Annotated in this window: 52 protein-coding genes (2 of these 52 running past the window's edge); 32 read left to right on the forward strand and 20 right to left on the reverse strand. The window is 35.2% G+C overall.

Annotated features, from left to right (window positions below):
• Window positions 1-703, forward strand: the 3' portion of a protein-coding gene (locus tag ASG22_RS07760) for an alpha/beta hydrolase family protein (protein ID WP_055982748.1). 137 nt of this gene lie to the left of the window's left edge; the window shows 703 of its 840 coding nt (coding positions 138-840); its start codon lies beyond the left edge, outside the window; the stop codon is at window positions 701-703.
• A gap of 100 nt (window positions 704-803) precedes the next feature.
• Window positions 804-1,010 (forward strand): hypothetical protein, encoded by a 207-nt coding sequence (locus ASG22_RS20910; protein WP_131726168.1) that lies wholly within the window; start codon window positions 804-806, stop codon window positions 1,008-1,010.
• Between the two features lie 41 nt (window positions 1,011-1,051).
• Here ASG22_RS20910 and ASG22_RS07770 read toward each other — a convergent pair whose 3' ends face one another.
• The 7 genes from ASG22_RS07770 to ASG22_RS07800 form a co-directional block, all read right to left on the reverse strand.
• Window positions 1,052-1,651 carry a hypothetical protein gene (locus tag ASG22_RS07770; protein WP_055982752.1) on the reverse strand — a complete coding sequence of 200 codons (600 nt, stop codon included), beginning with the start codon at window positions 1,649-1,651 and terminating at the stop codon, window positions 1,052-1,054.
• A gap of 13 nt (window positions 1,652-1,664) precedes the next feature.
• Window positions 1,665-2,486, reverse strand: a complete 822-nt coding sequence (locus ASG22_RS07775; RefSeq protein WP_055982754.1) for a flavin reductase family protein — start codon at window positions 2,484-2,486, stop codon at window positions 1,665-1,667.
• A gap of 156 nt (window positions 2,487-2,642) precedes the next feature.
• The gene (fahA, locus tag ASG22_RS07780) at window positions 2,643-3,890 is read right to left on the reverse strand and encodes a fumarylacetoacetase (protein WP_055982756.1); all 1,248 of its coding nucleotides are present in this window, start codon (window positions 3,888-3,890) and stop codon (window positions 2,643-2,645) included.
• 92 nt (window positions 3,891-3,982) lie between these two features.
• Window positions 3,983-4,450 (reverse strand): hypothetical protein, encoded by a 468-nt coding sequence (locus ASG22_RS07785; RefSeq protein WP_055982758.1) that lies wholly within the window; start codon window positions 4,448-4,450, stop codon window positions 3,983-3,985.
• A 69-nt stretch (window positions 4,451-4,519) separates the two neighbouring features.
• Window positions 4,520-5,650 carry a 4-hydroxyphenylpyruvate dioxygenase gene (gene hppD, locus ASG22_RS07790; protein WP_055982759.1) on the reverse strand — a complete coding sequence of 377 codons (1,131 nt, stop codon included), beginning with the start codon at window positions 5,648-5,650 and terminating at the stop codon, window positions 4,520-4,522.
• A 165-nt stretch (window positions 5,651-5,815) separates the two neighbouring features.
• Window positions 5,816-7,090 carry an acetyl-CoA hydrolase/transferase family protein gene (locus ASG22_RS07795; RefSeq protein ID WP_055982761.1) on the reverse strand — a complete coding sequence of 425 codons (1,275 nt, stop codon included), beginning with the start codon at window positions 7,088-7,090 and terminating at the stop codon, window positions 5,816-5,818.
• A 210-nt stretch (window positions 7,091-7,300) separates the two neighbouring features.
• On the reverse strand, window positions 7,301-8,488 hold the full coding sequence (locus ASG22_RS07800; protein ID WP_055982763.1) for a homogentisate 1,2-dioxygenase: 1,188 nt from the start codon (window positions 8,486-8,488) through the stop codon (window positions 7,301-7,303).
• 124 nt (window positions 8,489-8,612) lie between these two features.
• Between ASG22_RS07800 and ASG22_RS07805 the strand changes: the two genes are divergently transcribed.
• A complete protein-coding gene (locus ASG22_RS07805) occupies window positions 8,613-10,685 on the forward strand; it encodes a TonB-dependent receptor plug domain-containing protein (protein WP_055982765.1) in 2,073 nt (690 codons plus the stop codon).
• A gap of 56 nt (window positions 10,686-10,741) precedes the next feature.
• Window positions 10,742-11,149 (forward strand): thioredoxin family protein, encoded by a 408-nt coding sequence (locus ASG22_RS07810; RefSeq protein WP_238586873.1) that lies wholly within the window; start codon window positions 10,742-10,744, stop codon window positions 11,147-11,149.
• Between the two features lie 97 nt (window positions 11,150-11,246).
• Here ASG22_RS07810 and ASG22_RS07815 read toward each other — a convergent pair whose 3' ends face one another.
• Window positions 11,247-11,612, reverse strand: a complete 366-nt coding sequence (locus ASG22_RS07815; RefSeq protein WP_055982769.1) for a DUF1304 domain-containing protein — start codon at window positions 11,610-11,612, stop codon at window positions 11,247-11,249.
• Window positions 11,613-11,678: 66 nt separating this feature from the next.
• Here ASG22_RS07815 and ASG22_RS07820 point away from each other — a divergent pair, with 66 nt between their 5' ends.
• On the forward strand, window positions 11,679-12,251 hold the full coding sequence (locus tag ASG22_RS07820) for a Crp/Fnr family transcriptional regulator (RefSeq protein ID WP_055982771.1): 573 nt from the start codon (window positions 11,679-11,681) through the stop codon (window positions 12,249-12,251).
• Between the two features lie 65 nt (window positions 12,252-12,316).
• Window positions 12,317-12,760, forward strand: coding sequence for a carboxymuconolactone decarboxylase family protein (locus ASG22_RS07825; protein WP_055982773.1), 444 nt, complete (start codon window positions 12,317-12,319; stop codon window positions 12,758-12,760).
• Between the two features lie 63 nt (window positions 12,761-12,823).
• Here ASG22_RS07825 and ASG22_RS07830 read toward each other — a convergent pair whose 3' ends face one another.
• The 5 genes from ASG22_RS07830 to ASG22_RS07850 form a co-directional block, all read right to left on the reverse strand.
• Window positions 12,824-13,333 (reverse strand): PPC domain-containing DNA-binding protein, encoded by a 510-nt coding sequence (locus ASG22_RS07830; RefSeq protein ID WP_055982776.1) that lies wholly within the window; start codon window positions 13,331-13,333, stop codon window positions 12,824-12,826.
• A gap of 46 nt (window positions 13,334-13,379) precedes the next feature.
• The gene (locus ASG22_RS07835) at window positions 13,380-14,132 is read right to left on the reverse strand and encodes a type 1 glutamine amidotransferase domain-containing protein (protein WP_202966696.1); all 753 of its coding nucleotides are present in this window, start codon (window positions 14,130-14,132) and stop codon (window positions 13,380-13,382) included.
• Window positions 14,133-14,237: 105 nt separating this feature from the next.
• Window positions 14,238-14,525: a putative quinol monooxygenase gene (locus ASG22_RS07840; RefSeq protein WP_055982778.1), complete on the reverse strand. Its 288-nt coding sequence runs from the start codon at window positions 14,523-14,525 to the stop codon at window positions 14,238-14,240.
• A complete protein-coding gene (locus tag ASG22_RS07845) occupies window positions 14,525-15,139 on the reverse strand; it encodes an NAD(P)H-dependent oxidoreductase (RefSeq protein WP_055982780.1) in 615 nt (204 codons plus the stop codon). The genes ASG22_RS07840 and ASG22_RS07845 overlap by 1 nt, the downstream gene beginning before the upstream one ends.
• A 194-nt stretch (window positions 15,140-15,333) precedes the next feature.
• A complete protein-coding gene (locus tag ASG22_RS07850; protein WP_055982782.1) occupies window positions 15,334-16,116 on the reverse strand; it encodes an alpha/beta hydrolase in 783 nt (260 codons plus the stop codon).
• A 291-nt stretch (window positions 16,117-16,407) separates the two neighbouring features.
• On the opposite strand from ASG22_RS07850, the gene ASG22_RS07855 reads away from it, so the two are divergent.
• From ASG22_RS07855 to ASG22_RS07870, 4 genes are all read left to right on the forward strand, one after another.
• A complete protein-coding gene (locus tag ASG22_RS07855; protein ID WP_055982784.1) occupies window positions 16,408-17,325 on the forward strand; it encodes a LysR family transcriptional regulator in 918 nt (305 codons plus the stop codon).
• Window positions 17,326-17,349: 24 nt separating this feature from the next.
• The gene (locus ASG22_RS07860; protein WP_055982786.1) at window positions 17,350-18,225 is read left to right on the forward strand and encodes an aldo/keto reductase; all 876 of its coding nucleotides are present in this window, start codon (window positions 17,350-17,352) and stop codon (window positions 18,223-18,225) included.
• Between the two features lie 109 nt (window positions 18,226-18,334).
• On the forward strand, window positions 18,335-18,682 hold the full coding sequence (locus ASG22_RS07865) for a RebB family R body protein (protein ID WP_055982788.1): 348 nt from the start codon (window positions 18,335-18,337) through the stop codon (window positions 18,680-18,682).
• A 90-nt stretch (window positions 18,683-18,772) separates the two neighbouring features.
• Window positions 18,773-19,216 (forward strand): hypothetical protein, encoded by a 444-nt coding sequence (locus ASG22_RS07870; protein ID WP_055982790.1) that lies wholly within the window; start codon window positions 18,773-18,775, stop codon window positions 19,214-19,216.
• A 49-nt stretch (window positions 19,217-19,265) separates the two neighbouring features.
• On the opposite strand, the gene murC is transcribed toward ASG22_RS07870, so the two are convergent.
• The 7 genes from murC to ASG22_RS07905 form a co-directional block, all read right to left on the reverse strand.
• Window positions 19,266-20,603: a UDP-N-acetylmuramate--L-alanine ligase gene (gene murC / locus ASG22_RS07875; protein ID WP_055982792.1), complete on the reverse strand. Its 1,338-nt coding sequence runs from the start codon at window positions 20,601-20,603 to the stop codon at window positions 19,266-19,268.
• A gap of 5 nt (window positions 20,604-20,608) precedes the next feature.
• On the reverse strand, window positions 20,609-21,046 hold the full coding sequence (locus ASG22_RS07880) for a hypothetical protein (RefSeq protein ID WP_055982795.1): 438 nt from the start codon (window positions 21,044-21,046) through the stop codon (window positions 20,609-20,611).
• 1 nt (window position 21,047) lies between these two features.
• Window positions 21,048-21,863: a lysophospholipid acyltransferase family protein gene (locus ASG22_RS07885; protein ID WP_055982797.1), complete on the reverse strand. Its 816-nt coding sequence runs from the start codon at window positions 21,861-21,863 to the stop codon at window positions 21,048-21,050.
• A gap of 27 nt (window positions 21,864-21,890) precedes the next feature.
• Window positions 21,891-22,517, reverse strand: coding sequence for an NUDIX hydrolase (locus ASG22_RS07890; protein ID WP_055982800.1), 627 nt, complete (start codon window positions 22,515-22,517; stop codon window positions 21,891-21,893).
• A gap of 131 nt (window positions 22,518-22,648) precedes the next feature.
• Complete coding sequence (locus ASG22_RS07895; RefSeq protein WP_055982801.1) at window positions 22,649-24,208, reverse strand: Rne/Rng family ribonuclease; 1,560 nt, start codon at window positions 24,206-24,208, stop codon at window positions 22,649-22,651.
• Window positions 24,209-24,574: 366 nt separating this feature from the next.
• Window positions 24,575-24,865 (reverse strand): HU family DNA-binding protein, encoded by a 291-nt coding sequence (locus ASG22_RS07900; RefSeq protein ID WP_027388329.1) that lies wholly within the window; start codon window positions 24,863-24,865, stop codon window positions 24,575-24,577.
• A gap of 140 nt (window positions 24,866-25,005) precedes the next feature.
• Window positions 25,006-25,608, reverse strand: a complete 603-nt coding sequence (locus ASG22_RS07905) for a response regulator transcription factor (RefSeq protein WP_238586874.1) — start codon at window positions 25,606-25,608, stop codon at window positions 25,006-25,008.
• Window positions 25,609-25,855: 247 nt separating this feature from the next.
• On the opposite strand from ASG22_RS07905, the gene tssO reads away from it, so the two are divergent.
• From tssO to polA, 22 genes are all read left to right on the forward strand, one after another.
• Window positions 25,856-26,392 (forward strand): type VI secretion system TssO, encoded by a 537-nt coding sequence (gene tssO, locus ASG22_RS07910; RefSeq protein WP_055982805.1) that lies wholly within the window; start codon window positions 25,856-25,858, stop codon window positions 26,390-26,392.
• Window positions 26,393-26,403: 11 nt separating this feature from the next.
• Window positions 26,404-26,934 (forward strand): type VI secretion system transmembrane protein TssO, encoded by a 531-nt coding sequence (locus tag ASG22_RS07915; protein WP_055982808.1) that lies wholly within the window; start codon window positions 26,404-26,406, stop codon window positions 26,932-26,934.
• Between the two features lie 59 nt (window positions 26,935-26,993).
• Entirely contained in the window at window positions 26,994-27,902 is a 909-nt protein-coding gene (locus ASG22_RS07920; protein ID WP_055982809.1) for a PKD domain-containing protein, read from the forward strand.
• Between the two features lie 48 nt (window positions 27,903-27,950).
• A complete protein-coding gene (tssR, locus tag ASG22_RS07925; RefSeq protein ID WP_055982811.1) occupies window positions 27,951-30,350 on the forward strand; it encodes a type VI secretion system protein TssR domain-containing protein in 2,400 nt (799 codons plus the stop codon).
• A 94-nt stretch (window positions 30,351-30,444) separates the two neighbouring features.
• Entirely contained in the window at window positions 30,445-30,948 is a 504-nt protein-coding gene (locus tag ASG22_RS07930) for a DUF4280 domain-containing protein (protein WP_055982813.1), read from the forward strand.
• 18 nt (window positions 30,949-30,966) lie between these two features.
• Window positions 30,967-33,216 (forward strand): peptidoglycan DD-metalloendopeptidase family protein, encoded by a 2,250-nt coding sequence (locus ASG22_RS07935; protein ID WP_055982815.1) that lies wholly within the window; start codon window positions 30,967-30,969, stop codon window positions 33,214-33,216.
• 9 nt (window positions 33,217-33,225) lie between these two features.
• Window positions 33,226-34,161, forward strand: coding sequence for a hypothetical protein (locus ASG22_RS07940; RefSeq protein WP_055982817.1), 936 nt, complete (start codon window positions 33,226-33,228; stop codon window positions 34,159-34,161).
• A 186-nt stretch (window positions 34,162-34,347) separates the two neighbouring features.
• Window positions 34,348-34,857 (forward strand): hypothetical protein, encoded by a 510-nt coding sequence (locus ASG22_RS07945; protein WP_055982818.1) that lies wholly within the window; start codon window positions 34,348-34,350, stop codon window positions 34,855-34,857.
• Between the two features lie 110 nt (window positions 34,858-34,967).
• A complete protein-coding gene (locus ASG22_RS07950) occupies window positions 34,968-35,927 on the forward strand; it encodes a hypothetical protein (RefSeq protein WP_055982820.1) in 960 nt (319 codons plus the stop codon).
• A 189-nt stretch (window positions 35,928-36,116) separates the two neighbouring features.
• Window positions 36,117-36,521 (forward strand): type VI secretion system tube protein TssD, encoded by a 405-nt coding sequence (tssD, locus tag ASG22_RS07955; RefSeq protein ID WP_082504969.1) that lies wholly within the window; start codon window positions 36,117-36,119, stop codon window positions 36,519-36,521.
• A gap of 282 nt (window positions 36,522-36,803) precedes the next feature.
• Window positions 36,804-39,299: an ATP-dependent Clp protease ATP-binding subunit gene (locus tag ASG22_RS07960; RefSeq protein WP_055982824.1), complete on the forward strand. Its 2,496-nt coding sequence runs from the start codon at window positions 36,804-36,806 to the stop codon at window positions 39,297-39,299.
• Window positions 39,300-39,324: 25 nt separating this feature from the next.
• Window positions 39,325-40,194, forward strand: coding sequence for a lytic transglycosylase domain-containing protein (locus ASG22_RS07965; RefSeq protein ID WP_055982826.1), 870 nt, complete (start codon window positions 39,325-39,327; stop codon window positions 40,192-40,194).
• A 47-nt stretch (window positions 40,195-40,241) separates the two neighbouring features.
• Window positions 40,242-42,179 carry a type VI secretion system Vgr family protein gene (locus ASG22_RS07970; RefSeq protein ID WP_055982827.1) on the forward strand — a complete coding sequence of 646 codons (1,938 nt, stop codon included), beginning with the start codon at window positions 40,242-40,244 and terminating at the stop codon, window positions 42,177-42,179.
• A 2-nt stretch (window positions 42,180-42,181) separates the two neighbouring features.
• A complete protein-coding gene (locus ASG22_RS07975; RefSeq protein WP_055982829.1) occupies window positions 42,182-43,852 on the forward strand; it encodes a T6SS phospholipase effector Tle1-like catalytic domain-containing protein in 1,671 nt (556 codons plus the stop codon).
• 61 nt (window positions 43,853-43,913) lie between these two features.
• The gene (locus ASG22_RS07980; protein ID WP_238586875.1) at window positions 43,914-44,903 is read left to right on the forward strand and encodes a DUF2931 family protein; all 990 of its coding nucleotides are present in this window, start codon (window positions 43,914-43,916) and stop codon (window positions 44,901-44,903) included.
• Window positions 44,904-45,263: 360 nt separating this feature from the next.
• Entirely contained in the window at window positions 45,264-45,677 is a 414-nt protein-coding gene (gene tssD, locus ASG22_RS07985; RefSeq protein WP_185113794.1) for a type VI secretion system tube protein TssD, read from the forward strand.
• 232 nt (window positions 45,678-45,909) lie between these two features.
• Entirely contained in the window at window positions 45,910-48,078 is a 2,169-nt protein-coding gene (locus ASG22_RS07990) for a type VI secretion system Vgr family protein (RefSeq protein WP_055982835.1), read from the forward strand.
• 6 nt (window positions 48,079-48,084) lie between these two features.
• Complete coding sequence (locus ASG22_RS07995) at window positions 48,085-49,344, forward strand: tetratricopeptide repeat protein (protein WP_055982837.1); 1,260 nt, start codon at window positions 48,085-48,087, stop codon at window positions 49,342-49,344.
• A 116-nt stretch (window positions 49,345-49,460) separates the two neighbouring features.
• Entirely contained in the window at window positions 49,461-54,203 is a 4,743-nt protein-coding gene (locus ASG22_RS08000) for an RHS repeat-associated core domain-containing protein (RefSeq protein ID WP_238586876.1), read from the forward strand.
• A 4-nt stretch (window positions 54,204-54,207) separates the two neighbouring features.
• Window positions 54,208-54,723, forward strand: a complete 516-nt coding sequence (locus tag ASG22_RS08005; protein ID WP_055982839.1) for a hypothetical protein — start codon at window positions 54,208-54,210, stop codon at window positions 54,721-54,723.
• 91 nt (window positions 54,724-54,814) lie between these two features.
• Window positions 54,815-55,201, forward strand: coding sequence for an META domain-containing protein (locus tag ASG22_RS08010; protein ID WP_055982841.1), 387 nt, complete (start codon window positions 54,815-54,817; stop codon window positions 55,199-55,201).
• A 96-nt stretch (window positions 55,202-55,297) separates the two neighbouring features.
• A protein-coding gene (gene polA / locus ASG22_RS08015; protein WP_055983486.1) for a DNA polymerase I crosses the window boundary here: on the forward strand, window positions 55,298-57,671 show its 5' portion. Its footprint extends 461 nt past the window's final position; the window shows 2,374 of its 2,835 coding nt (coding positions 1-2,374); it begins with the start codon at window positions 55,298-55,300; the stop codon falls past the right edge of the window.

Raw genomic sequence — 57,671 nt, forward strand, 5'->3', positions numbered from 1 at the left:
TTGGGGAGCCTGGAATTTAATGGCAGAAAAGTTTGCAGAAGCCGGTTTTTTCTTCGTTAAATTTAATTTTTCACACAACGGAACGACGGTTGAAGATCCTCATAATTTTGCTGATTTGGAAGCTTTTGGTAATAATAATTATTCTAAAGAACTTTCGGATCTTAGTACTGTAATTGATTATTTTGTGACTGATGAAAAAGTTGACGATCAAAAAATAATTCTGATGGGTCACAGCAGAGGAGGAGGGATTTCTATTATTAAGACTTATGAGGATGAAAGAATTAACGGTTTAATTACATTGGCAAGTGTTGATACTTTAGAACGTTTTCCTAAAAATGATGCTTTTGAAAAATGGAAAGAAGCAGGAGTTTATTATGTTGTGAATGGAAGAACGAAGCAGGAAATGCCACATTATTATCAGTTTTACGAAGATTTCGAAAAAGATCCTCATCGTTTTGATGTTGAACGATCTATGGAAATGGCAAAAGCACATGTTTTAATTATTCACGGGACAAATGATGAAAGTGTATCCTTGAAAAATGCGGAACATCTTCATATTTTAAACCCAAATTCAGAATTATTTTTAATTGAAAATGCCAATCATACTTTTGGATCAAAAGAACCTTGGGAAAGCAATGAATTGCCAAAAGATCTGAATGAAGTAGTCGAAAAATCTATTGAATTTATTAAGGAAAAAATGTAAAATATTATACAATGTATTGAATTTCAATAATATTTTTCAAAATGGTATAATTTTTCATATATTAGTGATAAATATTGATTCACTAAAAATTAAAATTATTATGAAAAATTCAAACTTGAAAAACGGTCAGAAATTAGGCAGAGAAGCTCAAAAAAACATTGTTGGCGGAGACAAGGTTTTACCATGTGTAACTGGATGTGTGAATTTTTATCTGAGTGATGGACAAGGAAGATGTGTTGTTCCTCCTTGTAATACAAATTACGGCACTGAAGTTCAGGTAAACGGACGTTGGCAGTGTTGCTTTTAAGAATGAAAATAAAAAAGGAGTGAAAATTTTTCACTCCTTTTTTAATAAGTTTTTACAGCGTTCTTTTTCACTGATTTTAAGAGAGCCCTGAAATTTTTCATGGTCATCATTTCTGTTGACGGATTAAAGATAGTTGCCTTGTCACCTTTTTCTACCGAAACTTCTGAATAGGCTTTAAAAGAATATATCTTTTTCATTGTTGAAATATCGTAAACATCCATTATCGCAAAAGTCTCATTTTTTTTGTATTCATATTGAACTCCAAGCGAATTATCTAAGGCATTTCGAACTTTAAAGGTGTATATATTGACCAGGAAATTAAAATCTGAACTGTTTTTTAATGTTTCAAGATCTTCAACTTGAGGTTCAAAGGGAATATTATTTTGGATGAGATTTTCCGACTTGGCAGTTTTTAAATCGGAAGCTTTACCGTTACTCAAATCCTGAAATAACTGTAAAGTCTGTTTACTCATCATTTCTCTGTGATGCGAATCTACATCTGTGTTTATGTTATTAATCAGCCACTTTTTGTCTTTTGAAAATACCAGTGATTTGCTATAGATTCCGTAATCTTTTCTTACAGGATAATAACACGATTGTAGAATAAATACAATGATAAATAAGTAAATATATTTTTTCATAAATAAGTTTAAACTATTTAATTAAAATTTTCCAGGCTTCATCAATCTTACTTTCTATCAATAATTTCTGTGCTTCCCGGTGAATATTTTCATTTGAATGACAATTTTCAGAAGGTAAAACTTCTACGTTTGCCAACATTCCCAGATCGTTTCCTGTAAAGACTTTGCTGTATTTTATTTCATTGGGAAGAAGATCGAAACCGATCCCTTTTGTGACCAAAGGTTTTGGAACTTCAAACAAATTATTTTCATTATTCCTGGAATACCAGTTTCCGCCTAAACGAGCCACCATATCCAGTTTTGCCTGATCTAAATTTCCCTCTTCATTCAAATATTCTTCTCTGATGTGGATTTTCTGAACTTCACAGATTACTAAATTTCCTGCGCCGCCTTGATCTCCCAAATGTTTAACTTCTAAAACTTTACATTCGAAATTAACAGGACATTCTGCGATCAGCTTTGGTTGAACTATATCAGCAACTTTCATCGTCAGTCCTGATTTGATGAATTCGTTTACGCCGTCTCCGTACTCTGTTGAAGCTAAAGAAATTTGCTGTACAATCGGGAAATTTACCGTTCCAATGACCACTTCAGAAGTTTCCAAAACGTTTTCCAATGTATGTTTTGTCGTATTATCACGAACTCTCCTCGAAGGCGAAAAAATTAAAATCGGAGGAACTGTACTGAACATATTGAAAAAGCTGAACGGCGATAAATTGCTGTTTCCTTCTTTGTCGACCGTAGAAGCCAGGGCGATAGGTCTCGGTGAAACGGCAGTCTGCATGATGGTTTGCAGTTGTACAGCGGTGAGTTCGGATGGGATTACTGTTTTCATGTTGTTGGTTTGGTAATATAAGTGTATGTGTCTTAAAAAAAGATGCTTCAACTCCACTCAGTATGACATTTCTAATACTAACTGCTTTAATTTTTGCAATATATTTTTAGCGATGTCATACTGAGCCTGTCGAAGCATCTCAATATTATTAAAATTTTATTTTGAAGGAATAATTTTGCCGGAAACTTCACCGAAACCTACTCTTATACCATCTTTTTCAGCCCATGCTTTCATCGTAACTGTATCGTTGTCTTCAATGAATTTTCTTTCCTGTCCGTTAGATAAAGTAATTGGGTTTTGTCCTCTCCAAGTTAACTCAAGCATAGAGCCGAAAGATTTTGGATCGCTTCCTGAAATCGTTCCGCTTGAATACAGATCACCGACTTCAACATTACAGCCGTTTACGGTATGATGAGCCAACTGCTGCGCCATATTCCAATACATATGTTTGTAATTGCTCTCAGAAATCAGATTCTCTTCACCGTTTTCTGGCTTCAAATATACTTCAAGATTGATGTCATAATTTTTATCACCTTCAAACTTTAAATAGTCTAAAACTTCAGGATCTTGTTTAGGAGAGGCTGTTTTGAATGGTTCCAGAGCTTCCAGTGTTATCACCCACGGTGAAGCAGATGAACCGAAATTTTTAGCCAAAAATGGTCCTAGCGGAACATATTCCCAAGCCTGAATATCTCTTGCAGACCAATCATTAAAAATAATCATTCCGAAAATAGCGTCTTCTGCATTTTTTGTAGAAATACTTTCGCCCATCTCTGTGTTTTGGTTGATGATGAAAGCCATTTCCAGTTCGAAATCCAATTGTTTTGACGGTCCGAAAACCGGTTTGTCGGAGTCTGCAGGTTTTGTCTGACCTTTAGGACGGTTAATCTCCGTTCCTGAAACTACAATAGAAGAAGCTCTGCCGTGATATCCTACAGGAAGATGTTTCCAGTTGGGCAATAATGCATTTTCCGGATCTCGGAACATCTTTCCAACGTTAGTTGCATGTTCGATACTACTGTAAAAATCCGTGTAATTCGGGATGTGAACAGGCATCATCATCATTACCTGATCCAGATCATAGAAGGCTGCTTCAATGGTTTTCTCATCTTTCGACAAGATGGACCCTTCCAGTAATAATTCCTGAATTTTTGCACGAACTGCATTGGTTACGGGTTTACCTAATTCAATAAATTCGTTTAGTGTGTAGGCTTCAAAAATATTGTCGTCTAAACCTTCAATATCTTCAAAATAACTAAAGTCATATAACGTTGCAAGATCAATGATCTGATCTCCGACTCTTGTACAACAGCTTATATATTCTTTGTTAAAAACCGCTACTCCAAAAGGAATATTGTGAATTGAAAAATCCGAATTTGAGGAATACTCTACAAATGATTTCATAATTTAGTAATTTAGTTAAGAATAAATCTGTTGAAATTTTACTCTAATATCTTTTGATTTCTGAATATTATTTTAGAAATTTTAATATTATTTTATTTTTGTTTTTTAGAGATAGATTCTTCATCAATCCATCTGGCTTTGGTATTAATATCAATCAGGTACAGAATATTGTCCTGTCTTGTCAGCAGTAAAGTTTTGGTAACAGGAATAGGAACTTTTTTATTTTCCAGCATGTCTGCTCTTAAAGAAACGATATTGTTTTTATTTCTCATAATATCACCGGAAAATACATTCGAGCTTGTTTGCCCCGTAGCTTTATCGTCAAAAACTTCTACGTAAGTTGCTTTATTTCCTTTGATAACGATAAAATCTCTTTCTGTATGATCTGCTTCGTCTTTAATGAAAACAAATTTCTTATTGTCAATATTTACAGATTCCAGATTCTGATTGATTCCTTTTCTTTCTTCAAGTCTGGTAAGAATATCGTTTAATGAACCGTATTGCGCTTTTAAGCTAAAAGTTGCTCCTAAAACTAATATTCCTATTAAAAATTTTTTCATATAATGTGTTTTATAAAAAAAGTTTTGCCAGGATTTTTCATCCCGACAAAACTCTATATTGTAATTAAATTAAAGATTTCCTCTTTTGTCCTGCTCTCTTTCCAACGCCTCAAATAACGCTTTGAAATTACCTGCACCAAAACTCTGAGCGCCGTGTCTTTCAATGATTTCAAAGAAAAGAGTTGGGCGGTCTTCTACAGGTTTCGTAAAGATCTGTAATAAATATCCTTCCTCATCATGATCAATAAGTATGCCTAAATCCTGTAATTTTTTAAGATCTTCATCGATGTGTCCCACTCTCTCAGGAACCATGTCATAATAAGCTTCCGGCGGAGCAGAAAGGAATTCTACACCACGTTTTTTCAACTCAGTTACCGTGTGGATAATATCTCTGGTTGCCACAGCAATGTGCTGTACGCCTTCGCCTTCGTAGAAATCAAGATATTCTTCTACCTGAGATTTCTTTTTACCTTCTGCAGGCTCGTTGATCGGGAATTTTGCAAATCCGTTTCCGTTGGACATTACTTTAGACATCAGAGCAGAATATTCTGTGTTGATCTGTTTGTCGTCAAAAGAAAGGATGTTGACAAATCCCATCACTTTTTCGTACCATTCTACTGTTGGGATCATTCTGTCCCAGTCTACGTTTCCTACGCAGTGGTCAACATATAATAAACCAGCTTCTTCAGGCTTATAATCACTTTCCCATTTTTGATAACCAGGCATGAAAGGACCTGTATAGTTTTTTCTTTCGATAAACATGTGAACAGTTTCTCCGTAAGTATAAATTCCGGACATTCTTACTTCACCATGCTCATCAGTCAAAGTTGTAGGTTCTAAATATGGTTTTCCTCCTCTTTTTGTTGTTTCTTCAAAAGCTGAATAGGCATCATCTACCCAAAGTGCCAAAATTTTAACACCATCGCCGTGTTTTTTTACATGCTCATTGATTGGAGAATCAGATTTAAGGCCAGTCGTTAAAATCAATCTTATTTTTCCCTGCTGAAGAACATAAGATGCACGGTCTCTTACACCGGTTTCAGGACCTGCATACGCAACTGACTGAAAACCGAAAGCTGTCTTGTAATAATGAGCTGCCTGCTTAGCATTACCCACATAAAACTCGATATAATCTGTACCGTTGATTGGCAAAAAGTTCTCTGCCTGAGCAATCTTTTCGGCAAATGTTAATGTTGACATATTTTCTATTTTTTACTTTTATTTAAGGTGCAAATTACAAAATTTCGTGAAACTGTTAAAATAGAAACAAACAGTTGTTAGTTAAAGTTTTAATAAAAAAATGACTGTGTAAATTATTAAAAAACCACACAAAATTGCATGTCTTAATATGGATAGAAATTTATATTAATGTTTAAATCTCTCAAAAGCCTCTTTCTCAAGCATCTCTCTGTCATCAGGATGTGCAATACTAATCAGTTCCTGCGCTCTCTGGCGAAGATTTTTTCCGTATAAATAAACGCTGCCATATTCTGTAACCACCCAATGAATATGACCTCTCGTTGTTACAACTCCCGCTCCCTGTTTAAGAAAAGGGACTATTCTAGAAACTCCTCTTTTCGTTCTTGACGTGATGGCGATAATCGGTTTTCCGTCTTCGCTTAAAGCGGCTCCCCGCATAAAATCCATTTGTCCGCCGATTCCGCTGTATTGCATTGTTCCGATAGAATCTGCACAAACCTGTCCCGTAAGATCAATTTCAATGGCTGAATTTATCGCTACCATTTTTTTGTTTCTCATAATATTGATCGGGAAATTCACTGTACCTACATCATCAAAAGAAAACACCGTATTATCATCCACATAATCATACAGTTTCCTTGTTCCGAAGCAGAAGCTTGTAATGGTTTTATTATCGTTGTAGCCTTTATATTTGTTATTGATAACATCATTTTGAATTAAATCAATCACACCGTCGCTCAACATTTCAGTATGAACGCCTAAATCTTTATGATTTCCCAGACATTTTAAAACTGCATCGGGAATTGTACCGATTCCCATTTGAAGCGTTGATCTGTCGTCAATCAATTCAGCCACATTTTTTCCCACTAACATTTCATCCGGTCCAACTTTGGCACCGTAATCTACAGTCGGAAGCTCTTCTTCATGCCATACTAATTTATGAATTTTACTGATGTGAATCATCCCGTCGCCGTGTGTTCTCGGCATTAAAGGATTAACAATAGCAACAATAATTTTAGCGGTATCAACGGCTGCCCTTGCCACATCCACAGAAGTCCCCAATGTACAGAAACCATGTTTGTCAGGCGGAGAAACAGTGATTAAAGCCACATCTAAAGGCAAAATGTTTTTTCTGAATAAGATCGGAATTTCACTTAAAAAAACGGGAACAAAATCTCCTCTGTCAGAATTTACCGCATCACGTACAGGCTCTGAGACGAACAGAGAATTCATGAAAAATTTATCTTTATATTCAGGTTTTGCAATTTCCACATTGCCCTGTTGGGTGATAGAAACCATTTCTACATTATCCAAGCGGTGAGATTGCCTCGCCAGTTCGTCGATCAGATAATTTGGAGTACATGCACTTCCGTGAAAGAAGACACGATTTCCGCTTTTGATGGTGTAAATTGCTTCTTCTGCACTTATATAATTATACATAATTGAGATATTTTAAATTTACTTTTAATATCCTAAAGATAGCGCATATTGTTTTTATTTAGTCTATATTTTGGCCCACTTGTTAGAGATATTTATCATGTTTTCAGTGAAATTTATGCAATAAAAAAAGGACCAAATTTTAAATTTAGTCCTTACTGTTTTTATGATAAATTCAAAGCAAAAAGCCAGAAGCAAGTTGCCAAAGCCGTATTATTCCTGTGAACGGTCTTCCAAACTATGATCTTCATTTTCCAGCCATGAAGTTTTGTATGACGGATCTTCCACTTTCATTGCTTCTTCTGTAATTTTCAACGGTCTGAAAGGATCTACCATCACCGCATATTCTTCAGTGAATTTTTTACCAATACTTCTTTCCATTGCTCCAGGATGTGGTCCGTGAACAATTCCTCCCGGATGAAGCGTAAAATCCATCAAATCGATATGATTACGGCTCATAAAATCACCTTCTGTGTAGAATAAAACCTCATCAGAATCAATATTAGAGTGATTGTAAGGTGCCGGAATCGCCATCGGATGATAATCGTACATTCTTGCACAGAACGAACAAACCACGAAATTGTGTGCCTCAAAAGTCTGGTGAACCGGCGGCGGTTGGTGAATTCTTCCTGTTATCGGTTCAAAATTTTTGATATTAAATTTATAAGGATAAAAATATCCGTCCCAGCCTACAACATCAAACGGATGCGTTGCGTAGATGAAATCGGTAATCTGATTTTCCTTTTTTACTTTAATTAAAAATTCTCCTTTTTCGTCTTTTGGTTCAACGAAAGTTGGCGGAATGATGTCTCTTTCGCAGAATGGTGAATGTTCCAATAACTGTCCGAATTCATTTCTGTATCTTTTTGGGGTGTAAATCGGGGAATGACTTTCAACAACAAAAAAAACGGTATCGTCAGAATTTAATTCAACCTGATAGATTGTTCCTCTCGGAATAATTAAATAATCACCAACAGAAAAATTCAGATTTCCTACGAAAGTTTTCAAAATTCCACTTCCGTTATGAACATACAGAAGTTCATCACATTCTGCATTTTTATAGAAATAATCCATCGATTTTCTTGGCTTCGACAATCCCATTTTCAGGTCGTTGTTCACCATCAGAAACTTTCTGCTGTCCATAAAATCGTCTTCAGGAGTGACATTCATTCCTTTAAACATTCTTGGCGTTACATTTTTATCAACGGCAATTTTCGGAGTTACATCTTTTGCTTCACCGATCGATTTGATTTGAGTAGGGCGGTGAATATGGTATAATAATGAAGAAATTCCGTGAAAACCTTCTGTTCCGAAAAGCTGTTCGTAGTAGAATTTATCTTCCGGAGACTTGAAAATCGTATGCCTTTTTTGTGGGATATTTCCCGACTGATGATATCTCATTTTACTTTTATATCTTGATTCTCAAATTTAATATTTTTTAATGAATTGAAATTTAAAAACAATTTTTATTTAAGTTTTGTCGTTCTAAAATTAATTGTTAGTTTTGTCTAACAATTTTAATTTCATGAAACGAATATTATTTTCTGTAGTTCTTTTATCATCATATTGTTTCTCGCAGGAATCAGATAGTTTGACTTTTAATGATTCTAAAAAACCTGATTCTGCTAAAACTTTAAACAAAAAAGAAATCAAAACGAAAAATATTGATGATGTTGTGATTACAGGAACAATAAAGCCTATCAGCCGATCCAAAAGTCCTGTTGCGGTGGAAATTTACAGCCAGAAATATTTTCAGAAGAACCCGACACCTAATATTTTTGAAGCGATTGCGATGGTTAATGGTGTAAAACCTCAGCTGAATTGTTCGGTTTGCAATACGGGAGATATTCATATTAATGGATTAGAAGGACCTTACACCATGATTTTAATTGACGGGATGCCGATTGTCAGTTCTCTTTCCACTGTTTACGGATTAAGCGGAATTCCTAACAGTCTGGTTGATCGTATTGAAGTAGTGAAAGGTCCGGCTTCCTCGCTTTATGGTTCTGAAGCAATGGGTGGAGTGATTAATATTATTACAAAAAATGCTCTCACAGCACCTAAATTGAGTGTGGATGTGATGACGACAAGCTGGGCAGAAAATAATATTGATTTTTCAACGAAATTTAACTTGGGTAAAAATGTGGCTTCTTTATTAAGCTTAAATTATTTTAATTCAACCAAAAGATTTGACGAAAATAACGACAATTTCACCGATGCTGCTTTGCAAAACAGAATTTCAGTTTTTAATAAATGGAATTTCCAGCGAAAGGAAAACCGATTGGCAAGTTTTGCGCTGAGGTATTTGTATGAAGACCGTTTTGGAGGGGAAATGCAGTGGAATAAATCGTATCGCGGAAGTGATGAGGTGTATGGCGAAAATATTTATACAAACAGAGTAGAGGCGTTTGGAGTGTATCAGTGGCCAATGAAAGAAAATATTGTCACACAGTTTTCTTATAATTTTCATGATCAAAATTCTTTCTACGGAAATAATCCTTTTGTCGCAAGGCAAAAAGTAGCTTTTACGCAAACCTATTGGGATAAAAAACTGGGAAATCATGATTTGATTGTAGGAGCGACTTTTAAACGAACTTTTTATGATGACAATACGGCCGGAACTTTATCGAGTGATGGCTTGATTAATGAACCGATGAAGTCTCCAATTTTAGGATTATTTATTCAGGATCAGTGGGAAATTAATGAAAAAAATACATTGTTATTAGGCTATAGATTTGATTACGATAAAATCCATCATGCAGTACACTCACCACGTTTTGCCTGGAAATTTTCACCCAATCCTTATCATACTTTACGTTTCAATTTTGGAACGGGTTTCCGGGTTGTGAATTTATTTACGGAAGATCATGCTGCGTTGACGGGTTCTCGTGATGTTGTTATTAAATCAGATTTAAAACCTGAAAGATCTATCAACGGAAACTTAAATTATATCTCGAAAATTCCTGTCGGTGACAAACTGCTAAATCTTGATGCTTCTGCATTCTACACCTATTTCAGCAATAAAATTGTAGGCGATTTTGATACAGATCATCAGAAAATTATTTATGATAACCTTCAGGGATACGGAATTTCAAGAGGTGCTTCTTTAAATATAGATTACAGTTTCAGTTTTCCTTTAACCGTTAATTTAGGAGTGACTTATCTTGATGTTTACCAGAAATTTGATGGAAATAATGAAAAATCGCAGCAGCTTCATGCTCCGAAATGGAGTGGAACGTATAATCTGACGTACAGATTCAGGAATAATGTAACGGTAGATTTCACAGGGCAATTTTACGGACCGATGCGGCTGCCAGTCTTACCGGATGATTACCGCCCGGAATATTCTCCGTTTTATAATTTAGCTAATATTCAGATTTCTAAGAGTTTTAAGTCCGGATTTGAAGTCTATGGCGGAATTAAAAATGTATTCAATTTTACTCCGAAAGATCCTTTAATGCGACCGTTTGACCCATTTGATAAAAATGTAAATGATCCAGTCAATAATCCAAATCATTATACTTTTGATACAACTTACGGGTATGCTCCGATGCAGAAAATAAGAGGCTTTTTAGGAGTTAGATATACTTTGAAATGAAAAAAAATATCATAATTTTATTTTTAATGTTAGTGCCTTGTTTTTGTCTTTCACAGATGAAAACAGGCACTTTTTCGGATTTGGAAATTCGGCAGAAAGAAAATCCAAAACCGATTATTATTCATATTTATACCGATTGGTGTTCTGTCTGCAGGATTGAATCTTTCAATTTGAATAAAGACAAAGATTTAGTTAAAACAATCAATGAAAATTTTTACTTCATCCGTTTTGAAGCGGAAAAAACAAAAGATAAAATCAATTTTCAGGGACAGGAATTTAAATATTTACCCAACGGAAATTCAGGAATTCATGAGCTGGTTTTGGCTTTGTCTAAAAATAAAACTCAGCCTGCGTATCCGGTGTGGATTATTTTAGATAAGAATCAGAATTTGGTTGAATATCATGAGGGATTGTTTAAACCGGAGGATATGAAGAAGAAATTAAAGGAGATTTTTAGTCTTTAATATGAGTTTGTCATTCCATAGAAAGCTAAGCCTCGCAAAGAAAGTTTGCATGGATTCCTACAGCATGATAAACTATTGGTTGGAAAGAGGAAAAATTTTATTTCAAAAGTACTGCAACAATCCCCAAAATTGCCGGTAAAGCCTGTACAAAAAATATTTTTTTCGTTGCAGAAATTGCACCATATATTCCGGCTACGGCGACACATCCCAGAAAAAACAAAGCAATATTGGTCTGCCATTTCGGATCTTCAATCAAAAAGGACCAGATTAATCCGGCAGCGAGAAAACCGTTGTATAATCCCTGATTGGCGGCTAAACCTTTGGTTGGTTTAAACATTTCGGCAGGAAGTGCAGCTTTGAAAACTTCTTTTCCTTTGGTTTCCCACGCAAACATTTCCATCCAAAGAATGTAGATGTGTTCGATGGCGACGATGGCGATTAAAATTTTGGCTACAATTTCCATGATTTACTGTTTTGTGATTGTAAAACTAAAAAAATAAAGTTAAGTTTGGTCATACAATTTTCAAAAATGGAAACTTTCAAGGCGCATTTGGATAAATTTATTACTGTTAATGATGAGGAATTTACTTCTATATCTTCCTTTTTTAATGTTTTGGAAGTGAAGAAAAAGCAGAATCTCACGTTGAGCGGTGATATTTGTAAATATATGTATTTTGTGCAGAAAGGCTGTCTGAGAAAGTTTTTTATTAATGAAAAAGGAGTCGAACAAACCACTGAATTTGCCATTGAAAACTGGTGGATCACCGATACTTTTGCGTTTGAGAGACAGGCAAAATCCGGTTTTACGATTCAGTCTGTAGAGCGGTCTGTGGTTTTGGTTATTAATCTTCAGGCGCAGGAAGAATTATTGAAAAAGCATCCTATAATGGAAAGATATTTCAGAATGGTTTATCAGCGCGCTTATGCAGCGGCAGAACGCAGAATCCGTTATCTGTATGAGATGAGCAGGGAAGAACTGTATGTGCATTTCAGTACGCAGTATCCTTGGTTTATTCAGAGAATTCCACAATATTTAATTGCATCTTTTTTGGGTTTCACTCCGGAATATTTAAGTGAAATAAGGGCGAAATTACGTTCTTAAACCAGTTTAAGATTTTTGATGTTTTAATCATTGACCTTTGTATCAGAAATTTAAAACAAAATAATATGAGTACAAGAGTAAACATCGCAACTACAGATTCAGCAGCTTACAAAGCAATGATGGGATTGGAAGGATATCTTCAAAATATTTCTTTGAATCACATTCAGAAAGAATTAATAAAAACCAGAGCTTCGCAGATCAACGGATGTGCATTCTGTCTGGATATGCACACAAAAGATGCTATGAAATACGGTGAAACTCCGCAAAGAATTTTCCTCCTGAATGCATGGAGAGAAGCAAAAGAATTATATACTGAAGAAGAGCAGGTGCTTTTGGAAATGACCGAGGAAATTACCTTAATCAGTCAGAAAGGGTTAACAGAAGAGACTTACTACAAAGCCAAACAGGTTTTTGATGAAGCTCAGATTGCACAAATTATCATGGCGATTGTTACCATTAATGCATGGAACAGAATTGCTATTGCCACACATATGCCGATTGGAAAATAATTTTCCTGAATATTTTAAGTTATTTACAAAAAAACGCTTCTCTACCTTTGAGAAGCGTTTTCATTATAGTTTACAGTTCAATTGCAAAACATTTGCATTTAAGGGCTGTTCAATTTTCCGTTCCAATTTCTGATCATTTACTGTTACATAAATTTCCATTGAGCCTGTTCCGACGTGCAAGGATAGAATATGTCCACCGTAAGCATTGAATTTATCATCAGTTGCAACACCATGAACGTGAATAGATGGACCTTTTTCATTCCAGGCAATCGATCCGGTGAGGCTTCCCATTTCTACTTTTTTAAATGTTTTTGGATTAAATTTCTTTGAATTGAAATCATAAAACCCAAAAGTAACATCAGATGCAAAACCAATTCCGGAAAAACTTGCTGAAGGAATGTTTTCCGTTTTTGCTAAATTTTCAATATTGGCAATCACGTCATCACCTTGCCGAAGAACCATTAGAAAACCTGTGGGAGTTTTATTGTAGCGGCAGATTTCTTTTTGCTGCGCAATTATATCATTTATAAATAGAATAGTTAAAATGATGATTACTTTGTTTACTATTTTCATAATCAGTTGGTTTAAATTGGTAATGAAACTTTTACACCAAAAATGACTAATTTTTCAACTCTTTTAAGATAGCTTCACCGACACTTTTCGCAGACTGAGGATTTTGCCCTGTAATCACTCTTTGATCAGTCACTACATGATTCTGCCAAAGTCCGGATTTTTCAAATTTTGCTCCTCTTTCTTTCAATTTATCTTCCAGAAGAAAAGGCACAACATTCGTTAATTTTACTTCAGCTTCTTCTTCATTGGTGAAAGCATTGATTTTTTTGCCGTCAACCAAATATTTTCCATTATTTAATTTGATATTCACAAGACCTGCAGGCCCGTGGCAAACTGCGGCAACAATTCCTCCGTTTTCATAGATTTTTGATGCAATTGCAGAAAGTTCTGTATGATCTGCAAAATCCCACATTGCGCCGTGACCGCCTGCATAAAATATCGTAGAATAATCGCCTGGATTAATTTCTGATGGTTTTAAAGAATGATCAATTTTATTTTTATATTCTTTATTTTCCCAAAATTCTCTGTTTACAGGATCTTTCAAATCAAATCCGTCAACGGGGGGAGTTCCTCCTTTCGGACTTACAAAATCAATTTCATAACCGGCTTTGTGAAGAACTTCCCAAGGATGAGAAACTTCACCCAAATAATATCCCGTATTTTCTCCAGTATTTCCTTTTTTGTCGTGACTGGTAACGACAAACAGAATTTTCTTTTTCATATTTTTTAAGTTTTTCGTTTGTGCCTGAACGAATCCTATTGTGAAAAGAGCTAAGATTAATAATGCTAATTTTTTCATAGTGAAATATTTTAACCATTAGGTTTCTTTTAATGAGTTAAGATGATTAAGTTTCTGTTACTTTATTGAATCCTAACTGTTAAATTTTACGTAATGATTTAATTTTTAAATAATGTTCGTTAAATAAATCTGCGGTTTTCCCTGCAATTTCTCATCTGCTAAAGCTCCAAATGCCTGAATATAAGGTTGTTGATTATGTTGAGGAAAACCTTCTTCGCTTTTCCATATTTCATAGAAAACAAACTGATTTTTGTCTTCAACTCCCTGGTGAAGGGTGTACAATTCGCTGGCTTCTTCCTTTCGGGTTTCTTTTACCATATTCTGAAGAACTTCCAAAACTTGTGTTCTGTGTTCTTCTTTTGCTTTGATAATGGCTGTTAAATAAATTTTCATTACGCTAATTGTGGTTTTAATTCTTTTTTGAAAACGGTTGTCAAATGATCTCTGTACAGTTTCATATCACGGTCAATATTTGCATTTTTCTCTACATCATGAAAGTGAAAACTTTCCATTTTTTCCAAAGAAACAAAGGCATTCATTCTGTGAAAACCAAATAAAGGCCCGTTGTCGACACTTGTTTCCTCAAAAAATTCTCCGGGAAGCGTGAAAGCTGTTTCCGGTGCGTTCCAGCTTGTGGTCAACATATATTTTCTTCCGCCCAGCATTCCACCGGTACCGTAGTTGATCTTTGGATTTTCTGAAGTTCTTCCGTCACTCATATAAATTCCTTTGACGTGACCTGCTGTGAAAACTTCGTCAATATATTTTTTGAAGCCGTTCGGCAATTGAAACCACCAGATCGGAGTGTGATAGATAATGTAATCTGCCCAGACGAATTTTTTCACTTCTTCATTTTTATCATAACCGTCACTAATGTTAGAAATTTTTACTTCTACATTTTCGAAATTTTTCAAAACTTCTAAGGTATTTTCTGCGATGGTCTGATTATATTTTCCTCCGGAATGTCCAAAGTTTTGCCCTGCATTGATGATTAATACTTTTTTCATTGCTGTATGATTGTTTAAATTTTATGATGCAAAGTTATGATGGTGTTTTGTATAATAAAAATAATATAAATCATAATCATATATCAGAATAATGATGTTTAAAATTGAATAAATTTTGAGTTCACATTTTCAAATTGCAAAAAAGCCGCTTCATTACTGAAACAGCTTCTATTAGATTATTTGAATCCTCAAATTTATTTTACTTCTTTCGACGCTTTTATAATTACATCTGCCACCTCCTGAGGATGAGAAATAAATACAGCATGACTTCCTTTTATTTCTGTAATTTTTGCATTTCCTTTTGTGTACATTTTACGTTGTATAGAAGGTAAGATCGCTTCATCCTGAGTAGCCACAATTCCGTATGAAGGTTTTGTTTTCCACGGAGCTTTGGTTACTTTGGCATCCAATGCTGCTGCTGCAAAACGTCCTTGCGAAGCATACATAAAATCTGCTTGTGCTTTAGGAAGGTCTGCCGCAAATCCTGCATGAAATTTTTCTTTGTCATAGTATAGAATTCCTTTTTCGTCGGCTGGTAGAATTCCGTTTTTAGGAGATCCGGGTTCTGTTTTTGCCCAATCCAAAGCAGATTCTCCTTCGTCTAACTGAAATGCCGCTACGTAAACCAATGCTGCTACATTCGGATGGTCTCCGGCTTCAGTGATTACACTTCCACCGTACGAATGACCTACTAAAATGGTTGGTCCGTCCTGTCTGTCCAATGCTGCTTTTGTAGCTTCTACGTCATCTGCCAACGAGCTTAATGGATTTTGTACGACAGTAACATTGTATCCTTTTTTGCTCAAAATGTCATAAATACCTCGGTAACCCGATCCGTCTACAAATGCACCGTGTACCAGAACTACGTTTTTAATTGCTTTCTGAGATTGAGCAGATACGTTTGAAATTCCGCTTATCAGAATTAATAAAATGGATAAGATTGATCCTAATGATTTTAAAGTTGATGTTTTTTTCATTGCTATTTAATTTAAGATTAATGATTTTATAAATTGTTACTTTAGAATTATTTATAGAACAAAGGTATATTAGTTTGGAGCTCAAAAAAATACATAAAAAGTGGTATTTGTTGTACTTTTTTCCCTGTGTTGGTTTTTAGATTAAATAACACTATTGTTTAATAATTATTTTAACTAATAGTATTATGATTATTTTGTAACTTTGTATCAGAAATATAATGGGTGAATAGTCATCCGCTTTGAAGTGAGTGGTCAATTAATTGACAATTCACAAATAACAATTTTAATAGTATGGTAAATTTAGAATGGTACCGGACTTTTAAAGCAATTTACAAAACCGGAACATTAACCGGAGCGGCAGATTCTCTTTTTATATCGCAGCCGGGAGTGAGTTTGCATTTGGGTTCTTTGGAAGCATACGTTGGGTATAAATTATTCGACAGAACCGGAAGAAAAATGGTTCCAACAGAGAGAGGAAAGGTTTTGTTTAATGCAATATCGGAGCCTTTGACGAAATTGGAGGAAGTAGAGAAAAACTTTCAGAAGTCTACAGAAAAACATACCCCGACAATCAGTGTAGGAATGTGTTTTGAAACTTTTCAGACGACTTTGGAGCAGTATGTTTCAACGTTGGATTTTAATCTCATTATCAGCTTCGGCGAATATCCTGAGATGTTAGATCAACTGGATAAAGGGATTTTAGATTTAATTATTACTCCGAGAAAAGGCACTTCAACCAATATTTTACACGAAGCATTTTCTTCTGAACAGATCATTCTGGTAGGAGGAAAAGATATTAATACAAAAAGTTTTAATGAAGTTTTAAAAACAAACGACTTTAACGATATTGAAAATTGGCTGAAACAGGAAAAATGGTACGGAACAACGGGAGATATGGAGCATCTTTTTCAGTTTTGGCTGCAGAATTTTGGTCATAAGCCGAATTTCAGACCCAATTATATCGTTCCGAATTTAAATTCAATCATCCGTTGCCTGAAAGGTGGAAAAGGACTGGCGGTTGTTCCGGATTTTTTATGTAAAAATGAAATTGAAAGCGGTGAGGTAAAATTGATTTGGGAAGGAGAAAGAAAATTAGAGAATACGTTGTATTTCGGATGCAGAAAAAAGACGAATTATGCAGAAGAAATCGATCACATCAAAGGATTGTTCAGAAAAATGATGACTAAGGATGAAACTTTAATGGTATAAATCAAATTATAAAATAAAAATAATATGGAACAAAAAAACTACACAGGACAGCCTGTGATTACACTCAATAACGGAATCGATATTCCGGCTTTAGGCTTCGGAGTTTGGCAGATGGAAGATTTGAAGGAATGTGAAAATGCTGTCGTAAAAGCAATTCAGACTGGGTACAGAATGATTGATACTGCTGCAATTTATCAAAATGAAACGGCTGTTGGAAACGCAATCAAAAATAGTGGAGTAGACAGAGAAAGTTTGTTTATCACTTCAAAACTTTGGGTTCAGGATACTTCGTATGAAAAGGTTAAACCTGCTTTTCAGAGAACATTAGACAGATTGCAGTTGGATTATCTCGATATGTACCTTATCCACTGGCCTTATGCAGACTTTTTAGGAGCCTGGAAGGCGTTGGAAGAATTATATCAGGAAGGGAAAATAAAAGCGATTGGCGTTTGTAATTTCCCAGTTGAAAAATTAGAAGAATTAAAAGCGAATTCAACAGTTCTTCCGGTAATTAATCAAATTGAGCTGCATCCTATTTTCCAGCAAAAAGAACTTCAGGTGTATGATAGAGAGAACAATATCGTTACACAACCTTGGAGCCCACTTGGAAATGGCAATGCAGGACTTTTAGATAATAAAGATTTAAAATCTATAGCAGAAAAACACAGCAAAACTGTTGCTCAGGTTATTTTGAGATGGCATTTGCAGGAAGGTTTCTGTGTGATTCCAAAATCTGTTACGCCTTCAAGAATTGAAGAGAATTTCAATGTTTTTGATTTTGAGTTATCAGAAAACAAAATGAATGTTGTTCGTTCTTTAGACACAGGAAAAAGATTGTTTTTCGATCCGAAAGACGCCGAATGGGAACAGAAAATGTTGAATGCCGTGGCGGATATTTAATTTTTTTAAATGTATAAATGATTAAGAAGCAATGAATTATTCCTTCTTTTTTTAGCGTTCAATGTAAATAAAGCTTAACTTTAAGCATCAAATCAAAAAAACTTACACCATGGAAGAACAAGACAAAAAACAGACAGCAAATGCATTTCCAACATCTGTTAATGATCAGATTACGGATGCTGTAACACAATCTAATGTAAAAGTTGTGGCTGAAGCTCCGGCAATGGCATTGGGAAATGTTTATCAGACAGCAGCGCATTCTACAGGAATTATGTTTGAAAATGCAGTGAATAATCAAAATCAACAGAACATTTTGGGACAGGCTGCCACAACGCAAGGAGTGATTCAGATTTACAGTATGGATACTGTTGCGGATGCAGTTTCAATTGCAAATATGTTAAATCCGAGTGAAAGAGTAGGGTCTACCTCTGAAGAAAATGAAGATAGAAGCGAATGATATGAGATGAATGAAACTAAGCCTTAAGATAGAAGTATTTAATTTAATTGCTTTATTTTTGTGATTCTTAAAGCAGTTTTAAAATTAATTATGAAAAAATTATTTCTTCCATTTATCTTATTTTTGATTGTTTCCTGTAATAGCGATGATGAAGTTCAGGATACTGGCAATAAAGCTTCAATTACAGGAAAATGGTATATTGAGAAATCTGAAATATATAGGTCTTCAAATCAGCAGATTCAGACTTCTTTTTCAACGGATTGCGAGAAAACCGGTACGCATGAATTTACTTCTTCCCACGTTATTTCGATTTCTTTTGCCCAGAACAATAATACCTGCGTAAAAACAGATGCTTTAACAAAGAAATACACGTTCGATAAAGGAAATGGTAAATTCTGGTTCGAAGGAGAGGAAAATTATCCATATTTTGTTACTCAGCTTACTACTGATATGATTGTAGAAGACCGAACTCAGGATTTTGACGGAGACGGTACCAAGGATGTACTAAGACGTTTTTATAAAAGAATTAATTAAAAATAAAAAACTCCTTTCAAATCGAAAGGAGTTTTGTTTTATATAGAAATTATTTTGTCAAATCCAGACCACCAAAATTACCCGAACTCATCATTAGATAAACGCCCTGATTTTTATCCAAAGTGTTCCAATAGGCATGAAGTTCTTCAGCATTCGTGAAAACTTTTAAATTTTCATTTTTAAATTTTTCCTTGATGAAATCAGGAGAAATTGGTTCCATTCTCTTGATTTTTAAAGCATCTTCCGAGTAAAAAACAATTGCTTCATCCAAGCCGTCCATGGCATGATCATATTGCTCTAAAAATACAGGGTTCAAACTTGAATAAGTATGAAGTTCAAGGAAACCGTATTTTTTTTCGTTTTTAAACTGTTCGTTGAAAGCTTTTACAGCGGCTTTTACTTTACTTGGTGCGTGTGCAAAATCTTTATAAAGAGTGCCCTTATCTTCTCTTTCTACTTTTTCCAAACGTTTTGAAGCTCCTTTGAAACTCATGATTGCTTCATAAAAATCTTCGTCCATAATACCTAAATGATGACAAATATTTCGCGCACCTTCCAGATTCAATAAATTATGAGCTCCGAAAACAGAAAGCGGAACATCGCCCATCTCGGTTTTTAAATGAACTTTTCCATTTGTGATCTCGTATTCTGGAGTTTTATAGGGAATTTTTCTGAAATAATTTTCAGCGGCTTCCACTACTTTTACGACTTCCAGATCTTCTTCATTATAAACTAAAATTCCACCGGGTGTAATACTTGCCACAAATTTTCTGAACTGCTCAATATAATCATCAAAAGTTTTAAAAACATTAATGTGATCCCACGCAATCCCGCTCATTAAAGCGATATTTGGCTGATACAGTAAAAATTTTGAACGTAAATCAATAGGGGAGGAAAGGTATTCATCACCTTCCAATACCATAAAATCATTGTCCTGAGTGAGTTTCACCATACAGTCAAAACCTTCCAACTGAGCTCCAACCATGAAATCCACGTCTTTTTGGTGGAAATTCAAAACATGAAGAATCATAGAAGTAATCGTCGTTTTTCCGTGCGAACCGGCGATAACGACTCTTGTTTTATTTTTGGACTGTTCGTAAAGAAATTCGGGGTATGAATAAATTTTTAAACCTAATTCTTTCGCTTTCGCCAATTCCGGATTGTCCTGATGTGCGTGCATTCCAAGGATTACTGCATCAATATCGGATGTTATTTTTTCAGGAAACCAACCCAATTCTTCGGGTAAAATTCCTTTTTTTTCCAATCTTGATTTCGAGGGCTCAAAAATAGCATCGTCTGAACCTGTAACCTGATATCCTTTGTCTTTTAATGCAATGGCAAGATTATGCATGGCGCTTCCGCCGATAGCGATGAAATGGGTTCTCAATTGTATTACTGTTTTTTTACGTTGTTATTAATAATCTCCTGAAACGCATTGATAATGTTGCTCCAATTAGTTTTGTAATTAGGCATTATGGCACTGGCATCTGTTTTATTACCTTCATTAGCGCCTCTTTTTACATTAATAGAAGTTGCTATATTATCGTAGATCTTTTGGCGATCTTCTTCTATTCTTCTGAAATTATTTTTAGAAAGCACAAGATCCAATTTTTTCAGATCTTCTTCTGAAATTTTAAAATCCTGCTTATATTTTTTACCCTGACCTTCAAAAGAGTAGTGAGCAATATTGTCTTTAATGAGCAAATTCTCATAAATAGGAGCAAAGCCACCGCTTTTAGAATAACTTATATCAAAATCCGAATACATTTTCTGGCTGTTACATGATACAAGTACTATAATTGCGAATAAAATTCCTATTATTCTGTTCATATTAATTACTTTGATTTTCTGAATCTTTTTGTTCTAATTTTTTAGCTTTACGCTCTTCATCGTAGTTGTGCAAAACATTGAAATCCTCAGTCTGCTCAATAGCAGTCATTATTTTATGTAAGATTTCCGGTGCTTTTTCATTGTCATAATCGATGTCAAGGGGTGCTTTGAATTCCATTGTCGGTTTCACACCTGTTACCTTTACACGAAGACCTTTCTTATCAAATGCTCTTCTGAATCCGTTGATTTTGATGGGAATTACAATAGGACGCTGGTTTTTTACCAATTTCGCCGTTCCTCGTCTTCCTTGTGCGAAAGCAGATGTCGTCCCTTGGGGAAAAGTTGCCACCCAACCGTTATCCAGAGCTTTCATAATATTATCAACTTCGGTAAGGTCTACCAATCTGTTAACATTTTTACCTTCGGCTCTCCACGTCCTTTTTACCGTTACCGCACCCGCCACTTTGAATATTTTCGGAAGAATTCCTTTATTCATGGTTTCTTCAGCAGCTACATAATAAAAATCAATTTTCGGATTTAACAGATAAATCGGATTTTTTATGGTGTTTAAATAGCCATTGTTCACGGCACAAAAAGCGTGATACATTGCTGCAACATCAGCAAAATACGTTTGGTGGTTACATACAAAAAGCACATTAGAATCCGGAAGATCCACAAGGTGTTCGGTTCCTGTTATTTTTAGTTTATTAAATCCATTGAATCTTCTGTAGGATACCATTCCTAAAATAAAAATAATAAACCTTTTCAAAAAATAAGGTGTTCCGAATGCATCGGTGAAAATATTTTTCTTCGCCATTTCTCAATTAAACACGGTTGTGCAAAGTTACATTTTTTTCAGCAACTGGCTGAATTCGCTTAAAATCATCGCCGTAGCTCCCCAAATGATATATCCGTTGAAATTTATGACAGGAACTTCGTTTCCGCCCGCAGTTGGTAAAGCCATAATTTCAGGCTGATCCGGCAGACTTAAAAAAGAGGTAATAGGAAATTCTATCACTTCTACCGCTTCACTTTGCTGCAAAATGAATTCAGGATTTTTTTTGGTATATGAAATGTAAGGATAAACATAAAAATTACTTGGTGGAATGTAAATCGGAGACATTTCTCGGATAATTCTTACATAATTTTTTTCGATTCCTATTTCTTCTGATGTTTCACGAACTGCGGTTTCAGCAAAATCTCTGTCAGTTTCCTCACGTTTTCCGCCCGGTAAAGAAATTTGTCCGCTATGTCTGTCGTGCTCGTTGATTGTTCTTTGAATTAAAGGGAAATGCCACTCATCATTTTTCAGATACAAAACAATGTTGACAGCAGCAAATTTCGGATTTTTCTTCAAAACCTCATCATAAGTAAATACGGGTCTTGCCGGAGGTGAAAAAACACCGTGAGCATTTATTCCAGGCAATTCTGCAGTTTTTATTTTCCTTAATAAATCTTTTCCAAAACTCATTCTCAAATTTAGCAATATATTTTGAAGAAAAGAAGAACCGATAATGTTAATTAATGGTAAAAAATTTTGAATAAAATTTTAATTGGAAACAAAAAATCTCCGCATAATATACGGAGATTTTGAATTTTGTATTAATTAGAGTATCCTTCCAGTTCTTCTTTGTTAGAATTATAAATTTTATATTCAAGATACTTGAAAGAATCTCTTGGAATGATGGTTACCCATTTTTTATACTTCATAAACCATTTCATCTGGATGCTTTTAATACCTTTCGTAAGGTAAGCTTCCACGAATGGATGTACATGGAGGTAAAGTTTTCCTTTCTCCTTCTGTATGGTATTTCTGATGGTTTCCTCCATTCTTTCCACAATAACAATAGGAGCTATGATTTCTCCGTCTTTGTTCGGATTTTCTTCTTTTGTTTCGATCTGTTTTTCCGGGCGGTTTCTTTGTCTGGTAATTTGTATTAAACCAAATTTGCTCGGAGGAAGGATCTTATGGCGCGCTTTATCACGACTCATTTCTTCCTTCAGGTGTTCGTACAGATCTCTTCTGTGTTCGGGGTTTGGCATATCGATAAAATCGATCACAATAATTCCACCCATATCACGGAGACGCAATTGTCTTGCAATCTCGGTAGCTGCCATTTTGTTCACATTCAGTGCGTGTTCTTTATTGGCAGCGTTTCCGGTTGTGATATTATTTCCGGAGTTTACATCTACTACGTGAAGTGCCTCGGTGTGTTCTATCACCAGATAAGCACCTTTGGAGCTTGGAATGTTTACGTGTTTTCCAAAACTCTGTTTGAGCTGTTTTTCAACATTATAATATTCCAGAAGAGGAATATGAGAATTGTAAAAATGGACAATATTTTTTCTTTCCGGAGCGATTACATCCAGATAGATTTTCATTTCTTCAACCATTTGTTCGTCGTCGCAGGTAATGCTCACGAAATCCTGATTGAAATTGTCTCTTAAAATAGCTGAAGCTTTATCATCTTCGCTTAAAACTCTTGACGGAACTTTATTTTTCTGTATATTTTTAAAAGTAGTTTCCCATTTCTGAATCAGTTGATTCATGTCATTGTGTAGGTCTGCTACTTTTTTACCCTCGGCTACGGTTCTGATAATCACTCCGAATCCTTCAGGTTTAATACTTTCGATGAGTGTTCTCAATCGTTCTTTTTCCTCAGAACTGCTGATCTTTTTGGAAATCGAAACTTTATTGTCGAAAGGTATCAGTACCAAAAAACGCCCTGTAAGAGAAACCTGAGTAGAAATTCTCGGTCCTTTTGTAGAGATCGGCTCTTTGGTAATTTGTAATAAAACAAGATCATCTTTTGCGATTACCTTGTCTACGGTTCCGTTTTTATCTATTTCGGGCTGTATCTCGAAATTTTTTAAGCTTGAAGAGCTCTGTTTTTTGGAAATAGTATCTTTTAGAAACTTTCTGTAAGTAAGATATTGTGGCCCAAGATCCTGATAATGCAGGAAAGCATCCTTATCATATCCGATATTTACGAATGCGGCATTCAGGTTGGGTGCCAGTTTTTTTACTTTTCCAACGAACAAATCTCCAACTATAAAATCGCTTTTGTCCTCTTGCTCATGAAGTTCACATAGTCTTCCGTCTTCCAGCAGTGCAATCTTTGTAAGATCATCTTCATGCGAAACGATTAGTTCTTTCTTCATTTTGTTGTAAGATAAAAATTGTTAAGATCATAGAAATAAACATGGTTTTCATTATGTAATTAATTCATTAAAATAGAAATTATAATTGAAAAAATCATATAATTCTTTAAAATAATATATTATTGTTTATTTCTCCTGAATCTTAATGGTTGTAAAACAAAATATAGTCGGTGAAGTTTTAAAATTTAAAATCACCAACTATATTTTTATATTATAAATCTCGAGAAAAAGAGATTATTTTTTCTTGTGTCTGTTCGCTCTTCTTCTTTTCTTTCTCTTGTGTGTTGCAACCTTGTGTCTTTTTCTTTTCTTTCCGCTTGGCATAATTATAATTTTTTAGTAACTAGTTAATATTCAGTTAATGTTTTATTTTACTGTAACTTTCGTTTTTACTTTCTCAACAAAAGATTTTGATGGTTTGAAAGCAGGAATGTTATGAGCAGGGATTTCAATTGCAGTGTTCTTAGAGATGTTTCTTCCCGTTTTAGCTGCTCTTGTTTTAATGATGAAAGATCCAAATCCTCTTAGATAAACGTTATCTCCATTATACATAGAAGTCCTGATTTCCTGCATAAAAGCCTCTACAACTTTCTGTGTTTCATTCTTTTCGGTTCCCAACTTATTTGAGATGGTGTTTACCAATTCTGCCTTTGTCATTTCCTTATTTAATTTTAAATTTTAGGTGTGCAAATTTAGTTAAAAAAATTGAATATTAGCAAATTAGTGATAAAATATTTTTTTGATAAATAGTTGAGAATTTAATGTTTAGTCTGTGTGAATGTTTTTTTAACTCACCATTACATACTCGAATTGTAATATCCGTTCTCTACACAGAAGCGGATGAGGTGGAGTTTTGTCTTCAGTCCCAGCTTTTCTGTAAGGCGGTTGATGTATGTGTCAATCGTTCTGGTGCTGAGATTCAGTTTCTCGCCGATTTCCTTATTGCTAAAGCCTTCGTAGCAGAATTTCATGAGCTGTATTTCCGTAGAAGAAAGTTCTTCCTGGCTCTTTTTTTGCCTGTCCATATATTCCTGTACGGCTAATGGTTGCTGCTCCCATTCTTTAGAATATTTTTCGTAATCAAAGCTGTCTGAGGTTATTTTTCCTTTAATAATATCTTTAATGACAGAGCTTTTTTTCTCACAATAAAGAATATTCGGGATTTTAGAAAGAATTTCAGCCATATCTTCCTGATAGGTTCCGGAATAGGTGATGATCGGCGTGTCTATATTGCTTTTTCTTATATATTTTATAGCTTCCATTCCGCTTAATACGGGCATGAAAAGCTCTACAATAAACACATCTTCCTGCCTCCTGTAATTCCTGCTGATAAGCTCATGACCGTTGTTGCAGTCATTAAGAAGCATATAAAACGGATTTTCCATAAGCGTCTTGATCATTATTTTTTTAAAATAAAAATCGCTGTCTGCTATAGAAAAACGCACAGTGTTAGTTAATAATTTACTCAATTTAATATCGATTTGGTGATTGATACTTAAAATTCCGGTGTCTAAATTAGCAAAATCTTACGAGAGTGAAAATTAATCTTAATTTAATTAAGACAATAGTTTTTTTTCATTAGAAAACATAAATTTTGTGCATAAATTATTTTTTTATAATTTCACAGACCAAACAAATTACAATCTTATGTCTTCAAACAGGGAGAAAAAATTAAATAAGTCAGACGTCAGGCTGGGCATTTGGAAATTTGTTCTGTCTTTTGTCGCATTATCAGGTGTTTCTTTCATCTGTGTGTTCTTCTTTTTTAAGAGTTACGATCTTCAGAGAGAAGGAATCAAAAAACAGGCAGACGATTACCGCGAGCTTCTTACCCGCAGCGATCTGCTCAAAACACATGTCGACAGTATTCTTTATCGAATGGATCAGCTTGACATCAACAAAGTTGCCAACGACAATTTTCTCAGAAACTACATTATGGATAATGTACGTGATGCCAAAAACATCATGGGAAAAGACAGTGCGGATAATTTCAAACATTATTCGATACTGATGAAGCAAATCGAGCCTATGTTAGCTTTAAAAAACCAGATTATCGATGTTTCTTACAAAGAACAGGTTGCTTTGCGTGATCTGAGCGAATGTAAGGGTAAAATAGGAATTGTAAATAAAGAATTGCGTACAGATCCTACAAGGAACTTTACTGGTGGCAGACGCAGAAGATAAAAACAGAAACTATGCAGGGACAAATTACACTATCGAAAAAAGAAAGGCATTATCAGTTTTTATATTTGATTTTAATGCTTTTCGTAGCACTTCTTTTTTTAGGAATTATCTTTTTAAAAGGTTTTGAATCTCCATTTTCGGATGAAGACATCATTTCTGTTCGTAATCTTGACGAAAAAGCGAAATTCGATCAGCAGCAGAAATATTCTTATAAAACATTAGACAGTACATTTTCTATGATCAATAAGCTGACAGCCGAAGCGCCGCAGCCTTTTGTGGAAAATAATATCATGTACGGAATTAATGATATTGCCAATTATTTCAATAACGGAAACGGTACGATTATGGATATCAGGAAAGATGCTTATCCACAGATTGCAAAATTCTACAAAATGTACTTTGACGACAAAAAAGTGATCTCCAGTAAAACCGAGAATATAAAAAGTTTCGAAAAACAGTTCGATGAATGCTCCATTGGCTTCAAAGAAAAGACAAACCAGCTTTTCCAGCGGGAGACGGCTTTAAAATCAAGGACGCAGTAATAATGATATTCAACTAAGGAAGAATCACACATAAAACACACATCACACACTTATTAACTATGAATTACTTTCAGAAAAACAAAAAAAACATTATTATCGGTGTTATTGCGACCCTGCTCATAGCAGCACTGGTTGCATTATGGCTGCAGAAGAAGGTGATACACTCTGCCGATGATATTGTCGGAGTTGTCTATCCATCCTCTGTCGCTGTAGGAGATACGGTTGTTTTTGAAGACAAAACGCAGTTTGCAAAAACAAAAAGATGGAATTTCGGAGACGGTACAATTTCCGATAAAAGCAACGGAATTCACTTTTACAACAAACCAGGATATTACTCGGTAACTTTGATTATTGATAATAAATATTCTAAATCTTTTCCGGTAATGGTTTCCGCAAGAAGCCTTCCGAAGCCAAAAGATACAATGAAAGTAAAAGCCAGAATCGAGGCAAACAGCCAGGCAATGCAGTTTGAAAACGTACAGTTCCGTGCAGTTTCAGATGCCACACAATTTACCTGGAAATTCGGCGAGACAGGAAATATCGATTCTAAAGATAAAATGACATTTTATTCCTACAAAAAACCGGGAGATTATATCGTAACGCTTTACACAAACGACAGTGAAGAACCTATTTTACATCAAATTAAAATTCTTCCTTATTACGATGCATTGCAGGAAGAAGTAAGTGTAGAAGATTCTTATGCTAAAATTGACAATGATTTTAAATATCATTTACAGCAAATCGCCAACGGAAGCAGTTTCAATTCACATTACAATTATTTGTTGAAAACGTATTTGTGTAACAACGAAAATACAGTCGTAAAAGTAAGCGACAGCAAAGTAAATAATTTTTACATGTACTGCGCAGGACTTCAGTTTGATAAAAATACCATCATTCAGACCGTAAAAGTAAATTTTGACGATACCCAAAACTGCGTGACCAAAGTTGATATAAACCAAAGTAAATAATCTCTCGTTCAGAATTTTTGAGCGCACCCAATCATTAAATAAAATAGGATGAAAAATAAATTTCCTCTAGCAGCATATTACGTAGGAGTTTCGGTTTTACTGGTGAGTTGCCAGGTAAAATTGCCGTCGAAAAGAACTCCGGAACCTTCTCAATACGGACAGGTTGATAATTCAACGGTCGTGAATGGTTTTCCCAAGAAATCGGTTCCGTGGATTGCTATTTCAGACCGATCCAGAAATACGGCTTATTTAGATAAAAATGATGAAAAATCATATAAAGAAGTTAAATTTTTAGAGCCTTTAATGGTGTTGAAAAACAGAGACGGAATGGTAAAAGTAGCGGAATATATTCCAGATGCTTTAATGAAAAAAGTTTCTTCCAAACAAATCAAAACTTATGGTTGGATTCCTGAATCTGATCTTCTTCTTTGGAATAATTCGCTGAAAAACGAAAAAACAGGTTTCCCTGTAAGAGTGGCAGTTGTACCAAGCAACAGCGAAGTAATTAGAAGTTCGGAAAGATATTATAAAAATGATTCGATTATGGTGTTTAATTCGCCAAGTCTTATCGAACAGGCCAATGTTAAAATTCCAAACGGACAAATCGTTTACGTTTACAAACAGGCAGAAAATAACAAAAGATTTTTGGTCGGGAAAAAACCTACAGTTGATATGGACAGTATTAGTACCGGTTTGTACGGTTGGGTAAGTTCCAATGTGATTTCGGCTTGGGGAGAACGTTCCGCTGTGAAAATGAAAAATACAACAGGTGTAAAAGAAACCACTTTGGGAGTTCATGAAGGCTATCCTGGTGGAAACGAAACGGAAAACAGAACAGCGATTCTTATGACTGATGTTGATAAAAGAACGCCGCTTGAAAATATTTTTCCGGTAAACTTAGCGTTAAACGAAGCTCCGACTCCGGATTCAAAAACGAAATATTTTACAAATGTTTTAGATTACAGTAATAATTTTGTTTATAATGTTTTAGGGGAGCAGATTAATTTCGAGCGTTACAGAGAAATTACCGAAAGAAATAAAAAAATTAATATCGTTTTTACATTGGATATCAGTGCGCCGAATGCACCGTATGCTCCAATTGTAAAATCTTTGCTTCAGGATTTACAGCTTAGATTCGAAAAGCCTTCTTATTTCAATCAGGTGAAATACGGAGTGGTTTTATATAAAAATAATTCTTGTGGAGACAACGTTGCTGTTTCTAACTTAAGCACAGATTATAGTAAAATAACAACATTCATCGAACAGAAAACAAATGAAATGAATTGCCCTAGCAACATCGGTTATCAGCCAGTAAACGAAGGTTTGATAGCTGCCGGAAATCTTTTGTCTAATGTTCCTGATGAAACAAATATTGTTGTAACGGTAGGAACTTCTGCCAACCAAAGCGGGAATATGTACGGAGTAATCAATTCTCTGACGCAGGCTCAGGCAAGAATGATTATGTTCCAGACCAGTGCAAGATCAGCAGATACTTATAATGATTTTGTATTAATGGCTGAAAATGTGGTAACCAATACTGCTAAAAATATTGCTGAACTGAAGAAACAGAAAATTATCAACCAGAATGATGTTTTAACGAAAAATAATTTCAGTCTGATTGAAGGTGATGCAGGTTTTTTCTCTTTAGATTATCCTAAACAAAGTATGTCTCAGGGGTTCGTTATCTTCCCTAAAAAAGGAGATATTGCGACTCCGGGTTATCTTAAAAAATCTGTCGACAGTTTAATTGCGCAGGTTACTTTAGATAATGAAACGTTAGATAAATCATTGAACGATTATTTCCATTCATCAGTTGGAGCGGGAAAAACAAATGTTGATTTTAAATATAAATATTTGTATCCGGGATTGACAAATCCTGTTCCGGCAGGAATTGCAGCTCAGTTGATCAACTACGGGAATCCGTTTTTGGTGAAAGGTTATATTCCAAAAGAACTGAAAGATTACAAACCGGGACTTGAAAAAGGTATTTTGATTTCTGAAAGTGAATATGATAATTTAAAATTATTTTATACTGAAGTTTATAAAAATACGGGAGCAGAAAGAGCTGATTTCAGTCAGTCAAGAGCAGTTAAAGAATATGTGAGATTGCTGAAAAAATACAATCCGACGATACAATTCATGGATAAAGGTGAACTTTACAAACAGCCAATGTCTTACGCAGTAGGAATCAGTACAGGTTTTGATAATTCTGAAGAAGAATTAATGTCAAAATATATGCTGAGAGGATGGAAAAAATCAAAGATTGTTACAAATGAAACGGTAAAATCATACTTCAAGCATTACAAACTTCTTACAGAAAGAATGTTGTCTCATAGAAATGATCCTGCGGTGAAAATTCAGCAGAACGGTCAGACTTTTTACTGGCTGAATGAGTACTTCATGCCAACTATGTTACCCGTTGATGAACCGGAATATACTAAACATTAATAACTTATAATACAGAAAAGCAGAAATTTATTTCTGCTTCTTTCATTTTTTAAAGTAAATTTTTTATCTTTGGTATTACCCAAATCACATTATTATGTCACAGCAATCATCACCTCATGACGGCAAATACTTTGTTGTACAGAAAGGTAAAGCCGAGTGCAATCAAGGTAATCAGTTTCCGCAATATAAAGTAACCTCACATCAGAAGCATTTTTGGAATGATTCTGATGGAAATTCAGACTTTCTTGGTGTTACCGAAGATGATCTTCAATTTACTCCTCCGGGACCAAGTTTCGGGCAATGTAAACTGAAGCCGACTTCGGGAGGATATTTGCCATGTTCTTATGCTCCAGCCGGAAAATGGCAGAAAACGTATGATAAAGTAACTATCATGGGAAAAAAGATTGTAACCGAACTTTCTGAACTGCAATGCGTGATTGGTGGGAAAATTACCGTTAAAGATCATGGGCAGCGTGGCGAAATGAGCAAGAAAAATGTAAAAAATGCCGACAACAATACCATACAGCATATCAATCCGTTGGTGAAAATGCAGGACTTCAAAGAGACAGTTCTGGAAAGTGAAATAGATGCTTATTAATTCTTAAACACTTTTGCTATGTCGAAAAAAGGAGTTTCAAAAATTTCAGGAAATCTATCTCCAAAAGTTGGGGAAAAGACCTTGTATACTATTACCGATTGGTATCCCGGAACTCCGGAACAAGAGCAGAATCCGGCAATGGTGACGTGGGAATTATTTAAAAAACGCTCAGACGGAAGTTTTACAACAACAAATATTAAGAAAGTAGGAGACGGAAGCTTTACATTCGGAGAAGTGGCTGCGAAGAATAAATACCGTCTGGAAGCTTATCTTCATGAGCCTGAAGGAAAAGGAACAACTGTAATCGATATTACACCTCAGCCGGCAGAAGTTCCGAAAATAAATAAAGTTGAATTGCTTTATGTAGATGAATCCAAAGGTTCAGTTTTTAGTTATAAAGATAAACTTTTGGCTAAAGCTCAATGTGTGAATCTCACGAACGAAAAATTGATATTCACGCTTTGGGAAGATGATGAAAAAGGCGACGGTCATCATGCGAAGAATTTATTTGTTGATAAAAAAGAAGGGACGGTAGATAAAACAGGAACGGCAACCGCTGAATTTATGTTAACAAAAGCCTTAATGCAAAAAGCATCTCAAGGCGAAAGAGATCCGAAAGAGCTTGAATTTTACGTCACTGTAGAATATTATCAGAATAAAAAGCACGCTACCAATAATGTTGAGGCAAAAAATCCTGATTATAAACCACCCGTTCAGCAACCTAAATCTCCAACTACTCCTAAAAGCAGTACTCCTGCTGCTCCGAAAACTCCTCCAAAAGCAGTGGGATCGCCAGCTGCTCAAAAACCTCAGTCTAAAAAGGAAGAAAAAGGGATTATGGAGCAGGCTTCGGAATGGTTCGGGCAGCTTTGGGATTGGGGAGAATCTAAAGGAACGGTAAAACCGGGACAGAAACCTGCGGCAAAGAAACCTGAAGGTAAGACGACGAGTGTAGTAAACGGAGAAAGTAAAACAACTTGTATATGTAAGGAAACTAAATTATATTGGGGAAAGCATTTTACCTGTCAGGAACGGAAGAAAATTATTGAAATCTCCAACAGATTAGGATGTAAACCAGATTATCTTACATCGGCTATGGCTTTAGAAACAGGTGGAACCTTTAATCCCGCAGTCGTAAACAGTTTAGGATATACAGGTTTGATACAGATTGGAACCACGGCAGCTGCGGATATCAACAGAAGAAAAGGAACCAATGTAACAGCTGGAAAGAATGGTAATTTAAAAAATATGACAAAGCTTGAACAGCTTACTTATGTTGAATATTATCTGGAACCTTTTAAAGGAAAACTAAATACATTGGCTGATTTTTATTTAGCTATTTTAATGCCCGTGGATTGTGGAAAAGGTGACCAAAAAAATCATGTGGTTTTTGATAAAAACTTAGAATTGGATTATAATAAAAAAGGTGAAGTTATCAAAAATACAAAATGGGTAAGACAAAGAGCATATGAACAGAATCCTGCTTTTTTTAAAGAAGGAAAAAATGAAAACGGAAGAACCTATGTCTGGGAGATTGCTGCGGAAATACAAAAATGGTATGATAAAGGAGAAGCAAATGCAGAGTCCGCTTTTTCCTGCCAAAAATCAGCGGAACCTGCAAAAGTGGAAAAACAAACAGGAAAATGGCATGATCCTGTTGATAATCCAAGGTTGACGAAGTATAATTACGGAGGAAATGTGAAGCCTGCTAGCGGAACATACGGATGGTGCAGAAGAAATTCCGACGGAACAAAAAAATACCATTCAGGTTTTGACTTTTTTGCGATTCCCGGAAAAGATAAAGTATACGCAACATTGAAAGGAAATATTCATCAGGTAAAATATTCTGCAACGGCTGGCTGGATTGTAAGAGTGAAAATTCAGAATGTGAAAGATTTACTGGCTCAGGAGAAAAAAGTGGGTTATAAAACTCAGTTTACGGACGAATTAAAAGGAATTAACATAAAAGAAACGGATGAGGTGTATTTCATCTACATGCATTTACAAAGTGTTTCTGTGACTGAAGCGGATGCAAAAGCTAAGAAAGAAGTCGATGCGGGAACTGTTCTCGGATATGCTGGAGTTTCAGGATCTATTGCAAGTGGCGGAAGGGCGCCGCATTTACATTTGGAAGTCGCAACAGTTCTTGATGCTTATGGAAAAGGGGAATCGGTAAGAACCAATCCTGCAAGATTTGTAAAGCTGAATTCTTATGATACCAAAGATCAGGATGATACAGCGAAGACTAAACATATACACAAGAAATAAGAAATATATATGAAGAATTATTCTAAAAGATTATTATTACTACAGCTTTTTTTGGTTGTTTTTATCGGATGTAAAAAATATCAGTCACAGGATTTGATCAACACAAAATTTACGATTGATAAAAGTCATATCAAAGGCGATTTTTACAGCTCAAAAAACTTAGATAATCTTTTTGCGGTGGACGGTTACACTTATTTTGAACCTGATTATTCAGGAGGAGCATCCGAAGACTATGCTGTTAAAAATATTGTTCTGCAGGATAAAGCTGGTAAAAAATCCAATTATCTTCTCTTTTTTGACAATAATGATATTCTGAAAGATACACTGAAGGTTCCTTTGGATGGAATGTATTCTTTGAATGTTTTGTTTGAAAACAGTAAAAGAGGAATCTCTTTGGGAACTTTTGATCAGAAGACATCCTATTTCAAAATCAATAAAAATATTGAATTAGGTAAGGGTTTAAAATTAAAACCGCTTCCAATAACTACTAAAATAATTGAATGTCCAATCCCTGTAGCATTATTGTCAGAAGAAAATGTAGGTTTGGAAGATCACTTTGCCTTTGGTACTCAAAATCTGAAATCTGAAACAAAAACTACAGCTTCTGTTACAACGCAAAACGATAATTTTTCTCAGTGGCAGGGGAATTATTCAGCAAATTTTGAAATTTCAAGAACCGACGGAGATTACAAAGTAAACTATGAAGTAAAAGTGATAAGTAGAGATAAAGTTTCAATCACTGAAAAGATTAATGATGAAAATAATTCTGTTTCAGATCTGTTTATTGAATCTGTTTCTGCAGATAAATTGGTCATAAAATCAAAATCTGATGATACAATTGAATACATTATCGCTAAAATCGAAGGAAAATATTACCTGATGGGAAATACAATTTATTTACTTAATCCTCCGAATGATAAATATTTATTAAAGAAAGGAAGCTGATTTTAGAAATATTTTAGTCTAAAAAATTTGAAGAGATTATATTGTAAAGTATAGTCTCTTTTTCAGTTTATTTATAATGAAAATTAATTTTAATAGAAAAATACTTTTTGAAGAAAATTTATATTATTTTTAATTTATAAATTGGTTTCCAATTGTTGAACCTATCACATAAAAAGTGAAAACTTTATGAGAAAAACTTGTATCAGTCTTTGTCTTTTGGCAGGACTTTCCATAATTGCGTGTAAAAATGATAAAGTAAAGTCTACAAAAAGCAAGACAGATTCTACGGTTGCTGTTGAGGCTGTTAAATCAGACAGTGTAAATAAAGTCAAAACAAACTCTGATGAGAATGATGATACGCTTGAAAAAACAACCGAAATATCTCCGGAAAAAGTTTCAATTGAGGGAAAATATATTGCCAATACCTGTGATGGAGGAAGATTTTCAATTGAGATTAAAAATGTAAATGACAAACCGACTTTTGTTATTTATGATAAAACAAAAATCATTGCTACAGGCGGTGCTTCAATGGATGGGGATGGTGTTAATGACGGAACAACGATTGCGATGGGAGAGATTGCCGGTTTGTATCAGGGCGATAAAATTATCGTGCAGAATTACGGAAATTCAATGAATGAGTATGAACATTTTAGTCAGTGTGGCGATAAATATCTTGAATTTACAAAGGAAAAATAAAACTGAAAAGCTTACATATTAATGTAAGCTTTTTTGGTAGATTTAAAGCAAAGACTATTTTGTAGAGTAAAAATTTTGGTTTAAATTAGGTTTAGCCAAAAAATAAAAATATGATCGTTCACTTTATCCTTTCCGGAGAAACGCTGGAGAGCATATCTGAAGAAATTAATCTCGAAAATCCGAAGTACCTTAAAGAATTTCACAATACCCATTGTGCAAAGGAAGATTTTATTTACGATGAATTAATTCCTAGAAAAAAACTTTTAATTCCGGATCTTAATAAAATTAAAGAATACAACAGTAAGAACGATGCGCCCTTTAAAAATCCTAAATTAAATCCTGTTTTACCTTTCAAACCTGAAAATTTCAGTAAAATATTTTCAGTAAAGAATATTCAGACTGAAGAAAGAGATAATGATAAAAAAACTAATATTCTTACTTACACAGTTTCCGTAAAATGGATAGAAAAAGAGAATAACTTTCACATTTTTCATCTTTTTAAAAATAATTTTTCTGACCAGCAGGGAAGTATGATGGCAGATCTCGCATCAGAGTGTATTCGTTCTCTGAATCCGATCGTAGTAAAGACTAATGAAAAAGGAGAAGTTATTTACGTGAGTTTAAGTCAGGAAACGATTGATAATTTTGAAAAAATAAAAGCGAAGCTTACAGATTTATTTCCGGATAAGTATGCTGCTATTTATATTAATGAATTCAGTTTTGCCGTTCTCAACAAAGATCTTTTTAACGAAAGAATGCAAAAGGATGTTTTTATAAAAACGTATTTTGCTTCGGTAAGAAATTCTTTTTTTAATGGAAAATTTTATCTCGCGCAATCAATTGGTGAAGAAAATATGAAGATAGAAATTCAACAAAAAGTAGATAGTGAAAATTATACTGATGAAATTATTCTTAATCAGAATTCTCAACCACAAACTGATAGTAATTTTAAAGGAAAATATATTCTTGATACAGAAAAAGGATTGGTAAATAATATAGAAATCAGTCATTCTATTTCTCAATTTGGTGTTACAACGAATTCGGTAATCGAAATTAAAGAATTGTCCTAAACCACTTTTATCAAAAGGATTTTAAATTAATGTTAAATCATTTGTAGTAGAATTACGACATCAAATCGTAGAATTACGACAAAAAATAAAATTTTTATTCAAACACTTTTAAAAAAATATCTGTCGTTGTACATTTGTTAAACAATCACCGAATCACAAAATATTATTAACAATTAAAATTTACAAATTATGGCAGAAAACTCAAGAGGAATCTTAAAATTCAACGGAGGAGAAGGTCAGAAATTGCTGAAGCTTAATTACAGCGTATCAAGATCTACGGACGTTTCCGGTAGAGTAGCTTCAGATCCTTCCAACGCAATCATTAAACTTACTGTAGAAGCTACTGAAAAATCAGACATTTTGGAAAGCTTACTGAACGGAAAGTACAAACCTACAACTGGTGAAATTACTTTCAACAAATCTCATGAAGAAGGTACTTTAATTACTCTGAAATGGGAAAACGGATATGTAGTTCAGCACGAAGTGGATTTTGACGCAATTGATAGTAACAATATGTTAATCAGCTTTGTGGTAAGCGCAGAAACTATCGATTATGGTAATTCTTCTTACACTGGTCTTTGGCCTTCAACGTAAAAAATACGTAAACAGCTACAGAAATAATATCATATCCAAAAGACTGTCTCCAAAGGCGGTCTTTTTTTACCATTTATAATTATATCTGATAAAAAATGTTAAAGTGAAATTTGTAAGTCACTTTTTTATGAGATAGTATGTTCTTATGAAAAAAAAACTAATATCTTAGTAAACAATAAAAATTCAATCGATTATGGATTAATTTTTGCTGATAATTTAGCGAAAACACAATCGATGAACCACACCAAACCAGATATAATATTAATTTGACAAAAATACAGTATGGGAGTACTAGTAACCAACGAAACAGTAAAACAACTTTTTCACATTGCACAGTCGATTGCGAGAGAAAACTATAACGGAACTTACGGCGGACCGCACATTTTACAGGCTTTAATGCATAAAGACATCGGTCTTAACGAATTTCTGAAAAGCATAGACAAAGATCCAGGCTATTTTTACGAATGGGCAGATGTGCGAATTGAAGATTATCCTAAAACGACACATTTGCCGGATGAGGTTAAGGAAGACGAATTTGTGGATAATATTGTAGAAGAAGCAGATGATATCCGTTTAAAATTGGGATTGGATGAAATTACGCCAATTTGTATCCTGACGGCAATTGTAAAACCGCAGGTTGCTTTTACTCTGCAACAGCTTAAATCTCTGCCTCTCAGAGAACATGAAATTTTTAATTTATACAGAAAAGATACCCCGTACGAAACTGCTGATAACGATAATTTTTCTTCAATTTTTTCAAACGGATCAGATTATTCGGATCAATCTTTTCCTTCGATTAAAAGTTATTGTGTGGACCGAACGGCTCAGGCAAGAAAAGGAGAGGTGGAAAATATCATCGGAAGAGATAAAGAACTGAGGATGTTGGTTGAAATTCTTTGCCGAAGAACTAAGCCCAATGTTATCATAATCGGAGAACCGGGAGTTGGAAAAACTGCTTTGGTAGAAGGTTTTGCCACTGAAATTATTAAAGGAAATGTTCCTGAAATGTTGAAAAACGGAACGTTGCTGGAATTAGACACAGGCGCTTTATTAGCCGGAACTTCTTATAAAGGAGAAATTGAAGATCGTTTAAAAAAAGTAATTAATGAATGTAAAAAGATTGAAAAAGCAATTCTTTTCATTGATGAAATTCACACCCTTTTAGATCCAAAAGGAAGCATTGGAAATGTTGCTAATTTGCTTAAACCTGAACTGGCAAGAGGTGAAATTACCGTAATCGGAGCAACTACTCAGGAAGAATATAGAAAAATTATCGAGCCTGAACAGGCTTTTAATCGTCGTTTTGAAGTCTTAACGGTAAATGAGCCGGATGAAAGAACCTGTGTTAAAATGATTGACGTTTTATTGGACGGCTATAAAAAACACCACGGAATTGAAGTTGAAAAAACAGCCCTTCCCGAATGTGTTCGTTTGGCGAAAAGATATGCAAAAGGAAAAAAATTGCCGGATGCAGCAATCGATTTGTTAGACAGAACGATGGCAGCCATCAAAATGTTGGATGAACTTTCAGAAAAAGAATTGGAAAGCTGGAAAGAAATCTACGAATCTATCTTGAAAGAAGAATATTTAGACGATAAAGACAAAGCAGACGAATTAATCTGGAATTATAACTTATTAAGAGATAAAATCAGTCCGATTTTGTGGGGTTCTTTAAGTGAGCAACCACAGATTGAAAATTCAATGCCTGTCGAAGAAATTCAAAAAATTATTGAAGAAACTTACGCCGAACTTTTACAGCACGCAGCCGTAAAAAGAGAAAAAGTTGACCGTCTGGAACTGGCGGCAGTAATGGCGGCAAAAACAAATATCCCCATCGGGAAAATTCAGGCTCAGGAAAAAGAGAAACTACTGAATATGGAATCTCTTCTAACCAACAGAGTGGTCGGTCAGGATCATGCGCTAAAAATTCTTTCTGATGCGATTGTTGAAAACCGAAGTGGATTAAACAAACCAGGACAACCAATTGGTTCGTTCTTTCTTTTAGGGCCAACAGGAACAGGGAAAACAGAATTGGCAAAATCGATGGCGGAATTGCTTTTCAACGATGAAAAAGCAATGGTACGTTTCGATATGTCGGAATTTAAAGAGGAACATTCTGCAGCACTTTTATACGGTGCGCCTCCGGGATACGTAGGGTATGAGGAAGGTGGAATGTTGGTAAATAAAATCAGACAACAGCCTTATACGGTAGTTTTATTTGATGAAATTGAAAAAGCGCATCATTCGGTTTTTGATGTCTTTTTACAAATTATGGACGAAGGGAAAGTTCATGATAAGCTTGGAAAAGAAGGTGATTTCAGCAATGCATTGATTTTATTTACTTCGAATATCGGAAGTGAGGAAATTGTAAAACAGTTTGAGGAAGGACAAATCCCGGAATCAAAATCGTTAATGCAAATTATGTCGAATTCAGGACGTTTCAGACCAGAATTTTTGGCAAGAATTACAGAAATTATTCCTTTCGCACCGATCACGGAATCTATTGCGGAAAGAATTTTTAATATCCAGTTAAAATCACTTCATAATTCTTTAACAAGATTAGGAATGAGCTTGAAAATCTCTGATGAAGCGGTGAAAAACTTAGCATTAGGCGGATTCAGCAGCAAATATGGTGCAAGACAGATTTCGGGAGTAATCAGATCTCAGTTGGCAAGACCGATTTCAAAAATGATCGTGAGAGAAGAAGTAAAATCCGGACAAACGATCCATGTAGACTGGAATTCAGAAGAAGAAAAACTGAGCTGGAAAGTAGAATAAACTTTCTTGGCAAAAAATAAAAACAATGACACCAAATTTCAAAAATATTATTCTAACAGCGATGTTATTGATGTGTTCGCACCTAATGAATGCACAATTTCTTGAGGCTTCTGATACTTCGGAAAGCAGTGTTAAAAGATATAAAAGTATCATTAATGCCAATAAGGATATTGTCAATTTTATTGAATATTCTCTGGCTGAAAAAGGATTACCAAAACATCTGAGAAATTTGGCTTTGATAGAATCTCATTTTGACAGCAATATTACTTCAGGTGCAGGCGCAGTGGGAATTTGGCAGTTTATGACGGCTCATGCCAATCAATATGGATTGACTCAGCAAAACAGAACAGATATTTATAAAAGCACGAAAACGGCGGCAATTTCTTTGACTAAATTATATAAAAAGTATAATAATTGGGTGACGGTAGTAGCGGCTTATAACTGTGGTGAAGGGAATATTGCTAAGGCAATGGCAGCGGCAAATTCTTCTCAGTATCATATTTTTTCTAAATATCTGCCAACAGAAACAATTAATCATGTTAAGAAATATCTGAATGCCTGTTTTGCAACAGGAGAATTGCAGAGTGTTTTAAGCAATTACAATTCTTCAAGAATGAATACGGTTTTCTTCGTGAACGGAGGAAGTGGAAAAAATAATTCTCAATTAGCGGAAACCGATATTAATGCAGGTTTTAATATAAATATAATAGCGGATGAACTGGATGTGGAAGTAGATAAACTTCTCTCCTGGAATCCTCAAATTACAGAAGAACTGAAACAGAATGGCGAAAGTACATTGTATCTTCCGACAGATCTGATGCCTGATTTTTTATTAAGAAAGACTAAAATTCTTTCGAGATCAATAAAAGAAGGAAGCACAACCAATACCAAATAAGAATCACACCAAGCGATCATGTTTAACCTATCCAAATCACAGGTAATATGAAAACAGAATCACAGAATATACTGCAAAACCCTTCATTCCGTCCGGCTCAGAATGCCGATGGAGTTTCAGAAAATCATCATGCGGGAATCAACCGGCTCGTGAAACTTTCTTTAGTCATTGAAGGAAAAGTTATCAAGTATTACAAACATTTCAAACTGACTCAAAGCTCAAAACGTCATCATGAATTCAGTGTTACATTGGCTCACGATGCGTTGGGTGACCGCCAGACTCATACGCTGGAAGAAGCGAATAAGTTTCTTGGAAAACGTCTGACAGCCGTAATTTCCTATAAAGATATTGAAAGCAGTCCGGAAAGAAACTTCGTAGGAGTGATCACAGGTGTAGGTTTCAGTCAGGAAAAGATGAGTCTCGGAAATATTGTTTTAATAGGGTACAGCCCAACCATTTTATTGGATGGAGCCCCTCACATTCAGAGTTTCGGAGGCGCCTCACCCGTGAATATGGGAATTATCGCCAATGAAGTGATTAAACAAGGTCTTGATTCAAGTCGTTTTGATGTAAGAGTTGATACGAATGATTATTCTCAGATCACTTACAGCAGTCAATATGACGAGACGCATTACAATTATTTAGCAAGAATGGCTGAAGCGTATGGCGAACAGTTTTATTATGATGGTGAAGTGCTGCATTTCGGAAAGCTTCCACCTCAGAATAAACCAATTAAACTGACGTACGGGAGCAGTGCCAATGATATTAGAGTTGAATTAAAAGCAGTTCATACAAAACCACAGTTTTACGGGTACAACAGCAGTAAAAATCAAAAATTAACATCGGGAGAAACGCCGATTCAGCATGTGAGTGATTTGGCAAAAACTGCATATGCTCACAATGATAAAATTTTTAAAACTCCTTCATTACAGGTTGCTCCGATTAAAGCATCCACGCATCTGGATGTTGAATATTCACAAAAAAGTACGGCAGGAAGTGAAGCGGTGAACGTATTTTCTTTATCAGGAAATACAACGGTTCCGTTTTTACATCCGGGATGTATTGTTGATGTTCAAATGAGAAAATTAGATACCAATGAATCATCTTATTTCACAAGAATTATGGTGACGGAAGTTTCTCACGAAATAGATACCATCGGTCATTACACAGGAAGCTTTGAAGGAATTGCTTCGGACACAGGGTTTTTGCCAAAACCGGAATTTAAAACTCCAAAAGCAGAGCCTCAGCTGGCAACCGTAATTTCCAATGCAGATCCTGAAGGTCAAGGAAGAATTCAGGTTAGATTTGACTGGCAAACAAATGATACGACTCATTTTATCAGAATGATGAGTCCGGATGCGGGCGGAACAGATCAGGTAAATCAAAATAGAGGATATGTGGCAATTCCGGAAGTTGGTGATCAGGTAATGGTGAATTTTGTTCACAGTCATCCTGACAGACCTTTCGTGATGGGAGGAATGTTCCACGGTGGAATCGGTCTTGGCGGCGGAATGGATAACAGAGTGAAATCAATTCAGACAAGAAGCGGTCACAGAGTTATTTTTACGGAAGATGAAAGTATTATTATTACCGATAAATCCGGAAACGAAATTCATTTGGATACAACAGGAAGCAATATCACGATCACCGCTCCCGAAACAATGACACTGAACTGCCGAAATATGAATATCAACGTCGGCGAAAATATGACGACCAATGTCGGAATGAATAAATCTGATACCATTATGGTCAATCATACAGAAAGCATCGGATCAATGAAATATGTGACAACAGGTTCAGATTTCATGACCAATGTTGTCGGAAAGATGAGTCATTATGTAAAAGGTGATATGGAAGTGTATGGCGAGCAGGAACATAAATTAACCAGCCTTAAAGGGGTGGAAGTCAGCAGCGAAGGAAAAGTAGAGCATCACGCAGAAAAAGAAGTGCAGAATAATAGTGGCGAGAAATCTAAAAATCACTAAAGATGAGCATCGAATATTTTGTAGAAGGCAAAGCCGTCACCAGAACTGGTGGTGATAACAGAACTTTTGCCAAAGAAGGTATCAGCCATAACAGTGCTGAAACAGTGGAACAGAAAGGAAATGACACAGGCGTAAGTTACAATACAGCAGAAACAATCAATCCTAATGATAAACCGGTTGATACTATTGACGTTAGTTTAAATCTTTTTTTTGACGGAACTCAGAATAACAAAACCAATACACGGCTTGGCAAAGATTTTAAAGAAGCAAGCAGTAATGGAGACGATAGTTATAATAATGAGTTTACTAATGTAGCAAGAGGCTATGATGCCATAGATGCGAATGCGCAAAATCAGGTTTCCTGGTACATTGAAGGAATTGGTACAGAAGACAGAAAAAGCGACAGTGTTCTTGGTGGAGTTGCCCAGGGAACGGGAAGCACCGGTGTTGTTGCAAAAGTAGCGAAAGGATGCAAAAAAGGAGCAGAAGCCATTGCCTCAAAATTTAAAGGGCAAAAGAAAACGATTAATCTTACAGTAAATGTTTTTGGTTTCAGCAGAGGAGCGGCGGCGGCGAGACATTTTGTGCACGTTGCCAATACAATGCCTCTTTTTTTAGGTGAAAAAAAGCTACAGGTTTTTTCGCCTGACAATAGTGATAACGGAGTTTTAGTTATTAATGATAAAGATGGTTCCAAATTGCAGTTTATCAGTCAGTACGGATACTTCGGGGCTTGCCTGATGGAAAAGGAATTAGATATCAAACAAATAAAATTCAGGTTTGCCGGACTGTACGATACGGTGGCATCTTACGGATTGAATCACCGTGGAGGCTGGGGAATTGATAATGATACCAAACAGTTAGGTTTAGATACTGTTGGTCGTGGAAAAGTTTCATTTGTCCTGCAATTGGCTGCGGATGATGAATACAGAGATAATTTTGATTTAACAAATATCGACAGCGCCGGCTTATACGGATTAGAATTTACCCTTCCCGGTGTTCACTCGGATATTGGCGGATCTTACGGAAACGGGGATGAGGAAATTTCTGTTTTGTTATGTGAATCTTATGATCCGTATCACAATTTTGAGACACATAAAGAATGTGAAGAGTTTAAAAAAATTGTTGTAGAAGAAGGCTGGTACGACGATAAACAGTTGGAAATAAAATATTTTCGACAGTCGGATGTCAAGTATGGGAGATTTTGGAATTTTGCTTCTCAATATTACGGATTAGTTGGAACAAGAAAGTTGTCTAATAAATATGATCAGGTTCCCTTGAACCAGATGTTTCATTATTCTAGGGAGAACGATGTAAAATACTTGGAGACTAGGATTGAAGAAAATCATAAAATCACCGATCCTTTTTTAAGTGGAATTTACAGTCAGTTAGCAACATACATGAACGCCTGCAATGATTTGAGAAATAAGTATGTTGATGATTATAAAGCAGGAAAAAATCCGTCAGCATCCAAATATATTTCAGATATAAAGGCATTGTCTTACTTAGGACATATCGATCCTGAAGATTTAAAAAAATTAAGAAAAGAATATTTGCATTGGTCTGTGAAAGCCAATCAGATCGGGTTGGATGCAAAGCCTAATGATAATGCACCGAAAAGGAAAGGAGCATTAGCAGCTCAATACAGAAAAAGAAATATACAGAATGGATAAATTAGCCTTTAAAATAGTATGTTTTTTTATACTTCTTACTCAAAATATTAGTTGTCAGAAAATGAAAGAAGAAAAACTTCCCGAATTTCATATTGAAATAAGTCATCCTCATAATGATTTGGATATCACTCCGGTTATAGACAAAATTCCGACACTGGAAGGCGGTGTTGCAACGCTGCCTTACGGAAGTACTTCCGGAACCTGGGGCTGGTCAGGGAAAGGCTGGACAGAACAATATGGAACTCCCATTGGTGCAGATATTACCTATTTTTCGAGATATGAAGATACATTTTATCATCTGAAAGCAGATTTTCCTGTTGATAAAATCAAAGATTATATGAAACGGGCTTATGCGCAGGGAGAAGCTTCTCTTTCTACAAAATCTATTGAAGAGTATAAAGATTTGGGAAGGTTTCAGCATTACAGCAGTGCAGAGAATCCTTACGAAAGTTTCACTACATTGGTTTTTGGTTTTGCGCCAAAAGGAATGGTCGTTGTCTGGTTGCGTTTTGGAATTGTTCAGATCGAATTGGGAAAATATCAATCTGAGATTGTAAAAGATGATAAAGAATTAGAAAAAAAGCTATTTTCAAATCTGTCGGTTACTCGTGAAGAAATGAAAAAGAAAAGATTTCTGAATAAAAGTCCGAAAGAATGGGAAGATTACCGAACAAAATATGCCTGGAAACCAGTAATTACTTCAGAAAATAAAGGATTAAAGAATTTTGAAATGAATCTGACTTATTATAATGGAGAAACAGAAATTTTACTGCGTCCCTGGATCGACAAAGCTTCTGTAAAAGAAAGAGCGATTCCGCAAGAATTAAACTTTACCTGGGAAACAGGAATAAATCAACAATATATCGGAAGAGCTTATTTTAATTGGGAACGGGTAAATGAAGCTTTTAAAAAAGCAGGAAAAGGAAACGTAGAATTCAAAATCGCTGATGATAACAGAAGTTTTCAGATTTTATTAAATAACGAACCTTTACCAACAGACAGCACGAGAATTTTCAAGACAGAACATGAATATCATGATTCTTATAAATAAAAAATAAATTGAGAATAATTTTCCGTTAAGTGTAGATTTAGCGGAATTTTTTTTAGTTTGAAAACTCGATCAATGCATGATAATATTTGTTAATTTTAAGTTAATTAAATCTTAATATTTCCCATTAAAGTGTTAAAAATTATTTATATAGTGTTTGATTTTTTAGATTTAATTATTTAATTATCAATCTATTATAGGTTTGATTATTTCTATTATAGTAGAATTACTACACCAAATCGTAGAACTACTACAAAAAGTAAGATTAAATTAAAATTGTTTCCGGAATAAAAATAAGTGCTCTATCTTTGACTCAACAAATCAACCAAATCACAAAATATTAACGATTAAAATTTACGAATCATGGCAGCAAATTCAAGAGGAATCTTAAAATTCAACAACGGAGAAGGACAGAAATTATTAAAACTGAACTACAGCGTATCAAGATCTACAGACGTATCTGGTAGAGTAGCTTCAGACCCTTCTAATGCAATTATCAAAGTTACAGTGGAAGCAACTGAAAAATCTGACATCCTTGAAAGCTTACTAAACGGAAAATACAAGCCTACAACTGGTGAAATTACTTTCAATAAATCTCACGAAGAAGGTACTTTGATTACTTTAACTTGGAATAACGGATACGTGATCCAACACGAAGTAGACTTCGATGCGGTAGACGAAAACAGTATGTTGATCAGTTTCATCGTAAGTGCTGAAACAATCGATTACGGTAACTCAAACTACCAAGGTCTATGGCCAGGTGGAACAAGTAACTAAAACTTACAATCATCTTAGTAAAATAAAATTGGACACAGAATAGTAAGCTCCCACAGAGTAAGCTATTCTGTTTTTTCTTTTCTGAAACTAAATTATTTCATATTTTTTAATTTAATGAACTATTAATCAGTTATAAATTGAAATTTTGATTAATGAAGATTTATTTGATTTTATATCGAATAAATTTTAGCATTTAAAATAAAACACACCAATCATTCAAAATTTTAAGGCTATGTTTCAAGATAACAATACGCCAAAAATGCCTTCTCCTACGGGGAAACCTTCCATGACAGAAAAAATGGAAGAGATGAAAGAAATGGCAACCGATCAGGCTGTTAATACAACAACTGAAAAAATTCAGGAAAAAACCAATGGAACGGTTCAGAAAACAACTCAAAAACTGGTACAGGCTCAGGCTTATACGGGAGTTGTAACAGGAACTTCCGGAATGTTGATGAATCAAAAACTACAGCCTAATACTCCCACTTTAGTCGAAGATAAAGTCTGGTCTCAGCAGCCGACTTCCAAAATACACAATGCCAAAGCCATTCCTGAAAGTCAAATCCAGGGCATCAACCGTGTCGTGAAATTGGATATTGTTGTTGAAGGAAAAGCGATAAAGCATTTTAAAAATTTTCAGTTAAAACAAAGCGCTACAAGACATCATGAATTTATTTTAATGTTGGCTTATGATACCTTGGGAAGTGCAGAAAATTATAATCTGGAGGAAGCTCAGAACTTTTTAGGAAAAAGAATTACTGTTGTTTTCAAATATAAAGATGTTGAGGACGGTCCCGAGAGAAGTTTCGTCGGTGTAATCACAGAAGTTGGTTTCAGCCAGGAAAAAGGTAGTCTGGGAAATATTGTTCTCACAGGCTGCAGCCCGACGGTTCTGCTTGATGCAGCGCCACATATTCAGAGTTTTGGGGGTGCACAGGAAATTAGTTTAAACAGTATCGCCGATCACGTTATTAAAGAAGGTCTAGGACAGGGAAAGTTCGATTTCAGAGTAGATTCCAACCACGGAAATGTTTCCTACAGTTCGCAATACGAAGAAACACATTATAATTATCTGGCCCGAATGGCAGAAGCATATGGCGAACAGTTTTACTACGATGGTGAAGTTCTTCATTTCGGAAAACTACCACCTCAGGAAAAACCTGTGAAATTGATTTATGGAAGTAGTGTGAATGATGTGAAGATTACAATGAAAGCACAGCACGTAAATCCAAGTTTTTATGGGTACAACAGCAGTAAAAACGAAAAATTAACGACTGGAAATTCAAAGATTTCCCATACTTCAGATATTGCTAAAAGGGCATATGAAATTTCAGAAAAAACGTTTACAACACCTTCATTACGAGTGGCTCCAATTAAAGCCGTATCTTTTATGGATGTTGAAACGTCACAAAAAGGAACGGCCGGAAGTAAAGCTTCCGATGTTTTTATAACTTCAGGAAATACAACTGTTCCGTTCTTGTATCCGGGTTGTATCGCAGATATAGAAATGCGGAAAACTGACAGTAATGAAACGGCTTACTTCACCAAATTAATGATTCTCGAAGTTAATCATGAAGTCGATGCGAGAGGATATTATACAGGAACTTTTGATGCTATTGCTTCCGACACAGGATTTATTCCCCGTCCGGAATTTCAAACTCCGAAAGCTGATTCTCAGTTTGCAAAAGTAATTTCAAACACCGATCCTTTAAATCAGGGAAGAGTTCAGGTACAGTTTGACTGGCAAAACGGTTCTACCACAACAGAATACATTCGTGTAATGACTCCCGATGGTGGTGGAAGCGAAAAAGTGAACAAAAACCGTGGGTTTATGGCGATTCCTGAAGTTGGCGATCAGGTGGTTGTGAATTTTGCACATCAGCATCCCGACAGGCCTTTCGTAATGGGAGGGATGTTCCACGGCGGAGTTGGCGGTGGTGGTGGAGCCGGCAATAATATTAAAAGTTTAAGCAGTAAAAGCGGTCACATCGTAAGTCTTGACGACGGCGGTGGAATGACGGTAAGAGATAAAGATCAGAACCAAGTATTCCTTGACGGAGCTGGAAATATCAGTGTTGACAGTAAAATATCCATCACTTTAACATGCGGAAGCAGTTCTATTTTCATGGATAAAGATGGAAATATTGTGATTAAAGGAAAAGAAATTATGGTTCAGGGAAACAATATTGGCGTTGGAGGAACGGCAAGTGTCGGAATTGGCGTAGGTCCTGAAGGCGGAGATCCCACATCAGGAATCGGTATTGAGAGAACTACTTTGGATGTCGGAACAACCACACTTTCGATGGGAGCGAAAACAGAAGCGAATCTGAGCAGTGCAAAAATAAATATCGGAGGAGGAAATGAAACAAATATCGTAAGTGGAACTGTAAAACTTAACTAAATACTGATGAATCCTGTAGATCTGGAATTGGTAAAATTAAAAAGACAGTGGCAAAACGTTGTTAAAGCTAATGATAAAATGCCAATGCTCATCTGTCATGGGGAAAAACATGAGACCGATCTTTTTGACGGATTTATAAAATCAAGATTATCCGAAGATTATGATGGTGAAGATCTTTTTTTAATTCATTATCAGGAGTTTAACGGGATGGATGCTTTCGGGCAGAATTTATTTGATGAATGGAAAGAATATTATGATTTATTAGAAAAAAATGAAGAAAATATTCCGAAGTGGGAATTGAATATTTCTGATAATCAATTTGATACAGATGCTAATAAAGCTTTTTTTCCTTTGTTAGAATTAAAGAAAAACTTTCCTAATCTTAAAAATTCCAAGATCTATTTATACATCGCACCACTGAGAATCAGTAATATTGAAGAATTATCAATTTGGATAAAAGAATGGTGCAAGCTTTGTGAAAAATCGGAAAATCACGATATTAAACTGGTTTGGGCAGAACATCACACTTATAAAACGTTGCCGGAAAATTCTTTGGCACAAAGCTTCAGAGTCGAGGTGGATATTCATCAATTGATGCAAAATACGGCAGCGCATACCAATCGAAAGAAAAACAGTGTAGATACAGATTTTCAACAGCAAATTCTTACGGCAAGCAACCATTTAAGCAAAGGAAGATATAGGGAAGCTGAGTTTTCATTAAAAACTGCCGTAAAATTAGCTAAAGAGCAAAATAATAAGCAAGGTGAAATTTCAGCTTATTTTATGTTGACTCAAGCTTTCATTGCAGATCGAAAAAAGGAAAAGGCAGAAGACATGTATCAAAAAATATTTGAAGAAGTTGATCCTAATTCTCCACTGGAAATACAGATGTACATGAATTACGGAAGTTATTTATTGGGAAATTCAAAAAAATCAAGAGCAGAAAAAGCCTTCGAAAAAGCTGCGGAAGTTGCCAAAGAAATTGGGGAATATGCAATGGTAATAGAATGTTACAGAATCATCGGAACCTTGAATGATACGCTTTTATCAAAAGATAAAATGATCGAATATTTTGAAAAATGTCTCGAGATCGCAAAAATAATGGAACCTTCAACAAGAGAATCGAGCAGTTTGAAATTTATTGCCTCCATGCTATTTATCAAATATGAAGACGACAACGACAAAAAAATAATATTGGATCAAGAAATGAAAAATTATTTTGGAGAAGGTTGGAAAGTAAGTGTTGAGAAACCAAAACACAATTAAATATGAAAAATTTTACACCATTAAGATCTTGATTAAAAAAACTAAGAAGTTTATTCTTAATGGTTCAAAAAAATTACAGTACAATGTAAATATACCAAATCACAAATTGAAATATCATGGCAGATCAAAATAAAAATATAAAAAAGATAAAGGTTGCCAAGCCAGATATGAATCCGGATCGGTCTCTGAGTGTTTCTGCGGATGTCACTTCGTTCAGCATGGAAAAGACTACTCAAGGCTGGAAAAATGGAATGAAAAATAATTTCGACTCCCTAAATCCCGTTTCTATGGTAAAATCGGTAATGGGTGGAAATAACGGAGAACAATCAGGTGGAGGAAGTGGCAGTGAAACTTCTGTTACAGCAGAAAATGCCTCTCCGGAAAGTAAAATCAAACTCATTAAAGTTAATACTCCTGCGATTGTTCCCACAGGATTTCAGCACACAAGCAAACATTTTGATATTGTGCTGGCGATCGATATTCATTGGACTTTAATTCCGCCACCGCCATCTTTTATGTTGATTCCACTGCCGTTGCCGCATCCGTTTATCGGGATTGTTTTCGACGTAATGGATTACTTAACATTCAGTATTCCGATTCCACAATTTATCAGAAATTTGAAACCAGACCTTCCGGAAAGTATTCCGATGGGCGGTTCAATATTTGTTCACGGAAGACATAAGGCGACGACGACAACGAGTGTGATGGGCGTTGTGATTCCTTTCAGACACGTCACTTCATTGATTCCCGTTTACATGATCCCGTTTCCGCAGGAAGCTCCGCACGAAGGTGAAGTATATTACGGTGCCCAAACTGTTCTGGCGCAGGGAAGTAAGATGAGCGGAAATCTACCGCAACAGGTACTAACTTGTATGGGATTACCCTTTGGAATGACGATGTTGCCTGCGATGCCGGATAAACCCAAGAAAAATCCGTTGGCATATTTTGCATTTTATAATAATTTTTCAAGTTTATATATTCAGATTAATACGGGAGGTCCTGTCATCGTTGGCGGACCATTTGTTCCACACATTTACACGCCGGGTGAAATGCTGATGCGTTTTGCGGGAATGGCTTTGATGAGAGGTTTAACGAAAAGTTTAGGAAAAGGAGTTACAAAGTTTAATCATTTTCTACAGGGAAAATTTGGAAAAACTAATCCTATTTCAAAAGCTTTGTGTAAAGTGGGCTTAGAGCCTGTAAATTTTGCTTCAGGAGCGATGCTGTTTGAGTGGGATGATTTCGAGATTGAAGCCGGAACTACTTTAACATGGACAAATGTTTGGTATAGTGACAGACCGTACACCCATGGAATGTTGGGCAACGGAATTTTCAATTCTCATGATCTTTATATTGTTCCTGACGAAGATGATGAGGTCGCGGCGTGGGTTCACCCTGAAGAATTGCAGCCTATGCCGATCCCTGTTCCGCCGGTTGGAGAAGAATTAACCTACTACAGAAGTCAGAAAATCTGGCAGTATCGCCCAAGTGATAATATCTGGATTATCAGAAAAGGAACGGATATTTATACTTACAAACGTTTTCATCACATTTCGGAAGGAAGTATTTTTAAGGTAATTCATATTGAATATGGTGACGGAACGATCAGGGAATACAGCTATGAAGATCGAAATATTGTTTTAAAAAGCATTAAAGATGTTAAAAGCAGTTTTAGCATCGAAACAATCATTCATCCTGAACTTAAAAAAGTTACTGAGGTTTATTATTGTTATAAAAATCAGAAAGATTTGCAAGTTCGTTACAATTATGATGAACGTGGAAACCTTACCCATGTTTGGGATATTCATAAGAAAGCCATTGTTTTTGAATATGATGATGAAAATCGTGTGATCCGAAGAATGAACAGAAACGAGATGAGCTATCATTGGGAATACGACAAACAAGATAGAGTAGTTCATACAAAAGGTTTGGAAGGTTTTATGGAAGGATTTTTAAATTATAATAAAAAAGAAGGCTACACCGAAGTTATTTATCCAAAGCAAAACAATAAAACAGAAAGATATTATTACGACGAAGATTTTTTAGTATATAAACAAGTTGATGGCGAAGGCGGAGAAACCTGGTACGATTATACTTCCCACAACGAATTAAAAATGACCGGAACTCCGGAAGGAAGAGTTCATGGATATACTTACGATGAATTTGGAAATATTAAAATTTTCCACACGCCGGATGGAGAAGAATATCATTATCAATACAATGAATTTGGGCAGGTTATTGCACGTTTTTCGCCTTCGGGAACTTCAGAAATCTGGAATTATGATGAAGTAGGAAGATTATTAAGCTACACAGATCCAACTGGAGAAAGTGTTTATTATGAATATTTTAATGATGAAAAACTTCCTGAGAAAAGCATAAAACAGGAAATTGAAACGCATTACGAATACAATAGCAGAAAACAGATTACAAGATTAACCAACAATATCGGTGGCGAACAATATTGGAAATATGATAATTATGGACGATTATTAATTTTCAGTCCAAAACCTTTAAATAGAACCGTTTGGAATAGAGACAGCATGGGAAGAGTAGTTGAGGTGAATGAACCCGGACAATTGCCTTTAAAACTTCGTTATGATGCTTATGATCTGCCGATTTACGCCACAGACGGAAGAGCAGAATGGCTCATGAGTTACACACCGATGGGAAGTCTGAAACGTCAGGTTCGAAGAAATGCATTAACATTTAAAAAGGAAGAAACCTTAGTTTTTGGCTACAATGCTTACGAAAATCTAATGAGCATCACCAATGAAAAAGGCGAAACCTATCATTTTGAAAGAGATCATAATGACAATATTATTGGAGAAACAGGTTTCGACGGACAACAGAAATTCTTTGTAAGAGATAAAGACGGATTGGTCACTCAAAGCAGAAACCCACAAGGGAAAAATATTTTTTATGAATATGATTTAGGCGGAAGATTAACGCAGACTCATTATCCCGACGGAACCTGGGAAGCGTATCAGTACGATACTTCGGGAATGTTGGTAAAAGCGGATAATGAAAATAGCAGCGTCGCTTTCGAAAGAAATAAATTAGGCTTGGTAACCAGCGAAAAGCAGGGCGAACATTCCATCAATTATGAATATGACGATCAGGGAAATCTGATTGGTTTAAAAAGCAGTTTAGGTGCAGAAATCGATTATAGTTACAACGATCTTGGTCAGCTTAAAAATGTAACTGCCACTACAAAAGACGTTCGTCAACCGTGGCAAATGAATCTTGATGTTTCGAGAAACGGACAATTATTTTCTCGTGAAATGACGGGCGGTGTCGAAAGTATTTTTGAGTTCGATCATGTCGGAATGCCGATAAGTCAGAAAGTGATGGTAAACAAGACTAATACTGCTTTCCATAAAGATTATCATTGGGCAGCCGGAAGCCGATTGTTGCAGGTTTTGGATCGTGTTACAGGTGGAAGAACGAGATTCGATTATGATGCTTACGGGAGTCTTGTTGCTGCGGAATATTCAAATGGTGAAATTCAGTACAAAAATCCTGATGAAACGGGTTGTTTATACGAAAGCGCCAAAAGAACCGACCGTATTTACGACAAAGGTGGAAAGCTGATGCGCGACAAAAACTGGTTTTATCATTACGACGAAGAAGGAAATTTACTACTAAAAAGTAAAAGGCAGATTAATAATAGTAAATCAGATCCAAAAGAGAAAGAAGAAAATTCACATCCTTATTACAAATCCATTGCCGCGGACTGGCTGAATGAAACAAAATTACCTGATGGGAATATTTTAGTCAATGTCCATGAAAATTCTCCATCTGAAATCCAAAATCCTGAGTGGCAATCTGGAGATTGGGCTTATTTCTGGAATGCGAACGGAATGCTGGCAAAAGTAAAACGACCGGATGGCAAGGAAGTGAATTTTGAATATGATGCACTCGGAAGGAGAATTTCAAAAATTGGAAACAAAAAAATAACTCGTTATATTTGGGATGGTAATGTTCTTTTACATGAATGGAGCTATGATGTTGAAGAAGAGCCGAAAACTTTTGTGGATGATGATGGAAATGTAGTTATTGAGAGAGAGAAGATTGAGAATGTTGTGACTTGGGTATATGGAGGAAGTGGTTACACTCCTATTTCTAAATTAATTAATGATGAAAAGTACTCTATCATTAGCGATTATTTGGGAGTTCCAATTCAGGTTTTTGATGATAATGGAAATTTGATATGGTCAAGAGAATTAGATATTTATGGAAATGTAAAAACATGTAAAGGAGATTTTAGTTTTATTCCATTTCAATTTCCGGGACAATATAATGATTATGATATTGATTTATGCTATAACAGATTTAGATATTATGACCCCCAAAATGGAAATTATATTAGCAAAGATCCGATAGGTTTTAAATCGGGAGAAGGCAATTTTTATTCATATGTTAGAAACTCAAACCTTTGGATTGATGTTTTTGGATTGAGCAAAGGTGGTGGTTATAGTGGCACTAGAGGATCAAATGTAGGAGGAGAAGTTAATCATATTCCAGCTTGGAATTCAATTGAAATTGCTAAGAAAATGAATCCTCAATTGACAGGTTTGCCAACTCATGGTACAACACCGTCAATACACATGGATAAACCTGATCATAGAGTGATGAGCTCAACAGGAAGCTCTAATAAATCAAAAGCTTACAGGAGAAGTCAGGCAGTTTTGATATCTCAAGGAAAATTTAATGAAGCAATGGGAATGGATATAGATGAAACTATTAATAAATATGGAGACAAATATAACGTTCACATGGATGAAATGTTAGAATATGCTGAGAAAAAAGGTTACATAACAGGTGAACAAAAAGTAGAACTTCAAAATAAATATAAATAAAAATATGAACAAAATTATATTGAAACCTTTAGAGGGAATTTTAGTAAATGATAAAAAAATAGAATTTGGTCAGGGAAAAAATGACATTATCAATTTACTCGGAAAGCCAGATAATGACGAGGAAGAGCAATTTTATTATGATTCCTTAGATGTGAGATTTGATTTTGATGATAACGGAGGATTAGAATTTGTTGAATGTCAAGGTCCATATTCTGAAAATACAGAATTCAGTATTTATGATATAAATCCGTTTAAACTTTATGATACTGACCTTATAGATTTTCTAACTAATAAAAATAATGGAGAAATAGATGATTTTGAAGCTCCATATAGCTATAGTTTTTTAGAAATTTCTGTAGGAATTTGGAGAGCATCCATTCCTGTTGATATAGAATCTACCATTACTGAAATGAAAGAAGAAGGAACTTATGAAGAGTCTAAAGAAATAATGGATCAGGATTTAGAAAAGTCAAAATATTTTTGGACTATAGCAGTTGGTAAAACTGATTATTACAAATAACAAATTTTGGCAAAAATTTTTAAATGTTTGAATAGAATTTAACGGAATTGACAATAAAAATTATTTAAAAACCACCTTCAAATATTTCAGCATGAAAAAACTTATTTTCACATTCGTTATTACAGTATTTTCAATTATCGCAAATGCACAAACCAGTTCGCTTGCAAAAACAACCTGGGAAGTTGAAAGAGTAAATGCGGATGGAAGTGCAATTTTCAAAAAAGGAAAATTAATAAAATTCCCTGCAGAACAGCCTAAGTTTTATTTCCTTCAATTTGAAAGCGATAAAAAATATCATACCGGAAATTCATGTTTTCACATGATGGGAACTTATAGCATTTACGAAGGTAATCAGTTGGAAATGAGCGAAGGTTTAGCAGATATGTCTGGAGATTGCAAAGAGCCAAAAACATTTACAGGAACTTACAATTTCAAAATAGATAAAGATCGTCTTGAACTGATTCCCGTAAAAAATTAAATAATTTGTCTCAGTATTTTTTCTAAATTTTAAACTGAAATTCGAAATTCTGAAAAAAACCTTCCTATTTTCTTATCTTTGTTCCTTATGGAAAATATGGACGCAACTCAAGATAAAAGGCTATTTCTCATCGATGCTTATGCGATGATTTTCAGAGGATATTACGCATTGATCAGAAGTCCGAGGATTACAAGCACAGGGATCGATACATCGGCTATATTTGGTTTCACCAACTCTTTGATTGAATTAATCAGAAGAGAAAGACCAACACATTTAGCGGTTGTTTTTGATGTTGGACAGGCAAGTGTAAGAACCGATGATTTTGCTGAATATAAAGCTAACAGAAGCGAAACTCCTGAAGCAATTAAAAATGCAATTCCATATATTCACAGGATTTTACAGGCGATGCATGTACCGATTTTAGGGGTTGAAGGTTACGAAGCAGATGATGTCATTGGAACCATTGCCTGCAAAGCTGAAAAAGAAGGTTACACTACTTTTATGGTAACTCCTGATAAAGATTTTGCACAGCTTGTTACTGATAAAATTAAAATGTACAAACCAGGTTTGAAAGGTGGAGATATTGAAATTTTAGGTGTTGAAGAAGTAAAAGCAAAATACGAAATAGAAGACCCGAAACAGGTAATTGATTATCTGGCGATGATGGGTGATGCAGTGGATAATATCCCGGGGTTGGATGGTGTTGGTGAAAAAACTGCCATGAAATTCTTGAAAGAATACGGAAGTATAGAAAATCTTTTAGCGAATACACATCAGTTAAAGGGAAAAATTAAAGAGAAAATAGAAGCTTCAGCTGAGCGTGGAATTTTATCTAAAAAGTTAGCGACGATTATTTGCGATGCGCCTGTGGAGTTTCATCAGGAACAATATGATCTTGAAACTCCGGATTTTGAACAGGCTAAGAAAGTTTTTGATGAGATAGAATTCACAAGATTATACGAAAATCTTTACCGAGCCTTTGCGCCGGCTGCCGGAACTAAAGTTGTTGCGGAAGCTGAGGTAACGGTAACGGAAACTCCTCAGCAAAAAGTGGCACAAGCGGTTGGTCAGCTGGATTTATTTGCAACGTACGAAGAGCTGGATCAGGCAACGTCCACAAAATCGAATATTGAGCAGAATGATCATTTGTATCAGTTTGTAAATAATCCGAAAGCGCAGAAAATCTTAGTTCAGAATTTACTGAAACAGCAAGTCGTATGTTTTGATACAGAAACTACTTCTCTGAATGAACTGGAAGCCGAATTGGTCGGAATGAGTTTTTCTTATAAAAAAGGATTGGCATATTACGTTCCTTTGTCGGAAGATCAGGGCGAAGTGTTACAGACATTGGAAATTTTCAGACCGTTTTTTGAGAAAGAAGATTTGCTGAAAGTTGCTCACAATTTAAAATTCGATTATAAAGTTTTAAAAAAATACAATATTACCGTAAAAGGGGCAATGTTTGACACGATGATCGCACATTACCTTTTAAATCCTGACGGAAGACACGGAATGGATTATCTCTCAGAAGTTTATTTGAATTATAAGCCTGTTTCCATTGAAACCATTATCGGTAAAAAGGGAAAAAATCAGGGAACTTTCAGAGATGCAGATTTAAGAACTCAGACGGATTACGCTGCAGAAGATGCAGATGTAACTTTCCAATTATACGAATTGTTTGCGCCTCAGTTAAAAAAGGAAAATTTAGAAGAGTTATTTTTCAATATTGAAATGCCATTAATGGAAGTTTTGGCTAAAATGGAACTTTCAGGAATTTCTCTGGATGAAAAATGGCTGGCTCAGGAAAGTATTGATCTTGAGAATGATTTAAGACAATTAGAATCAAAAATATTTGAGATTTCAGGCGAAGAATTCAATATGAATTCACCGAAACAATTGGGTGAAATTTTATTTGAAAAAATGCAGCTTGATCCGAAAGCAAAAAAGACCAAAACCGGTCAGTACGCAACTTCGGAAGATGTGCTTCAAAAACTGTCTTCAAAACATGAAATTATCAAGCATATTCTTGAATACAGAACGTATCAGAAATTAAAATCAACCTACGTTGATGCGCTGCCTTCACAGATTGAAAAAACCGACAATAGAGTTCATACCAATTTCTCGCAAACTACGGCTGCAACAGGTCGTTTGGCGAGTGTAAACCCAAATTTACAGAATATTCCGATCCGAACGTTGAGAGGTCAGCAAATTCGTGGGGCGTTTGTTTCTGCGGAAGGGAAGAAGATTATTTCTGCCGATTATTCACAGATTGAACTTCGTTTGATTGCCGAAATTTCCGGTGAAGATAATATGATTAAAGCGTTCCAGGATGGTGAAGATATTCACGCTTCAACGGCGGCGAAATTATTTAAAATTCCGTTGGAAGAAGTGTCTAAAACGCAAAGAAGTCAGGCAAAGACGGTCAACTTTGGGATTTTATATGGTCAGGGAGCATTTGCTTTAGCAGAAC

This window comes from Chryseobacterium sp. Leaf405 (genome assembly GCF_001425355.1).
GTDB lineage: Bacteria > Bacteroidota > Bacteroidia > Flavobacteriales > Weeksellaceae > Chryseobacterium.

What these genes read in the sequence shown, in the direction of transcription:
- ASG22_RS07980 (WP_238586875.1), top strand. Translation starts at nt 43,914, where the DNA reads ATGAAAGAAGAAAAACTTCCCGAATTTCATATTGAAATAAGTCATCCT.
- ASG22_RS20910 (WP_131726168.1), top strand. Translation starts at nt 804, where the DNA reads ATGAAAAATTCAAACTTGAAAAACGGTCAGAAATTAGGCAGAGAAGCT.
- ASG22_RS07805 (WP_055982765.1), top strand. Translation starts at nt 8,613, where the DNA reads ATGAAACGAATATTATTTTCTGTAGTTCTTTTATCATCATATTGTTTC.
- ASG22_RS07860 (WP_055982786.1), top strand. Translation starts at nt 17,350, where the DNA reads ATGGAACAAAAAAACTACACAGGACAGCCTGTGATTACACTCAATAAC.
- ASG22_RS07845 (WP_055982780.1), bottom strand. Translation starts at nt 15,139, where the DNA reads ATGAAAAAAGTATTAATCATCAATGCAGGGCAAAACTTTGGACATTCC.
- ASG22_RS07960 (WP_055982824.1), top strand. Translation starts at nt 36,804, where the DNA reads ATGGGAGTACTAGTAACCAACGAAACAGTAAAACAACTTTTTCACATT.
- ASG22_RS07835 (WP_202966696.1), bottom strand. Translation starts at nt 14,132, where the DNA reads ATGAAAAAATTAGCATTATTAATCTTAGCTCTTTTCACAATAGGATTC.
- tssR (WP_055982811.1), top strand. Translation starts at nt 27,951, where the DNA reads ATGAAAAATAAATTTCCTCTAGCAGCATATTACGTAGGAGTTTCGGTT.
- ASG22_RS07825 (WP_055982773.1), top strand. Translation starts at nt 12,317, where the DNA reads ATGAGTACAAGAGTAAACATCGCAACTACAGATTCAGCAGCTTACAAA.
- ASG22_RS07880 (WP_055982795.1), bottom strand. Translation starts at nt 21,046, where the DNA reads ATGAACAGAATAATAGGAATTTTATTCGCAATTATAGTACTTGTATCA.
- ASG22_RS08010 (WP_055982841.1), top strand. Translation starts at nt 54,815, where the DNA reads ATGAAAAAACTTATTTTCACATTCGTTATTACAGTATTTTCAATTATC.
- ASG22_RS07940 (WP_055982817.1), top strand. Translation starts at nt 33,226, where the DNA reads ATGAAGAATTATTCTAAAAGATTATTATTACTACAGCTTTTTTTGGTT.
- tssD (WP_185113794.1), top strand. Translation starts at nt 45,264, where the DNA reads ATGGCAGCAAATTCAAGAGGAATCTTAAAATTCAACAACGGAGAAGGA.
- tssD (WP_082504969.1), top strand. Translation starts at nt 36,117, where the DNA reads ATGGCAGAAAACTCAAGAGGAATCTTAAAATTCAACGGAGGAGAAGGT.
- ASG22_RS08000 (WP_238586876.1), top strand. Translation starts at nt 49,461, where the DNA reads ATGGCAGATCAAAATAAAAATATAAAAAAGATAAAGGTTGCCAAGCCA.
- ASG22_RS07965 (WP_055982826.1), top strand. Translation starts at nt 39,325, where the DNA reads ATGACACCAAATTTCAAAAATATTATTCTAACAGCGATGTTATTGATG.
- ASG22_RS07920 (WP_055982809.1), top strand. Translation starts at nt 26,994, where the DNA reads ATGAATTACTTTCAGAAAAACAAAAAAAACATTATTATCGGTGTTATT.
- ASG22_RS07885 (WP_055982797.1), bottom strand. Translation starts at nt 21,863, where the DNA reads ATGGCGAAGAAAAATATTTTCACCGATGCATTCGGAACACCTTATTTT.
- ASG22_RS07800 (WP_055982763.1), bottom strand. Translation starts at nt 8,488, where the DNA reads ATGAGATATCATCAGTCGGGAAATATCCCACAAAAAAGGCATACGATT.
- ASG22_RS07930 (WP_055982813.1), top strand. Translation starts at nt 30,445, where the DNA reads ATGTCACAGCAATCATCACCTCATGACGGCAAATACTTTGTTGTACAG.
- ASG22_RS07785 (WP_055982758.1), bottom strand. Translation starts at nt 4,450, where the DNA reads ATGAAAAAATTTTTAATAGGAATATTAGTTTTAGGAGCAACTTTTAGC.
- ASG22_RS07865 (WP_055982788.1), top strand. Translation starts at nt 18,335, where the DNA reads ATGGAAGAACAAGACAAAAAACAGACAGCAAATGCATTTCCAACATCT.
- ASG22_RS07905 (WP_238586874.1), bottom strand. Translation starts at nt 25,608, where the DNA reads ATGATCAAGACGCTTATGGAAAATCCGTTTTATATGCTTCTTAATGAC.
- ASG22_RS07945 (WP_055982818.1), top strand. Translation starts at nt 34,348, where the DNA reads ATGAGAAAAACTTGTATCAGTCTTTGTCTTTTGGCAGGACTTTCCATA.
- ASG22_RS07975 (WP_055982829.1), top strand. Translation starts at nt 42,182, where the DNA reads ATGAGCATCGAATATTTTGTAGAAGGCAAAGCCGTCACCAGAACTGGT.
- ASG22_RS07915 (WP_055982808.1), top strand. Translation starts at nt 26,404, where the DNA reads ATGCAGGGACAAATTACACTATCGAAAAAAGAAAGGCATTATCAGTTT.
- tssO (WP_055982805.1), top strand. Translation starts at nt 25,856, where the DNA reads ATGTCTTCAAACAGGGAGAAAAAATTAAATAAGTCAGACGTCAGGCTG.
- ASG22_RS07770 (WP_055982752.1), bottom strand. Translation starts at nt 1,651, where the DNA reads ATGAAAAAATATATTTACTTATTTATCATTGTATTTATTCTACAATCG.
- ASG22_RS07890 (WP_055982800.1), bottom strand. Translation starts at nt 22,517, where the DNA reads ATGAGTTTTGGAAAAGATTTATTAAGGAAAATAAAAACTGCAGAATTG.
- ASG22_RS07840 (WP_055982778.1), bottom strand. Translation starts at nt 14,525, where the DNA reads ATGAAAATTTATTTAACAGCCATTATCAAAGCAAAAGAAGAACACAGA.
- ASG22_RS07870 (WP_055982790.1), top strand. Translation starts at nt 18,773, where the DNA reads ATGAAAAAATTATTTCTTCCATTTATCTTATTTTTGATTGTTTCCTGT.
- ASG22_RS07855 (WP_055982784.1), top strand. Translation starts at nt 16,408, where the DNA reads ATGGTAAATTTAGAATGGTACCGGACTTTTAAAGCAATTTACAAAACC.
- ASG22_RS07820 (WP_055982771.1), top strand. Translation starts at nt 11,679, where the DNA reads ATGGAAACTTTCAAGGCGCATTTGGATAAATTTATTACTGTTAATGAT.
- ASG22_RS07830 (WP_055982776.1), bottom strand. Translation starts at nt 13,333, where the DNA reads ATGAAAATAGTAAACAAAGTAATCATCATTTTAACTATTCTATTTATA.
- ASG22_RS07850 (WP_055982782.1), bottom strand. Translation starts at nt 16,116, where the DNA reads ATGAAAAAAACATCAACTTTAAAATCATTAGGATCAATCTTATCCATT.
- ASG22_RS07950 (WP_055982820.1), top strand. Translation starts at nt 34,968, where the DNA reads ATGATCGTTCACTTTATCCTTTCCGGAGAAACGCTGGAGAGCATATCT.
- ASG22_RS07970 (WP_055982827.1), top strand. Translation starts at nt 40,242, where the DNA reads ATGAAAACAGAATCACAGAATATACTGCAAAACCCTTCATTCCGTCCG.
- ASG22_RS07900 (WP_027388329.1), bottom strand. Translation starts at nt 24,865, where the DNA reads ATGACAAAGGCAGAATTGGTAAACACCATCTCAAATAAGTTGGGAACC.
- ASG22_RS07995 (WP_055982837.1), top strand. Translation starts at nt 48,085, where the DNA reads ATGAATCCTGTAGATCTGGAATTGGTAAAATTAAAAAGACAGTGGCAA.
- hppD (WP_055982759.1), bottom strand. Translation starts at nt 5,650, where the DNA reads ATGTCAACATTAACATTTGCCGAAAAGATTGCTCAGGCAGAGAACTTT.
- ASG22_RS07990 (WP_055982835.1), top strand. Translation starts at nt 45,910, where the DNA reads ATGTTTCAAGATAACAATACGCCAAAAATGCCTTCTCCTACGGGGAAA.
- ASG22_RS07775 (WP_055982754.1), bottom strand. Translation starts at nt 2,486, where the DNA reads ATGAAAACAGTAATCCCATCCGAACTCACCGCTGTACAACTGCAAACC.
- ASG22_RS07795 (WP_055982761.1), bottom strand. Translation starts at nt 7,090, where the DNA reads ATGTATAATTATATAAGTGCAGAAGAAGCAATTTACACCATCAAAAGC.
- ASG22_RS08005 (WP_055982839.1), top strand. Translation starts at nt 54,208, where the DNA reads ATGAACAAAATTATATTGAAACCTTTAGAGGGAATTTTAGTAAATGAT.
- ASG22_RS07935 (WP_055982815.1), top strand. Translation starts at nt 30,967, where the DNA reads ATGTCGAAAAAAGGAGTTTCAAAAATTTCAGGAAATCTATCTCCAAAA.
- ASG22_RS07895 (WP_055982801.1), bottom strand. Translation starts at nt 24,208, where the DNA reads ATGAAGAAAGAACTAATCGTTTCGCATGAAGATGATCTTACAAAGATT.
- fahA (WP_055982756.1), bottom strand. Translation starts at nt 3,890, where the DNA reads ATGAAATCATTTGTAGAGTATTCCTCAAATTCGGATTTTTCAATTCAC.
- ASG22_RS07815 (WP_055982769.1), bottom strand. Translation starts at nt 11,612, where the DNA reads ATGGAAATTGTAGCCAAAATTTTAATCGCCATCGTCGCCATCGAACAC.
- ASG22_RS07810 (WP_238586873.1), top strand. Translation starts at nt 10,742, where the DNA reads ATGAAAACAGGCACTTTTTCGGATTTGGAAATTCGGCAGAAAGAAAAT.